The 45,867-nt window shown below is 66.1% G+C and carries 44 protein-coding genes and 1 pseudogene; 26 read left to right on the forward strand and 19 right to left on the reverse strand.

What is annotated here, in order from left to right; genetic code table 11:
• Positions 1-67 precede the first annotated feature (67 nt).
• The 4 genes from ACQUS7_RS11400 (at position 68) to ACQUS7_RS11415 (ending at position 3,137) form a co-directional block, all read left to right on the forward strand.
• Complete coding sequence (locus ACQUS7_RS11400; protein ID WP_435147092.1) at positions 68-469, forward strand: YlbF family regulator; 402 nt, start codon at positions 68-70, stop codon at positions 467-469.
• Between the two features lie 121 nt (positions 470-590).
• Complete coding sequence (locus tag ACQUS7_RS11405; RefSeq protein WP_435147095.1) at positions 591-1,511, forward strand: glycosyltransferase family 2 protein; 921 nt, start codon at positions 591-593, stop codon at positions 1,509-1,511.
• Between the two features lie 70 nt (positions 1,512-1,581).
• A complete protein-coding gene (locus tag ACQUS7_RS11410; RefSeq protein WP_435130210.1) occupies positions 1,582-2,739 on the forward strand; it encodes a thiolase C-terminal domain-containing protein in 1,158 nt (385 codons plus the stop codon).
• A complete protein-coding gene (locus ACQUS7_RS11415; protein WP_435130207.1) occupies positions 2,736-3,137 on the forward strand; it encodes a nucleic acid-binding protein in 402 nt (133 codons plus the stop codon). Before ACQUS7_RS11410 ends, ACQUS7_RS11415 begins: the two co-directional genes overlap by 4 nt.
• A gap of 36 nt (positions 3,138-3,173) precedes the next feature.
• Here ACQUS7_RS11415 and ACQUS7_RS11420 read toward each other — a convergent pair whose 3' ends face one another.
• Together ACQUS7_RS11420 and ACQUS7_RS11425 are read right to left on the reverse strand one after the other, a co-directional pair.
• Positions 3,174-3,566: a winged helix-turn-helix transcriptional regulator gene (locus ACQUS7_RS11420; RefSeq protein WP_435147099.1), complete on the reverse strand. Its 393-nt coding sequence runs from the start codon at positions 3,564-3,566 to the stop codon at positions 3,174-3,176.
• 332 nt (positions 3,567-3,898) lie between these two features.
• Positions 3,899-4,837 carry a DUF7547 family protein gene (locus tag ACQUS7_RS11425; RefSeq protein ID WP_435147101.1) on the reverse strand — a complete coding sequence of 313 codons (939 nt, stop codon included), beginning with the start codon at positions 4,835-4,837 and terminating at the stop codon, positions 3,899-3,901.
• A 124-nt stretch (positions 4,838-4,961) separates the two neighbouring features.
• Here ACQUS7_RS11425 and ACQUS7_RS11430 point away from each other — a divergent pair, with 124 nt between their 5' ends.
• From ACQUS7_RS11430 to dph2, 4 genes are all read left to right on the forward strand, one after another.
• The gene (locus tag ACQUS7_RS11430; RefSeq protein WP_435147103.1) at positions 4,962-5,708 is read left to right on the forward strand and encodes a MinD/ParA family ATP-binding protein; all 747 of its coding nucleotides are present in this window, start codon (positions 4,962-4,964) and stop codon (positions 5,706-5,708) included.
• Between the two features lie 8 nt (positions 5,709-5,716).
• A complete protein-coding gene (locus ACQUS7_RS11435; protein ID WP_435147106.1) occupies positions 5,717-6,340 on the forward strand; it encodes an RAD55 family ATPase in 624 nt (207 codons plus the stop codon).
• 105 nt (positions 6,341-6,445) lie between these two features.
• Positions 6,446-7,456 (forward strand): sodium:calcium antiporter, encoded by a 1,011-nt coding sequence (locus ACQUS7_RS11440; RefSeq protein WP_435147108.1) that lies wholly within the window; start codon positions 6,446-6,448, stop codon positions 7,454-7,456.
• A 108-nt stretch (positions 7,457-7,564) separates the two neighbouring features.
• Entirely contained in the window at positions 7,565-8,602 is a 1,038-nt protein-coding gene (gene dph2 / locus ACQUS7_RS11445; protein WP_435130187.1) for a diphthamide biosynthesis enzyme Dph2, read from the forward strand.
• 144 nt (positions 8,603-8,746) lie between these two features.
• Here the strand turns inward: dph2 and ACQUS7_RS11450 are convergent, their stop codons facing one another.
• The 9 genes from ACQUS7_RS11450 to ACQUS7_RS11490 form a co-directional block, all read right to left on the reverse strand.
• Complete coding sequence (locus ACQUS7_RS11450; RefSeq protein WP_435130184.1) at positions 8,747-9,937, reverse strand: SLC13 family permease; 1,191 nt, start codon at positions 9,935-9,937, stop codon at positions 8,747-8,749.
• A gap of 53 nt (positions 9,938-9,990) precedes the next feature.
• Positions 9,991-10,365, reverse strand: coding sequence for a metal-dependent transcriptional regulator (locus tag ACQUS7_RS11455; RefSeq protein WP_435130181.1), 375 nt, complete (start codon positions 10,363-10,365; stop codon positions 9,991-9,993).
• Entirely contained in the window at positions 10,325-11,002 is a 678-nt protein-coding gene (locus tag ACQUS7_RS11460) for a DUF7260 family protein (protein WP_435147112.1), read from the reverse strand. The genes ACQUS7_RS11455 and ACQUS7_RS11460 overlap by 41 nt, the downstream gene beginning before the upstream one ends.
• Positions 10,990-11,241, reverse strand: coding sequence for a hypothetical protein (locus tag ACQUS7_RS11465; RefSeq protein WP_435147114.1), 252 nt, complete (start codon positions 11,239-11,241; stop codon positions 10,990-10,992). Before ACQUS7_RS11465 ends, ACQUS7_RS11460 begins: the two co-directional genes overlap by 13 nt.
• Positions 11,241-12,170, reverse strand: coding sequence for an ABC transporter ATP-binding protein (locus tag ACQUS7_RS11470; RefSeq protein ID WP_435147116.1), 930 nt, complete (start codon positions 12,168-12,170; stop codon positions 11,241-11,243). The genes ACQUS7_RS11465 and ACQUS7_RS11470 overlap by 1 nt, the downstream gene beginning before the upstream one ends.
• Positions 12,170-13,285 (reverse strand): FecCD family ABC transporter permease, encoded by a 1,116-nt coding sequence (locus tag ACQUS7_RS11475; protein WP_435147118.1) that lies wholly within the window; start codon positions 13,283-13,285, stop codon positions 12,170-12,172. The genes ACQUS7_RS11470 and ACQUS7_RS11475 overlap by 1 nt, the downstream gene beginning before the upstream one ends.
• Complete coding sequence (locus ACQUS7_RS11480; protein ID WP_435147120.1) at positions 13,286-13,693, reverse strand: hypothetical protein; 408 nt, start codon at positions 13,691-13,693, stop codon at positions 13,286-13,288.
• Positions 13,680-14,894 carry an ABC transporter substrate-binding protein gene (locus tag ACQUS7_RS11485; protein ID WP_435147122.1) on the reverse strand — a complete coding sequence of 405 codons (1,215 nt, stop codon included), beginning with the start codon at positions 14,892-14,894 and terminating at the stop codon, positions 13,680-13,682. Before ACQUS7_RS11485 ends, ACQUS7_RS11480 begins: the two co-directional genes overlap by 14 nt.
• Positions 14,895-15,251: 357 nt before the next feature.
• Entirely contained in the window at positions 15,252-15,962 is a 711-nt protein-coding gene (locus ACQUS7_RS11490; protein ID WP_435147124.1) for a HEAT repeat domain-containing protein, read from the reverse strand.
• Between the two features lie 156 nt (positions 15,963-16,118).
• On the opposite strand from ACQUS7_RS11490, the pseudogene ACQUS7_RS11495 reads away from it, so the two are divergent.
• Positions 16,119-17,733 (forward strand): annotated as a pseudogene (locus ACQUS7_RS11495) (transposase); the annotation flags it as partial.
• Positions 17,734-17,990: 257 nt separating this feature from the next.
• On the opposite strand, the gene ACQUS7_RS11500 reads toward ACQUS7_RS11495, so the two are convergent.
• Entirely contained in the window at positions 17,991-18,881 is an 891-nt protein-coding gene (locus ACQUS7_RS11500; protein ID WP_435147127.1) for an SIR2 family NAD-dependent protein deacylase, read from the reverse strand.
• A 334-nt stretch (positions 18,882-19,215) separates the two neighbouring features.
• Between ACQUS7_RS11500 and ACQUS7_RS11505 the strand changes: the two genes are divergently transcribed.
• The 5 genes from ACQUS7_RS11505 to ACQUS7_RS11525 all read left to right on the forward strand — a co-directional run bounded on the left by ACQUS7_RS11505 (position 19,216) and on the right by ACQUS7_RS11525 (position 24,556).
• Positions 19,216-20,052, forward strand: coding sequence for an MBL fold metallo-hydrolase (locus ACQUS7_RS11505; protein ID WP_435147129.1), 837 nt, complete (start codon positions 19,216-19,218; stop codon positions 20,050-20,052).
• Positions 20,053-20,128: 76 nt separating this feature from the next.
• The gene (locus ACQUS7_RS11510; RefSeq protein ID WP_435130153.1) at positions 20,129-20,575 is read left to right on the forward strand and encodes a universal stress protein; all 447 of its coding nucleotides are present in this window, start codon (positions 20,129-20,131) and stop codon (positions 20,573-20,575) included.
• Between the two features lie 112 nt (positions 20,576-20,687).
• Positions 20,688-22,388, forward strand: coding sequence for a hypothetical protein (locus tag ACQUS7_RS11515; RefSeq protein ID WP_435147132.1), 1,701 nt, complete (start codon positions 20,688-20,690; stop codon positions 22,386-22,388).
• A 229-nt stretch (positions 22,389-22,617) separates the two neighbouring features.
• Complete coding sequence (locus tag ACQUS7_RS11520) at positions 22,618-23,517, forward strand: hypothetical protein (protein ID WP_435147135.1); 900 nt, start codon at positions 22,618-22,620, stop codon at positions 23,515-23,517.
• A 232-nt stretch (positions 23,518-23,749) separates the two neighbouring features.
• On the forward strand, positions 23,750-24,556 hold the full coding sequence (locus tag ACQUS7_RS11525) for a BtpA/SgcQ family protein (RefSeq protein WP_435147137.1): 807 nt from the start codon (positions 23,750-23,752) through the stop codon (positions 24,554-24,556).
• 78 nt (positions 24,557-24,634) lie between these two features.
• Here ACQUS7_RS11525 and ACQUS7_RS11530 read toward each other — a convergent pair whose 3' ends face one another.
• A complete protein-coding gene (locus ACQUS7_RS11530) occupies positions 24,635-25,594 on the reverse strand; it encodes a carbohydrate kinase family protein (protein WP_435147139.1) in 960 nt (319 codons plus the stop codon).
• Between the two features lie 6 nt (positions 25,595-25,600).
• Positions 25,601-26,569 (reverse strand): metallophosphoesterase family protein, encoded by a 969-nt coding sequence (locus tag ACQUS7_RS11535; RefSeq protein ID WP_435147142.1) that lies wholly within the window; start codon positions 26,567-26,569, stop codon positions 25,601-25,603.
• Positions 26,570-26,754: 185 nt separating this feature from the next.
• On the opposite strand from ACQUS7_RS11535, the gene ACQUS7_RS11540 reads away from it, so the two are divergent.
• The 10 genes from ACQUS7_RS11540 to ACQUS7_RS11585 all read left to right on the forward strand — a co-directional run bounded on the left by ACQUS7_RS11540 (position 26,755) and on the right by ACQUS7_RS11585 (position 37,923).
• On the forward strand, positions 26,755-28,662 hold the full coding sequence (locus ACQUS7_RS11540) for an ABC transporter substrate-binding protein (protein WP_435130138.1): 1,908 nt from the start codon (positions 26,755-26,757) through the stop codon (positions 28,660-28,662).
• A 96-nt stretch (positions 28,663-28,758) separates the two neighbouring features.
• Positions 28,759-29,820, forward strand: a complete 1,062-nt coding sequence (locus ACQUS7_RS11545; RefSeq protein WP_435130135.1) for an ABC transporter permease — start codon at positions 28,759-28,761, stop codon at positions 29,818-29,820.
• Position 29,821: 1 nt separating this feature from the next.
• Positions 29,822-31,261, forward strand: coding sequence for an ABC transporter permease (locus ACQUS7_RS11550; protein ID WP_435147144.1), 1,440 nt, complete (start codon positions 29,822-29,824; stop codon positions 31,259-31,261).
• Positions 31,261-32,307, forward strand: a complete 1,047-nt coding sequence (locus ACQUS7_RS11555) for an ABC transporter ATP-binding protein (protein ID WP_435130129.1) — start codon at positions 31,261-31,263, stop codon at positions 32,305-32,307. The genes ACQUS7_RS11550 and ACQUS7_RS11555 overlap by 1 nt, the downstream gene beginning before the upstream one ends.
• Entirely contained in the window at positions 32,304-33,920 is a 1,617-nt protein-coding gene (locus ACQUS7_RS11560) for an ABC transporter ATP-binding protein (RefSeq protein ID WP_435147147.1), read from the forward strand. Before ACQUS7_RS11555 ends, ACQUS7_RS11560 begins: the two co-directional genes overlap by 4 nt.
• 114 nt (positions 33,921-34,034) lie before the next feature.
• Entirely contained in the window at positions 34,035-34,928 is an 894-nt protein-coding gene (locus ACQUS7_RS11565) for a universal stress protein (RefSeq protein ID WP_435147149.1), read from the forward strand.
• Positions 34,929-35,038: 110 nt separating this feature from the next.
• Positions 35,039-35,548, forward strand: a complete 510-nt coding sequence (locus ACQUS7_RS11570; protein ID WP_435147151.1) for a universal stress protein — start codon at positions 35,039-35,041, stop codon at positions 35,546-35,548.
• Between the two features lie 312 nt (positions 35,549-35,860).
• Positions 35,861-36,265: a CBS domain-containing protein gene (locus tag ACQUS7_RS11575; protein WP_435147169.1), complete on the forward strand. Its 405-nt coding sequence runs from the start codon at positions 35,861-35,863 to the stop codon at positions 36,263-36,265.
• A gap of 202 nt (positions 36,266-36,467) precedes the next feature.
• Positions 36,468-36,875 (forward strand): DUF5805 domain-containing protein, encoded by a 408-nt coding sequence (locus tag ACQUS7_RS11580; RefSeq protein ID WP_435130117.1) that lies wholly within the window; start codon positions 36,468-36,470, stop codon positions 36,873-36,875.
• Positions 36,868-37,923 carry a tyrosine-type recombinase/integrase gene (locus ACQUS7_RS11585; protein ID WP_435130114.1) on the forward strand — a complete coding sequence of 352 codons (1,056 nt, stop codon included), beginning with the start codon at positions 36,868-36,870 and terminating at the stop codon, positions 37,921-37,923. Before ACQUS7_RS11580 ends, ACQUS7_RS11585 begins: the two co-directional genes overlap by 8 nt.
• 200 nt (positions 37,924-38,123) lie before the next feature.
• On the opposite strand, the gene ACQUS7_RS11590 is transcribed toward ACQUS7_RS11585, so the two are convergent.
• The 5 genes from ACQUS7_RS11590 to ACQUS7_RS11610 all read right to left on the reverse strand — a co-directional run bounded on the left by ACQUS7_RS11590 (position 38,124) and on the right by ACQUS7_RS11610 (position 44,474).
• Positions 38,124-42,029 carry a PAS domain-containing protein gene (locus ACQUS7_RS11590; protein WP_435147154.1) on the reverse strand — a complete coding sequence of 1,302 codons (3,906 nt, stop codon included), beginning with the start codon at positions 42,027-42,029 and terminating at the stop codon, positions 38,124-38,126.
• Between the two features lie 506 nt (positions 42,030-42,535).
• A complete protein-coding gene (locus tag ACQUS7_RS11595) occupies positions 42,536-43,357 on the reverse strand; it encodes an IS5 family transposase (protein ID WP_435147156.1) in 822 nt (273 codons plus the stop codon).
• A gap of 4 nt (positions 43,358-43,361) precedes the next feature.
• Complete coding sequence (locus tag ACQUS7_RS11600; RefSeq protein ID WP_435147158.1) at positions 43,362-43,781, reverse strand: DUF362 domain-containing protein; 420 nt, start codon at positions 43,779-43,781, stop codon at positions 43,362-43,364.
• Between the two features lie 252 nt (positions 43,782-44,033).
• On the reverse strand, positions 44,034-44,240 hold the full coding sequence (locus ACQUS7_RS11605) for a hypothetical protein (protein ID WP_435130102.1): 207 nt from the start codon (positions 44,238-44,240) through the stop codon (positions 44,034-44,036).
• A 36-nt stretch (positions 44,241-44,276) separates the two neighbouring features.
• Positions 44,277-44,474 carry a hypothetical protein gene (locus tag ACQUS7_RS11610; protein WP_435147160.1) on the reverse strand — a complete coding sequence of 66 codons (198 nt, stop codon included), beginning with the start codon at positions 44,472-44,474 and terminating at the stop codon, positions 44,277-44,279.
• 155 nt (positions 44,475-44,629) lie between these two features.
• On the opposite strand from ACQUS7_RS11610, the gene ACQUS7_RS11615 reads away from it, so the two are divergent.
• Together ACQUS7_RS11615 and ACQUS7_RS11620 are read left to right on the forward strand one after the other, a co-directional pair.
• The gene (locus ACQUS7_RS11615) at positions 44,630-45,139 is read left to right on the forward strand and encodes a hypothetical protein (protein ID WP_435130096.1); all 510 of its coding nucleotides are present in this window, start codon (positions 44,630-44,632) and stop codon (positions 45,137-45,139) included.
• Between the two features lie 192 nt (positions 45,140-45,331).
• On the forward strand, positions 45,332-45,568 hold the full coding sequence (locus ACQUS7_RS11620; RefSeq protein WP_435130093.1) for a hypothetical protein: 237 nt from the start codon (positions 45,332-45,334) through the stop codon (positions 45,566-45,568).
• Positions 45,569-45,867: the final 299 nt, after the last annotated feature.

The raw sequence follows: 45,867 nt of genomic DNA on the forward strand, positions 1-45,867 counted from the left end.
GCAGCGATTGTGAGCGCAGAGTGCTGCCTTGACAGGCTTTAAACCGCTTCACGCCGAAGCGGGCGTCATGAGCATCGACGCGGACGTGGATGTCGAGGCGACGGGGACGGACCAGGTGGAGGCGCTCGCGGCGGACCTCGGTGACGCGATTTCCGAGCTACCGGCGTATCAGCGGTTCGAGTCGGCGAAGGCCGCCGTCGAGGCCGACGAGGAGGCGCAGGAGAAGATTTCGGAGTTCCAGCAGCTCCGCCAGGAATTCGCGTTCGCCCGGCAGACCGGGCAGGCCGACGACGACACGGTCGAGAAGGTGCAGGCAGCCCAGCGGGAACTGCACTCGATGCCGGTGATGCAGGAGTACGTCGAGGCGCAGGACGAACTGCAAGAGCGGCTCGAAGCGCTGAACGAAGCCATCTCGGAGCCGCTCGCGGTCGACTTCGGCGGCGAAACCGGCGGCTGCTGTCAGGACTGAGCCGACCGGAGAAGCGGCAGTAGGCGACCGGCACCCGTCGACCGATACGTCGGCGCCGACGCCGGTGCCGACGCAGTCTCGACACCCGACGTTTTTGCGCGTGGCGACGAACCGACGAGCGATGGCTCCGCCAACGAGCGTGCTGCTGCCGACGGTCGAGTGGACGGACGCCTGCGACGAGGTGGCCGCGCAGCTCCGCGGCGACGACGAACTGCTGGTCGTCTGTGACGCCGACGACGACCCGGTTGCGAACCGGGAGTCGCTACCGCCGGGCGTCCGGGTCGTCGTCGCCGGCGAGCCCGCGGGCTGCTCCGGGAAGGCGAACGCCGTGGCGGCCGGGATGGAGGCGCGGCGGCACGACCGCGTCGTGTGGACCGACGACGACTTCGCCCACCCGGACGGCTGGCTGGCGGCGCTGCACGACGACTACGCCGAACACGGACCCGTGTCGGAACTCCCGTTCTTCGTCGGGCGCGACCCGCTGTCCGTGCTGCTGGAGCCGACGTACGCGCTCGGCGGGACGCTCGGGACGTACACCGGCGGGAAGGCGTGGGCGGGCGCCGTCACGTTCGACGCCGACGACGTCGACGAAGCGGCGCTGTGCCGGGACCTCCGGCGGACCGTCAGCGACGACGGACTGCTCTCCGAACGCCTCGACGTCACGCCGCTCAGGCGGGTCCGCCGCGTCGCCGTCGGCGGGAGCCTCCCGGAGACGCTGGAGCGGCACGCCCGGTTCAGCCAGATCGCGTTCCGTCACGAGCCGCGCGGGATGACGGCCGGCCTCGCGGTCTCCGTCGCCGTCGCGCTGCTGTGCGTCCTGTTCCCGCTGCCGGCGCTGGTCGCGACGACGGCCGCGGCCGCTGCGCTGTACGCCTTCTTCGGGGTTCGTCGGTGGACGGTGCTGCTGGCGTACCCGTCGGCGGTGGTGACGCCGCCGCTGTTCCTGTACGGCCTCGCGCGCCGGACGTTCGTCTGGGGCGGCCGCCGGTACCGGTGGCGCTCGCTGTTCGACGTTGACGTCGTCGACGGCGGCGTCGACTGAGCCGCGCCGACCGACGCGGTCGGCGACTCGAAGGGGAAACGGCGAAGTGGGACGGCGCGAACCGGACGGTATGGACCGAGTCGCAGTCATCGGCGCGTCGATGACCCAGTTCGGGCAGCGCGACGCGTGGATACGCGAACTGTTGGCGGAGGCCGGCCAGGCGTGCCTCGCGGACGCGGGCGTCCCGGCGGACGCCGTCGACCACCTGTACGTCTCGAACATGGCGAGCGGCGAGTTCGAGGGGCAGACCGGCGTCCCGAACGCGCTGGCGCACGACCTGCAGGCCGTCCCGGCGTACACGGCGCGGGTCGACCAGACGTCCTCGTCGGGCGGCGCCGGCGCGTACGCCGCGTGGCAGTCCGTCGCGTCGGGCGCGTCCGACATGACGCTGCTCGTCGGCGGCGAGAAGATGACCCACCGGACGACCGCCGAGGCGACCGACGTCATCGCGTCGCTCACCCACCCCTGTGAGTACAAACACGGCGTGACGCTCCCGAGTTTCGCCGGACTGACGGCGCGGCTCTACCTCGACTCGTACGACGCGCCGCGCGAGAGCCTCGGGAAGGTCGCCGTGAAGAACCACCGGCACGGCGTCGACAATCCGCACGCACAGTTCCGGAAGGAGGTCGACCTCGACACGGTGCTGGACTCCCCCATCGTCGCGGACCCGCTCCGGCTGTACGACTTCTGCCCCATCACCGACGGCTCCGCCGCGCTGCTGTTCTGCCCCGAGTCGGTCGCCCGCGAGTACACCGACGAGTACGCGGTCGTCTCCGGCGTCGGCGGCGCCACCGACACCCACGTCGTCCACGAGCGCGTCGACCCGACGACGATGCGCGGCGTCGTCCAGTCCGGCGAGCAGGCGTACGACATGGCGGGGCTCGGCCCCGACGACGTCGACGTCGCGGAACTGCACGACATGTTCACCATCCTCGAGTTCCTGCAGTTCGAAGACCTCGGCTTCGCGGAGAAAGGCGAAGGGTGGAAAGCGGCCGACGAGGGACGCACCGCCCGCGGCGGCGACCTCCCCGTCAACACGTCCGGCGGCCTGAAGTCGAAGGGGCACCCGCTCGGCGCCTCCGGCGTCGCACAGCTGTACGAGGTGTACCAGCAGGTGCTCGGCGACGCCGGGAAGCGGCAGGTCGACGCCGACGTCGGCCTCGCCTGCAACGTCGGCGGCTTCGGGAACTGCGTCACCACCACGATTCTGGAGGGGGTGGAGGCATGACCGCCGACGGCGACGCGGCCGACGACACCGACGCTCCCGCGTTCGAGGCGGCGCGCTACCCGGACGGCTCCATCACCTACCCGGCGCACCCGGTCGGTCCGACGGGCGAGAAGCCGGTGGGCACGGTCGACCTCACCGACTACACCGCCGAGGTGGTGACGTGGACGACGTCGACGGCGACGCCGCCGGGCGTCCGCGAACCGAACCACCTCGCCATCGTCGAGTTCACCGTCGACGACCAGCCGGTGCGCGCGGTCGGCCAGGTGACGACCGGCGACGTCGACATCGGCGACGAAGTCGAACCGGTGTACTGCGAGGAGCTCCGCGACCCGGACGCCGGCATCCGGGAAGCCGAGAGCCAGGAGTGGGACGGCTTCCGGTTCCGCCCCGTCCAGTAGCCGGGTTCAGCCCGTTCCCCGGTTTTCTGCGGCGCTTCAGCACTCCTCGGCGAGCGCCCGCTCGGTCGCGTCGGCGTCGACCGTGGCGACGCGGCAGTCGTCGTCGCAGGCGGTGCAGTCGACGTACTCCACCTCGGCTTCGAGCCCGCGGAGCAGCGCGACGAGCCGGTCGCCCTCGTCGGTGAGCCGGTACTCGGCCGACGGCGGCGACGACGGGACGAGGTCGCGACGGATGAAGCCGCGACACCGGAGTTCGCGGAGCCGGCGGGACAGCGTCTTCTCCGGGGCGTCCCCGACCGCTTCCCGGAGGTCGCCGAACCGCGCCGGACCGTCGGCGAGCGCCCGGACGACGTGCAGCGCGTACTTCCCCGAGAGCGTCCCGTGAAGCGCCGTCAGGGAGTCCCGCCAGTCGGCAGCGCCAGTTGACATACGGGAATCGAACCGCGGAGACGTCTTAACTGCGGCGCCGACTGTCACCGGCGACAGCGGCCCGCGTCGCCGACCGGACTGCGCCGCGGCGACAACCGACGCCGGGGTCGATACGCGTCCCCCGCATCCGTCGGGACGCATGTCGGACCGAACTCCCGGTGGCTGCTGTATCGACCCGTCAGAACCAGTCGAACTCCCGCTCGGCGTCGCGCTCGCGCTCGCCGCCGCGGACGCCGGACACTGCCGGTGCCCCGTCTGCACCGGCGGAGCCGCGTCCGCGTCGAACTGCTGCGGCTGCCGTTGACGCCCCGCCGGACTCTCGTCAGGACCGGTTAGTCCTCGCGGGGACCGGACTCGTCGGCTGACGAGTCGTCTGCGGGCGGCTCGTCGCCGCCGGACTCCCCGTCCCCGTCGACGTCGCGGCCCTCTGCTTTTCCGAGCGTTCGCTTGATGGACTCCAGTTCGGCGTCGACGTCCACCTGCGGTGACTCGTCGTCGCCGCGGTCCGCGTCGTCGTCGCCCGCGCCGTCGCCGTTGCCGCTGACCCGGCCGTCGTCGGTGCTGCCGGTGTCCGCCGAGTCACCGTCGCCGTCCCCGTCTTCGTCGGTAACGTCGATGGTGACTGCGTCGTCGCCGCGGTTCGTCCGGCGTTCCCGGTCGCGCTGGCTGGCGACGGCATCTCGGGACTCCGCGACGCGCCGCTCGATTTCGGCGCTCAGGTCGCGCGCGCGCTCCACGACGTCGCGCGACTCCTCGTCCTCCGGGAGGTCCGCCTCGTCGAGCGCCGTGCGAAGCCTGCCGAGCGCGTCGGTGACGTCCGCCGCCGCGCGCTCCCCGGCAGACGAGACGCCGGAGGAGAGCAGCGAGCCGGGGCCGCGGCCCCGGCCGCCTCCGGGGTCGGTGACGCGGCCGGAATCCAGGTCTCGCGGCCCGGCGAGCTGGAGGAACCGGCGGAACAGTTCGAGCAGTTCGATGGTCGCTTCGAGCGTCGCGATGAGCGACGGAATCGTGTAGTCGTTCGTGAACCGGACCAGTCCTCCGAGCCGCGGTGGCCGGGGCGGGAACCGACCGGTGCGCCGAGTCGACCTGCGCCGACCCGACCGTTCGGCGTCGCGGTCGGCGCCGCCGTCCCCCGGTTCTCGCTCGCCGAGTTCCCGCCGGAGGTCGCGGAGCGTGTCGGAGAGGTCGTCGACGAGCGCGGCGAGGTCCTCGTCCGTCGGGCCTGAGCCGGACTCGTCTCGCGGGGACCCGTCCGGGTCGCTGTCGGTCATACCGCGTCGTTGTGTCCGCCGAACGAAAAATCCTCGCCGCGGCCCCGGTCCGCCTCTTCGACGAGTGACCGGCGAGCGGCCGCGACGCGAACGTTCAAATCGGAGGACGCAGCCACGCCGTGCTATGCTCGCGATTACCGGCGGGAAGGGGGGCTGCGGGAAGACGACGACCGCGCTCGGAATCGGCCGCGCACTCGACGCGGACGCGCTGGTCGTAGACGCCGACTGGGACCTCCCGGACCTGCACGCGCTCGCCGGCGTCGACCGCGGCTGGACCGACCGGCCAGACGCGGCTGCCCACGGCGCCCACGGTATCGACGGCACCGACGGCGCCGATAGCGCGGTGGTCGATTCGGCCGCCGCCGCGCGCCGCGTCTCGGACGGCGTCGCCGTTCTCCCGGCGCCGGAACGGTCGAGCGAACGAACAGGACCCGACCTGCAGGACGTGGAGTCGGTGCTCGCTGCGGCGCGGGCGTTCGACGGTACGGTTCTCGTGGACTGCCCGGCGGGAGCGGCGCCGGACGCGGTCGCTCCGCTGCGCGCGGCCGATGCCGCGCTGCTGGTCGCGGAGCCGTGTGCGGCGACGCTGCGGGACGCGGCGAAAACCGCGGCGATGGCGCGCGCCGTCGGAACGCCGGTGGTCGGCGCCGTCCTGACCAGAGCCACCGCGGTGCCGGCCGGCGTCGACGCCGCCCTGAACTGCCCGGTTCTCGGCCGAGTCCCGCGCGCACCCCCGCCCGTGCTGGAGAGCGCCGCCGTGGCCGCCGCCTACCGGCGGGTCGGATCGACGCTCGGAACCGCGGCGTCGACCGAAGGAGGTGACAACTATCCTATCAGTGGTGAAAACGGTTATGCCGGCCAACCGCGTTAGCGGCACGTATGCCCGACAGGCTCCCGACCGGCGTCGACGTGCTCGACCGGCAGTTGGGCGGCGGTATCCCGGCCGGGAGCATCGTCTGTTTCACGGCGGACCCGGCGAGCCAGTCGGAACTGCTGCTGTACGAACTCACCGACGCCCGCGGGACGCTGTACCTCACGACGCTCCGGTCGGACCAGGCCGTCGAGGATGGACTGGAGCGCGCGAAGACGAGCGTCGGCGACCCGACGGTCCGCGACATCGGCGGCGACGCGCCGCTCGACGCCGCGAACCGACTCATCAGCACGCTCCCTGAGGGGGCGAACCTCCTCATCGACGTCGCGGACCCGCTCGAACGCGCCGACCGCGGCCGCTACCGTCGGTTCCTCACCGAGCTCCAGACGACGATGGTGAACACCAACAGCGTCGCGTTCCTCCACTGCATGAAGGAGAACGAACCGCCGCTGCGGTCCATGACGAAACACGTCGCGGACGTCGTCTGGGACCTCAGGACGTCCGTCCGCGGCACCGACGTCGTGAACCACCTCGCGGTGCCGAAGTTCCGCGGCGGCAGCGCGCTCGACGAGACGATCAAGCTGAAACTCGAAGAGTCCGTCACCATCGACACCAGCCGCGACATCGCCTGACCGCGACGCGAATCGGAGCTTCTGAGGGAGGACTCGGAGCGGCTCACGGCGGAGTCTGCGCGGCCACCCACGGATTTACAACTCCCGCGGAAGTCACCGTCGACCATGGCTTCCGTGTTCGTCGCCGCCGCGTTCGCCGTGGCGGGAACCGCGGTGGTGTGGCTCGGCGGCGGCCGACTCGAAACCGCGAGCGAACGGCTCGGCGCCTACTACGGCTTCCCGGCCGTCGTTCAGGGCGCCGTCATCGCCGCAATCGGCTCGTCGTTCCCGGAACTGTCCAGTTCCGTCATCGCCGTCCTGCTGCACGGCGAGTTCAACCTCGGGGTCGGCGCCATCGTCGGGTCTGCGATATTCAACATCCTCGTCATTCCGGGCGTCTCGGCGTTGAAGGGCCACGGCGTCGACGCGAACCGCGACGTCGTCTACAAGGAGGCGCAGTTCTACATGCTCGCGGTCGCGGTGCTGCTGTTGACGTTCTCGTTCGGCGTCATCTACCACCCGTCGCCGACCGGGCGGCTCGTCGCGACGGTGACGCGGCCGCTCGCGCTCATCCCGGTCGGGCTGTACGCAGTCTACGTGTTCATCCAGTTCCAGGACGTCTCCGACTTCGAGCCGCCGGACGTCGACGACGTCGACGCCGGCAAGCAGTGGGTGGTGCTGCTCGGGTCGCTGGTCGCCATCCTCGTCGGCGTCGAACTGCTCGTGCAGGCGGCGCTCGACCTCGAAGCGCTGCTCGGCGTCCCGTCGACCATCTGGGGGCTCACGGTCGTCGCCGCCGGCACCAGCCTCCCCGACGCCATCGTCTCCGTCCGCGCGGCCGACGCCGGCCGCGGCACCGCGAGCCTCGCGAACGTCCTCGGCAGCAACACCTTCGACCTGCTCGTCGCGATTCCGGCCGCCGTGCTGCTCGCCGGGTCCGCCGAGGTCGACTTCGCCACCGCGGTTCCGATGATGGGCTTTCTGACCGTCGCGACGCTCGGCTTCCTCGTCGCCACCCGGACGGACCTCGAACTGACGCGCGGCGAGGCGACGTCGCTGCTCGGCCTGTACGTCCTGTTCATCGCCTGGATGGTCACCGAAACGGTCGGCATCACGGCCATCGTCCCCGGCGTCTGACCGGCGAGTCGGCGCCGCGGCTCGCCCACTTTTCGTCGGGTGTCACCGGTTCTCTCGGCGCTCGGCGGAGCGCGGCGCTTAACCGCCTCCGGTCGTTACCCCGGCGTAATGAGTCAGCGAAGCGAGGGCGATCTCACGAACACCGGGATGTCCCTCAAGCACGACCGCGAGTGGGACTACGAACTCGACCGCATCGTGGAGGCGGTCGAGGAGCGCGACGCCGACAAGGTCGGCCTGCAGTTCCCCGAGGGGCTGAAGCGCCGCGCCCCCGCGGTCGCTGACGACCTCCGCGAACTCACCGACGGCGTCCGGTACCTCATCTCCGGGCAGCCGTGTTACGGCGCCTGCGACCTCGACACCTACCTGATGCGGCGCTGTGACGTGTTCGTCCACTTCGGTCACTCGCCGATGAAGGAGTCGGACAAGATCATCTACGTCCCGCTGTTCTCGAACGTCGACCCGTTCCCCATCATGGAGGACTCGCTCGACGAACTCGCGGACCCGGACGACGACCCGGACGTCGGCCTGGTCACGACGGCCCAGCACATGAACCTCTTCGAGGACATGTACGACTGGCTGGAGGAGCGCGGCTACGACGTCCACACCCGCCGCGGCGACGACCGGCTCACCCACGAGGGGCAGGTGCTCGGCTGTAACTACGCCTCAGCCGACATCGACGCCGACCAGGTGCTGTACGTCGGCGGCGGGAAGTTCCACCCGCTCGGACTGGCGATGGAGCACCCCGACAAGAACGTCGTCATCGCCGACCCCGTCAACAACGTCGTCACCGTCGCGGACACCGAGAAGTTCCTGAAGCAGCGCTACGGCGCCGTCCACCGCGCGATGGACGCAGACACCTTCGGCGTCATCTTCTGCACCAAAATCGGGCAGGGCCGCTTCGACAAGGCCGAAGAAATCGTGGAGAACAACGACAACGCCCACCTCATCACGATGGACGAGGTGACGCCGGACCGCCTCCGCAACTTCGACTTCGACGCGTTCGTCAACACCGGCTGCCCGCGCATCACCACCGACGACGGCCCGCAGTTCCACAAGCCGATGCTGACGCCCGGCGAGTACGAGATCGCCGTCGGCAACAAGCCGCTCGAAGACCTCGAATTCGACACCTTCCACGGCACCTGGTAGTCGCACAACCTCGGAGGAGGGATTTGATGCGTGCCTTCTACTCGTTCCTCGTTATAATAAATAAAGACCGAAACTACGCCGTAGCTCGGACTGGCGAAGAGCTGTCTCCGAACACTTCATTTCCGTTCAGCCTCTTCCGCCCGCTCAGAGCAAAAGTAATCCCGTTGCAACAGCGGTCGTCACCACCGCGATTGGGAACCCAACTCGAACGAGTTGAACGGCCGAGATGTCGATCCCGCGGCGACTCGCTTGGTCCAGAACGATCAGCGTCGCAGCGCTCGCCACGGGCGTGGCGTTCCCAGCGAGCGTGCTCACCGCGGCCAGCACGTACCATGACTGCGGGTCGGTGACCGTCGTCGACAGCAGCACAACCGCCGGGACGTTGCTCACGACGTTCGAGAGCAGAAAGATCACGGCAGGGAACCCGATTCCATCCTCGACCGTCCGGAGATGATCAACCAGCGCGGTCCCTTCGAGACTCCCGACGAGAACGAATAGGCCCACGAAGAGGACGAGGATTCCCCAGTCCATCTCCGAGAGGATCGCATTTCCCGGCACTTTTCGGAACAGCTGTAGCCACGCAAGATGGAGCACACCCATCGAAGCCGCAACGATGCCCGCATTAGTCGCTGGGAACACTGCCAACAGTACGAACGTCGCGAGGAGAAATCCACTGCTGGAGAGCGCCCACTGTCGATCGAGATCGGGCAGCGACACCGTTGATCGAACGGCCGTTCCGTCGTATCTGACGGCCAAGAGAACACTCGTAACGAGCAATGAGAGGAACGCGACGGGAGCTAGCGTCGCCACGAACGCGACGGTCGAGAGCCCGCTCTGACTCAGAATGTACGCGTTCTGGGGGTTGCCGAGCGGTGTCGCGAGGCTCCCGATGTTCGCCCCGAGAATAACTGCAATCAGTGGTCCGGTCGGCGTCGTGTCAGTCTCCTCGACCGCCTGGATCAACACGGGCGTCATCAACAGGACGACAGCGTCGTTGAGTGCGAGCGCGCTGAGTCCGGCGGCGACCCAGAGCGTGCCGATGACGAGTCGCCGGACGGTCCCAGTTCGCCGCACGAGGAGCGTCGCCGCCCACGGGTAGAAGCCGCTTCGAGAGAGCGCTTCGACGTGTGCGAGCATTCCGAACAGGAGCAAAATCGTCTCGGTATCGATGCTCGCGAGCGCCCGTTCGGGTGAGATGGCCCCGAGCGCGACGACGACGACCGCCCCGGTCGCCGCCGTGACGGCACGGGTGAGCGGATACACGCGAATCTGGCGGAAAAAGAGCAGGCCGAACGTGAGGCCGACCAAGCCAATTATCAGCGTCTCCGAAACCATTCAGCGATACTCCGTCCAGTCCCCTTGTGAACCCACCAGATTTCGATCTCGATTCACGATCCACAGCTGGAGTCCTCAGCTGGTAGCAGCTGTACGAGTCGGTCAGTCACGCCCGGATCGATCACCCCAGCCAGTTCCATCGCCTCCGACTCGTGCGTCTCCAGTTCGAGCACGCTCCGGAAGAACCACGAGAGCGTCACATACGACTTATGCAGGTTTGCTGCCCGGTCGCGCCCCGCGTCCGTTAGTGTGGCCCCTTTGTACGGCTCGTATCCCACCAACCCATGATCGTCGAGTCGCGGGAACATCTCCGTCACTGATGCCGGGGATTTGTCCAGTCGGTCAGCCACGGCTCCCGAGGAGACTGGTGCTCCATTTCGCTGTGACTCAATATACACGGCCAGCAAGTATTGGTCTGCCCCGCTCATCTCGCCTCAGGACCGCCTGACGACTCTTGAGTTGACTCCCTGGTCTGATCAGTTGACTCCGTCTCGGTGTCGGTCGGTTCGCTATCGGCTCCGAAGAGCGCGAGATACACCCACGCACACGCCTTTTCCCGTTGTCGACGCGGCCCGTCAGCCATCGGTCATGCCCTCCGGACCAGGTGGTCTCGCACGGTTCGTTGGCTTTCTTCACACGTTTCATCGAGCGTCGCGACCGTTGCGAGCACCGGATGGTCGACCGGAAATCCTGATAGAGGTACGGCATGAGACTTTGGTGGCGGACACCAGCGTCGACACCGTCGTTTGTCGTCTCTTTGAGAAATTCCTGGCGGTCGCGGGCCACATCTTCACAGGAGGCGCGATGGCTGGCCAGTATCTCGTGGCGCTGTTGCAACGCGTCGAAGCCGAAGTCGGTTAGGGGCGTCTCGTTCGCGTTGACGATCCACGCGATGATGTCATCGACCGCCGCAGCCGCCTCTTTGAGGTGGGTCTCCTCGCGTTCCAGCGCGTCCTGTAACGCGGTCGCTTCCGCCCGTCGGGATTGCGCTTCGGCGAGAACCATCTCTTTGAGTTCTGGAGTGAACGACGCCTCTGTCGTCGGCGCCAGTGCTACGGCAACCACGCATCGGGGACGATTGGCAGCGCGTACGCGCTCTCCTGGGTGAACACCGCGTCGATGGTCGTCCCGAGCACGATGGGCGTCACGAGTACCGTTCCGTACGCGAGCACGCTCGTGACCAGACCAATCGTGAGCCACAGCGCGTGGTCGGGTGTATAGGCGCGGAAGAGTCGCCACAGGGGACGCTCGACCTGCTCGCGGTAGGCGTCCAGTTCGGTTTCGAACTCGTCGCTGGCGGCCATCAGTCCTCCCCGCCGTCGGCCTGGGCGACAGGCTTGGCCGGCCGTTCGCGTTCCTCGTCGTCGTGGCGCGCTCTGAGCGGCTCGATTCGTGGGCCACGCGGCGTGAGATCGATCTCGGCGTCGATCTCGAACACTTCCGCGAGCAGCTCCTCGGTAATGACCTCCTCGGGTGTTCCCCGGGCCTGGATCGTGCCCGCCTTGACAACGACCATCTCGTCGGCGAGCCGTGCTGCCTGCTGGATGTCGTGGAGGACGACGACCACCGTGATGTCGCTCTCCGTGCCGAGGGTTTCGACGATCTCCACCACCTCGAGTTGGTGGTGCAGATCGAGGAACGTCGTCGGCTCGTCGAGCAGGAGCACGTCGGTGTCCTGGGCAAGCACCATCGCGATCCACGCGAGCTGTTTCTGCCCGCCGCTGAGACTGCCCACTTCGCGGTCGCGCAGATGCTCACAGCCGGCCAGCTCCATGGCACGTTCGACGGCCTGCTCGTCTTCGTCGGTGACGCTCTCGAAGAACCCGCGATGGGGGTAGCGGCCGTGGTAGACGAGGTCCTCGACGGTGATGCTGTTGGGCGAGGTGCTCTCCTGTGAGAGCAGCCCCATCGTCCGAGCGAGCTCCTTCTTGTCGAACGTCTCGATCGCTCGGCCGTCGACGAGCACGGAGCCAGCATCGGGGGCGAGCTGGTCGGCGAGTCCCTTCAAGAGCGTGCTCTTGCCGGAGCCGTTCGGGCCGATCAGCGCCGTCACGGCTCCCGGTTTGGCCGTGATCGACTCGCCGTCGATGATCGGACCGTCGCTACTCGGATACGAGAGAACGAGCTCCTCACCGTCGAGACTTCTATCGGTTTCGCTGCCGGACTGCTCGTCGGTTGTGCTCGCTGAGCTGCTCCCGTTCGTCCGCGGATCCGTGGTTTGGTCGTGTGACATCAGATTTCACCCATCTCGTCCTGCTTGCGCATCAAGTAGAGGAAGTATGGGCCGCCGATCAGCCCCGTGACGATGCCGACGGGAATCTGGACGGGATTGAGCGCGAGTCTCGCTCCCACGTCGGCGGCGACCATCAGTGCCGGGCCGGCGAACACACAGCCGATGACGAGTTTCTTGTAATCGCTGCCGACGATGTTGCGCACCATGTGCGGGACGATGAGACCGACGAAGCCAACGATCCCCGCCACCGCGATGCTCGCAGCCGCGGCCAGCACCGCGACTCCGGAGAGCGCGAAGCGAACTTTCTCAACGCTCATCCCCAGTGAACTCGCGGTCTGTTCCCCGAGCAGGAGGACGTTCAGCTGGCGGGAACTGATTAGTGCGAGTCCCATCGCCACGATGGTCCACGGCAGCGCCATCCGCACCTGCTCCCAGTCGGTGCCCGTCAGCGAGCCGGTGGTCCAGGCGATGGCGGACTGGACGACGCCGATGTCGTCGGCGAAGAAGAACAGCCCCGTCTGGACGCTTCCGAAGACGGTGCCGACGATGGCGCCCGCGAGCACGAGTCGGACGGGCGAGGTGCCGTTCTTCCAGGCGATGGCATAGACGATCAGGAACGCAACAGCACCGCCGACGGAGGCGATCAGCGGTAGGAACGCCGCCAGCCCCGAGAAGACGACCAGCGTCAGCAGGATCATTAATCCTGCCCCGGAGGAGACGCCGAGGATGAACGGGCTGGCGAGTTCGTTCCGGGTGACCGACTGGAAGATCGCCCCCGAGACGGCGAGGTTCATTCCGACCAGCACCCCGACGAACACGCGTGGCAGCCGGATGCTCCAGACGATGAGACTGCGCTTGTTCATCTCCGGGATCTCGCCGCCCAGCAGGAACGCTTCCCACGCCTGGGCGTTGAAAATAACGTTTGGGTTGAAGACGGCCTGCCAGGCTTCGACGATACTCATCGAGAACGCGCCGAAGCTCACCTGCACGAGGCCACTGCCGACGATGACGGCGAGGCTGCCGACGATGAGCGTGAACAGCGAGCCGTCGAACCAGCCGAACCACTGCTCGCGCCAGCTGGTCGCATCGGTTTCTGAGGCGGTTTCGGTCGCCATCTATCCGGGCACCTCCGGAACGTCGAGATCGGCTGCGTACTCTCGGATCAGGTCGTCGTCGACGTGGTCGAGTAGCCGTCGATGGGCACGCTCAGTACGGTGTTCGACTTCCGCCTCGTCGACCTGCCAGCCCTGTTGCCCCTTAGCGAGCTCGTGGGATTTGCGCTGGACGAACTCGTCGTCTAGGCCGTCGGGAGCGGACTCGATGGTGTACTCGGCGCTGCGTTCGAGCCAGTCGTCACCGGCGTAGCGACCCTGCTGGACCACCCAGTCGGTGTGGTCGGCGGCGGCCTCCCACAGTCCCTCTTCGACCCGGCGGTAGTCGGTGACGACATCGAGGCCGACGCGAGCCCCGTGGCCGACGGCGATGACGACGATATCGTACTCGGTGGTTTCAGATGTTCCCATTGATGATGTCTGCAACCCGCTGGCGGTCGAACAGTCGTTCTGCGTCGGTATGCTCCCCCAGTCCTTTCCACTCTCCGAACTGCTCGGGATAGAGCTGCTTGGCAAGCATTTCGGTGTTAAACAGGTTGAAAATCGGTCCCTGTGCCGGGTCAGCACCCATATACAGTCGGCCGTTTTGTACTGCAGTGAGCTGTGCGCCAAACTCGTTTTTTCTGAGCGGTTCGAAGAAACGGTTCTCGTATCGCTCCCTCGGGTGTTCCGCACCCCACTGGATGAGAATGACATCCGGATCAACGTCCAACAGGAGTTCGTAGTCGATAGTCGCTTTATATGATCGTCCCTCAAGTGCGTCCTCAAACGCGTTTATTGCGCCGAGGTCACGGTATTGCTTCCCCTCAGTTCCACCCCGAGTAAAATCCCGTACATCGAACCGACCTTCATCCGGCTTGAAACCCCCAGTAAACATTCCAACAGTTGGGCGCTCGCTCTCGGGCGGAAGTTCCGGTCGGATCTCAGAGAGGAGTTCGTCATGAACCGTTTCGAACGCTTCGAATCGTTCCTGTTGTTGATACACTTGGGCGTACTTTTCGAACTGTTCGTACAGCGAATACATCGGATACTCGGGATACCCTTCGGGACGTGGTGCCCGGTTAAAGTGCCCAATAAACGGGCCAACTCGATCCGACACTTCACCGATCTCTTCATTACTCCAGCGTGCTCCGTCGCCGATTCGCAGTGTGTTTGGATCGATGAGATGGACATCCGCATCCGCTTCGTAGAACAGTTCCGGGTCGACGGTGCCATCCACTTTAAGTTGGATTGCGTCCGTCGGATCGAACGTCACGTCCGGAAGTTGGTCCATCCAACGTGTAAATCCAGCGAGCTTTTTGGGTTCACCGTATGCGACGAGTCCGTCACCCTGTCCGAGTGCGTATGCCATGTCCGCTTCGGCAGCGTCCAAGCTCGCCCACGTTTCAGGTACCTCGTCGAATTCTACTCGTCCGGTCGGCTCGATTGTGACCGAGTATGACTGGTCCCCGGATGACTCCGCTGTTTCGTCTGTCGACGTCTCGCCTTCGGGACTGCTATCTCCGCTCCCGCCGGAACAGCCTGCCAAGAGGCTACCGCCAACGACCGCGCCGCCGTACTTCATGTAGTCACGCCGCGTTGGTGTCCCGTGATCGCTGGAATCGTCTGCCATACGATTTAGGCTCGCCTAAATACACAAAAACGTTCCGAGTTTAGGCAGGCCAAAATGTCAGCGAGACGCACCGCAGCGTGGACACATCGGCGGCCCATTTTCAGGTAGGTCGAGCCCACAGTGCGGACACGCATCGCCGTCAGGAGCAGTCATTTCCTCGACCACGGCGTCCGTACCGTCTCGAATCGACTCAATCGTGCCGACCCCCTCGGGTGCGTCCGCGGACTGGTCGCTGGCTAGCTGCCGTCGGCAGAACGACAGTCGGTTGACCAGGAAGGTCGGCGGGTCCTCGTGCGTGCCCGCACCATCATCGAGGTCGAACTCTGCCCCAACGGCAGTCTCGGACGTGGCGAGTAGTCAGAGCGCTTCGGCCGCCCGCCCCTGCACGTACGGGTTCTCGTCACCGAGTCGCTCCTGGAGCGTTTCCGCTGCCTCGGCCAGCTTGTCTGGATACTCACACCCGACGACTACCAGTGCCGTACAGAGGTGGTATCGGACGAGTTCGTTCTCGTCGTCGAGGTGCTCGGCCAACGAGTTGACCCGATGACGAAGCCGACGCGGGTCGCCGAGGGCGACGTGGGCCAACGCCTTCGCGAGTTTCTCCTTGACTTCGGGTTCGTCGAACTCCAAGCCGATGCGAAGGTCGGCCAGCGTCTCCGGATCAGTGACTTCCTCGGGCGAGTCGACCGCGACGTAGCCGAGTGCTTCCGCACTTCGCGCCCGGACGTAGTAGAACTCCTCGTCGTCGGCCAGCCGCCCGGCGAGCGCGTCAACGGCTGGCAGGACGGCTGCCGGTTCAGACTGCGCGAGCGTGACGAACAGCTTCGCGGTCGTTAATCTGATCGCGCGGTCTTCGTCAGTTAGGAACGTCGAAAGTGGGCGAGCGAGGCCGTCGAAGGATCCCGGTGGCTCTTCAGCGACATTCCGGACCGCTCGTAACGCACGCTTGCGAGTCTCAGCATCAGCCGCGCCGAGCCGGTCGAGACACGCCACCGTCTCCTGGTGGTCTCGCTCCTCGAGAAGAGAAGTCAGGCGATCGGGTGTTGGCGGCTGATCTGGTTCACTCATCAGGGAGGGTATGTGACTGACTTTCACGACCAATCGCTTCAATCCGGTGATTCTGCGCTGGCGTGGGAGGGCCCTACTGAACGTCTCTATCGACGGAGGATACTGATAGAAACAAGACCGCGACCACTTCTATTACGCCGATACAAGTGCGAAGCGATGTCGGAGACGCTGGACCCGCTCTCGGACCGCGCCTGCCGGATGACTCACGCCTACAAAACTGGAATCGAACTCAGGGAGACGCTGCGAGATGGAGAGTCTCTCCGGGCGGCTGTGAGTGAAGTTACCATCTACATGAATCATCTAGAAGACGGCTACCCGGACTGGCACCCAGCGCCCGATTCGTTTGTGGGGATGCTTCGACTGTTCATCTATCGGGAAATCACGGGCGACAGCTACCGAACTCTCGAAACGTATCAGGAACTCGCCGAACCGTTCGGCATAAACCACGTGCCCGATGAGGCCGTCCTCTCTCGCGCTTGGAGGAACCGATTCGACGATGGCGTCCGTGAGTACGTGACCGTCGCCGCCCACTTCGTCGTCAAGGAAATCCATGACCACGGTCCTGCTGTCTCCGCAGTACGCCCGAAAGAGGAGGTCACTGACTCGAAGTCAGGGTCAGCTGAAGACGATGAGCAGGTCGAGTCTACGGACACTGAGTTCTCGGACGAACAGATTCGCCGGACAACACGCCTCGCACGAGACCACGGTTTCGACGGATTCGACTCTGGTCGAGCGCAGAACGCCTCTTACGAAGACGTGCAATTCTTCGAGTTACAGACGTTCATGGGAATGGTCGGTTGTGGGACTGCGCAGGGAGCTGCACGGTTTCAGTTCCGACGGGGGGAAGAGTATGGCCCGCATGGTGACACGCACCTGCGAGCGGTCAAGCAATTCGAGCCGGAAGCGCTAATCGAGGGCTTCGATCAGGCGAGCGACCGATTGCTCTCGGCTATCGCCTCGGAGGCATCGTTTCGGCGTCCGGTCACTGCAGCAATCGACATCACGACGATTCCGTACTACGGCGACGTTTAGGAGATGCCGATGGTCAGTGGGGTGCAGGGTGAGGAAGAGCGAGCATTCAAATTTGCGACACTCTCGATTATCGGCCAGAACATTCCGCTGGTACTCGCTGTCGAGCCGATTCGGGAGAGCTCAGCGTGGGATAGGAATCCGCCGAATTAGGTTCACCGTGTTGTTCGGCGGCTCGTTCAACGAGCAAAAAGAACATGTCCCTGTAGAGACCGTGCTGTGTGACCGCGAGTTCGATTCTAAGCGAGTCTACCAGACGCTCTCGAATCTCGGCGTGAACTATCCCATCCCCACTCGAATCAACAGCACTGAGCGGGAAGCCATAGAAACAATGGAGGCCAACGGACAAGCCGTCGCGGTAGAATCGGCGTCCGTTCACGTCGAATCAGGAAGTCACTTAATGCAGTTCCTGTACGTGCCGTCGACGAATGGTGAGGGGACGACTGTCTTCGCCACGAATCTCCGAATCGGCCCCGAGGAGGCCGAGTCGTTCTGTCGCCGCTACAGCTGTCGCTGGCAGATCGAAAACGAGTACAAGAGCATCAAGAACGACTTCCTCGCAAAGACCTCCTCGAAGGATTACCGTGTAAGGCTGTTCTACTTCGTGTTCGCGGTCTTGCTCTACAACATCTGGCGGCTCACGGACTTCCTGCTGAAAGCTGGCGTTGACGGCGAGATGGACTATGCGCCCGTGTTGACCGCGGGTGAATGTGTCGAAGTCGTCGTTTCGGCGCTGATCCCCCCGACTGACCGGTCGCTTCCCTTACCGAGTTCGCCACCAGAGAGTGGTAACGCTGTTCAGCAGCGCCAGAATCTGAGAAATTTTGGACGTTCTCTTGGTAGATTGGATCAGGACTGTTCAAAATAGCTGCTCAATTGGTGAATGGAACACGAATAGACGGCGGCCCAGCCCAAAACTGGCCCATCCTCCGAAACTGTGGGTAGTCGCTACCCGCAGCGACCCGCTGTTTCTTCGATTCCCGACGCAGTCGGCGTGTTTTACTCGTCCAGCACGGCCGCCGCGAGCGCCGGCAGAACCGCCGTGACGTCGTCGCGGAACACGTAGTCCGCGCGCCCGTCGTGCCGCGTCTCGTCGAAATTGACGACGGCGAGCGTCCCGTCGCACTCGGCGGGCAGCGACGCGGCCGGTTCGACCGTGAGCGACGACCCGGCGGCGACGAACACGTCAGCAGCGGCGGCCTGCCGACGCGCGTCCGCGAACACGGCTCTCGGGAGCGGCTCGCCGAACAAGACGACCGCCGGCTTCAACACGCCGCCGCACGCCTCACACGTCGGCGGGCACTCCGGGTCGACGCAGCGAGATTCATCGGTCGCGGCGTCGTCGGCCGCCGAGCCCGCGTCGTCGTCGATGGCTGCCCGGACACGGGCGCGGGCGGACGCCGCGTCGGCCGTTTCGCCGCAGCGCTGACACTCGACGCGCGAGGCTGTGCCGTGGAGTTCGAGCGGGTCGCTGCCGGCCGCGCGGTGGAGTCCGTCGGTGTTCTGGGTCACGACGGCGTCGACGACGCCGGCGGCTTCGAGGGCGGCGAGCGCCCTGTGGGCCGCGTTCGGCTCGACGCCGTCGCCGTGCATGCGGTCGTGGAGCGCGAGGCGGTCCCGCCAGAATCCGGCGGGGTCGTCGCGGAACCGGCCGTACCGGAAGTCGTCCGGGTCGAACTCGTCGCCCCAGATTCCGTCCTCGCCGCGGAACGTCGGGACGCCGGAGGCCGCGCTGACGCCGGCGCCGGTGAGGACGACGACCCGGTCGGCGTCCCGGACGTCGGCGGCCAACCGCGCCAGCAACGCATCGTCGACGTCGCGGTCGCTGTCCGCCTCTGAGTTGCCGTCGCGGTCGCCGTGGTCGGTTCGGTCGTCGCGTCGGTCGGGCATGCGTCGTCGTGCGGCGCACCGATGGAAAAAGAGCGCGTTCGGTCAGGCGTCGCGCGTCGGGTCAGTCGGCGTAAAAGTCACCGACGACGCGCCGAAACGGAGGAACGGCTTCACCCATCGAGTGGGTCATCGCGGCGAAATCGGCCGTGTTCCGGTCGTGCGTGCTCATAGCACGGACGAGCGGGCGGCCCGGTATATGCTTTTGGGCGGGGTTCGCGGCGATGAGAACCGCGTCGGGAGGCGTGGTCAGGGATTCGTCCGGTGGCGGTCCACGCCGTCCGGCCCGCTCGGTCCGAGTGGACAACGCTTAGTCGGCGGCGCCGGACGGGCCGGTATGGCAGAGACCACATCCGACTGGGGCGACTGGCTGCCGCGAACCATCGAGGGCTCCGATCCGGACGGCGTCGCCGTCTGGTACCTGGGCTGTAACGGCTTCGCGCTCAAGGGGCGCGGCGAGACGACGCTGTGGGTCGACCCGTACGTCGGCGTCGGCGACCCGCCGCGGACGGTCCGGATGATTCCGGTGCCGTTCGACCCGGCTGACGTCTACAGCGCCGACGCCGTGCTGGCGACCCACGAGCACACCGACCACGTCCACGGGCCGTCGCAGGCGCCGCTGCTGGCGAACTCCGGCGCCGACCTCTACGCCGCCGACGACTCGCTCGCCGTCACCGACGACGAGGACTGGACCGGGAACTGGGACGTCGACGACGACCAGTTCGTCGAAATCGAGGAGGGCGACTCGTTCAGCGTCGGCGAGTTCGACGTCGACGTCGTCGGCGTCCACGACCCGGACGCGAGCCACCCCGTCGGCTACGTCATCCAGCACGACGCGGGCACCGTGTTCCACGGCGGCGACACGAAACCGCACGACGGCTTCGCCGAACTCGGCGATCGGTACGACATCGACCTCGCGGTGGTCGCGTTCGGGTCGGTCGGAAACGTCCCGGACAAGCAGACGCGGAAGCCGCAGCGGACCCGGTGGTACTGCGACGAGAACGAGGCGGTCGAGATCGCCTCGGCGCTCCAGACGGACCGGCTGCTGCCGAGCCACTGGGACATGTGGAAGGGGCTGACCGCCGACCCGACGGCGCTGCACGACCACGCCCGGAGCTTCGACTACCCGGAGCGGCTCGACGTCGTCGAGATCGGCGACCGCGTCGACCTCTGAGCGGCCGCCGGACTCGGTTACGGAGCGCCGCGCTGACCACCGGGTTTTTGCCGGGGGGCTTCGTTACGTCGGCGTCATGGACCACGCACTCGCGGTCGTCGGCCCGACGGAGACGGCGAAGACGCTGACGCGGGAGGCCGGGAAGCTCGCCGAAGGCGTCGACGCCGAACTGACGCTGCTGCACGTCACCGACGAGGACGAGTACGACGAGCAGCGCGAGCAGTTACAGCGCGTCACCGGCGGCGATTCGACGTACACCGTCGGGCAGGCCGTCGAAGGCGCGCGGAGCTACGCGGGCGACATCGGCCGCGAAGTGCTGGACGGACTAGACGTGGAGTACGAAGCCGTCGGCAGCGTCGGCGACCGCGCGGACACCGTGTTGACGGAGGCGGAGCGACGCGGCTGTGACCACATCTTCATCGCCGGCGCGAGACGCTCGCCGGCGGGGAAGGCGCTGTTCGGCGACGACACACAGCGCATCATCCTCGACGCCGGGAAACCGGTCACCGTCGTCACCGAGTGAACCCGAACGGCGGCGCGGTAGTTCTCGTCCGGTAGCGACGCTGAACCGCCGGTGTGCCCGCCGCGATAATTTGCCCGCTGGGTTTTTACCGTGACTCCGATTGGGTGTACGCATGAGCCAGGGCCCCGACACTGACGACGGCGTCGTCGTCGTGGAATCCGACGGCGTCACCGTCGAAAAGCAGTTCGAGGCGGACCAGTTCCCGGTGCCGGCGATCAAGTTCACGCTCCGGTCCGAGCGCGACGACCCGGCCGAGTTCCAGCTCGTCGACGACATCCCGGAGGAGTTCCCGATGGACCGCGTCGGGTTCCACCCGGAGTTCGAGTCGGAACACTGGACCGCCTACCAGGACCACCGCGTCGAGTACCGGCGACGACTCGAACCCGGCGAGGAGGTCACGACGGTGTACGGCATCCGCACTGACGACCCCGAGGAGGGCCAGAACTTCCTCGGCGAACCGGACGTCAAGGAGGTCGACGAGGACGCTGACCCGGTCGGCGACGTCGCCGACGTCATCGGCGAGGACTCCTCGCAGGTCGTCCGCGACGTACTCTCCGGCGAGAGCGAGTCCGTTCCGGGCGCCGAAGCCGACGCGGCAGCGGCGACCGAGGACGCGGCGGACGGCGTCGGCGGAGAGGTCGAGGCCGAATCGGCCGCCGCTGCGGACGGAGAACACGAAGAGAGCTCCCCGCTCGACCTCGCTGCCGCGGAGGAGGAACTCGGCGCCGGCGACGACGCCATCGCGGAGGCGCTCGACGAACAGGCCGAAGCAGAGGCGGAGACAGCGGCCGAGGCCGAAGTCGAGGCGGACGCGGAGGCCGAATCGGGAGCGGCCGAGGCGCCGGACCCGCTTGCGGGCCTCGGCAGCCCCGGAGAGGAAACCGAAGAAGCCGAACCGGCCGAGGAAACCGCCAGCAGCGAGGCCGAATCGGAGGCAGTGACACCGGAAGCGGACGGCGAGGAGGCGGAAGCGGCGGCCGCGCCGGAAGCGGACGGCGAGGAGGCGGAAGCAGAAGCGGAAGCGGCGGCCGAAGCGGAAGCCGAAACGGCGCCGGAGCCGTCCGTAGAAGCCGAGCCCGGCGGAGTCGCGGCCGGTGCCGGCGCTGGCGCGGCGGAGTCAGAGAGCGTCGCGGCGGCGCTCGCCGCCGAACTCCGCGCCGGGAACGTCTCGGAGGCGGACCGCGAGACGCTGAAAGAGGAGCTCGAACTCGACCGCTCGACGAGCGACCACTCGACGAGCGTCGACGTCCGCATCAGTCGGCTGCAGTCGAAGTTCGAGGACCTCGCGGCGTACACCGACGCGCTCGAGGAGTTCATCGACGAGAACGGCACCGGCGAGGAGTGGATGGCCGACCTCCGCGAGGACGTCGAGTCGCTCGGCGAGACCGTCGACGAAGTCGAGACGGAACTCGACGCGGTCGAAGCCGACGTCGCCGCCGCGGAGTCCGACCGCGAGGACATCCACGGCGACCTCGACGAACTGAAAGACGACGTCTCCTCGTGGGAGGACGACCTCGACGAGACCGCGGAGGACCTCGAGGCGTCCATCGCGGAACTCCGCGCCGAGGTCGACGACGTCGCCGACGAACTCGCAGAAGAGGACGACGCGGTCGCGGACGTCCGCGAGTCGATGCAGAGCCTCGAAACCGAGGTGGAGTCGCTGTCCGCGTCCGTCGACGACGAGGTCGGCGAACTCCGCGCCGACGTCGCCGAACTCCGCGCGGAACTGGAGGACTTCGAGGAGTTCCGCGACCGGCTCTCGTCGGTGTTCGGTCCGGGCGGCTCGGGCGCCGAGAACGAAGACGAGGAGTGAGCAGCCGACAGGAAGAAACGCGTCTCCGAACACCGGCGGCGTCTTCGTATTTTCGTTCGTCACTCTCCAGCCGCGGATTCGTTGGACGCGGCTCGAACTCGTTCGGACCGATGGCGGACCTGACGTAGAGGTCGATTGCCGCCGTACCGAGAGCGGAGTTACCTGGGTCCGATTCGGGGGCGCTGTGGGAAGCGCGCCGCTTTTGAGCGACGGCCACGTTCGGTCGGTAATGACCGAACCCGTGTCGGTCGCGGTGCCGCGGAAGGGCCGGCCGCTGGAGGCCGCCCTCGAGCGGTTCGCCGCGGTCGGCGGCGACGACGCCGCGGCGCTCGCCGACGACGTCTCCTCGACGCTGCGCTACGAGAAAGCCGTCACGAAGGGGTCGCAGTCGGCGGACAGCGGCGTGTACGACCGGCTCGCGGCGTACAGCGACCCCGACGGTGGCGGAGCCGAGTACACGCTCATCCGCGACGACCGCGAGTCGCATCCGCGGCGCGTCGTCTTCGACTCCGCCGTCGTCGACGTCGACGGCACCCCGGTTCGGCTCGTCGGCCGCGAGGAGCCGTTCCGCGCGCTCCGCACCCACGAGTTCGCACTCGGCGTCGACTCGGCGGACCTGGTGCTCGAAGAGGTCGTGTCGCTGCGCCCGGACGGCGTCTCGGACCTGTCGGCGGTGAACGCCCGCATCGATCCGCGCGACACCGACGTCCGCGTCGTCACCGGGCTCGGGGACACCGTCTACCACACGCTGATGGCGCGGCCCGAACTGCTTCCGTCCGGCGCCGAACTCGACCGGTCGTTCGTCGCCGAGTACGACGGCGACCTCTGCATCTCCCCGCGGTACGAACGGCTCGTCGAAGCGGTCATCGGGACGGACGCGCTGGACGGCGTCGACTTCGTCTACCCGGACGACGGCGTCGAAGAGGAAGCGGCCATCGCCGACGTCGGCCTCGGCGTCTACCTCACCGTCACCGGCGGCACGGCCCGCGAGCACGGACTCGTGCTCGGCGACGACCTGTTCCCGAGCGAGACCGTCGTCCTCGAAAATCAGGCGGAGGCGACCGCGGAAACCGACGCGCTCCGCGAGGCGCTCGCCGTCGGCGTCGACACCGCGATCAGCGCCGACTGACTGCGGGCTTCGCCCCACGACGGCTGGCGGCTTCCGTTCTGACTGTATTCCTCCGCATCCAGCTCTGTGCACGCCGAACTCTGAAAGAACGGGATTCGGCGCCCCTCCCCGATTTGTGTATAGCGACATGAGGTGTAATTGGTCGTGGCAGACCAGATATGTGACCTCTCTATTCCGACTGAATTCGTCAGAAATCGGCACTGATTCACGGAGGCCGTCGAAACCGGGGGGCATGCTCGAATCCACGTTCGGCACCGACCAGGCAGTCGTCGGCATGGTCCACCTCCCCGCGCTCCCTGGAGCGCCGAAGTTCGACGGGTCGTTCGACGAACTGCTCGAACGAGCGCGTCGGGACGCGCGGGCGCTCGACGCCGGCGGCGTCGACGGCGTCATGGTGGAGAACTTCGGCGACGCCCCGTTCTACCCGGACGACGTCCCGAAGCACGTCGTCGCGTCGATGACGCGCGCCGCGACCGCCGTCGTCGACGAGGTGGACGTGCCGGTCGGCGTGAACGTCCTCCGGAACGACGGTGAAGCCGCGATTTCGGCCGCCGCCGCCGCGGGAGCGGACTACGTCCGCGTCAACGTCCACACCGGCGCTCGCGTCACCGACCAGGGCGTCATCGAGGGGCGGGCACACGAGACCGTTCGGCTCCGCGACCGTCTCGACGCCGACGTCGCAATCATGGCCGACCACGACGTGAAACACTCCGCGGCGCTCGCCGACGACGAGTTCACCGCGGAGTCCATGGCCGACGGCGTCGAACGCGGCCTCGCGGACGCCGTCATCGTCAGCGGCCCGGGGACCGGCGCCGCCGTCGACGAATCCGACCTCCGACGCGCCGCCGAGCGCCGGGAGGCGTACGGCCTCGACGTGCCGCTGTTCGTCGGCAGCGGCGTGACCGCCGAGTCGGTCGGCGAACTGCTCCGGTACGCCGACGGCGTCATCGTCGGCACGGCACTGAAGGAGGGCGGCGACGTCGACGCAGCGGTGTCGACCGCTCGCGTCCGCGAACTCGTCGACGCGGCGACCGAGTAACCGACGACAGAGTCACCGGGTCTGACGAGGGACGCTGGCCGGAAAGAAACCGCAGGAGGGGAGCGGGAATCGGAGCGGTCAGCGGACCGCGAGGAACGACTCGAGTTCGTCGGCGGTCGGCTGGCCGCCGCGGGCGCCCGCCTCGGTGCAGTTGCACGCCGCAGCGGCCGCGGCGACTCGACCTGCCTCCGTGGCCGTGCGGTCACCGAGGAGCCACGCGTGAATCAGGCCGGCGGCGTACGCGTCGCCGGCCCCCGTTTCGTCGACCGCGTCGACGTCGAACGCCGGCACGTCGACTAGGCCGTCACCGTCGACGAGGGTCGCGCCGTCGTCGCCGGCGGTCGAGGCGACGCGGTCCGCCCCGCGTTCGGCGAGGAGCGCGGCGGCGTCGCGGCCGGTACAGCCGAAGTGGCCGGCGGCGGCGACGTCGCCGACAACGACAAGCGCCGCGGCGTCCAGCCAGTCGTCGACGGTGCCCGGGCGGGCGCCGCGCCCGTCGAGTTCGGCGGGCGGCCCCGAGAGGTCGAACACGACCGGCGGGAACGAGCCGTCCGCCGGCGCACCCGCGGGCCGCTCGCCTCGCGCACACGAGAGAAGCGTCTGGTGGACCGGGTCGGGCGCGTACGCGGTGACGAACACGACGTCGGCGGCCGCGAGATACGACACGTCGTCCTCGTCGAGGCGGAGCCGTTTCACCGAGTCGCCCGCGGTGACGATGCTCCGTTTTCCGTCGCCGTCGCGGAGAACTATGCAGTGCGTGCTGGTTCCGGGTTTCCGCCTGACGCGGGCCGTGTCCAGCGGGCCGTCGTCGAGGTCGGCGAGCACTCGGTCGGCGACGTCGTCGCGGCCGAGTCGCGTCAGGATGCCGGCGTCGCGGCCGAGTTGGGCGCAGCCGGTGGCGACGTTGGCGGCGACGCCGCCGAAGGTGTCCTCGACGCCGTCCGCGTACGCGCCGCCGTCCGGCTCCGGGAGGTTCGAGACGAGGTACTGCCGGTCGAGCGCGGCGGCGCCGACGGCGACGACGTCGAGGTCCGTCATCGCGGCCTACCGTTCGTCCACGAGCGGGAAGTGGGCGAGTCGGACCGCCGCCATCCCGGTGAGTCCGCGCGCGGTCACGGAGTCAGTGGCGCGTTCGCGGAAGCCGTCGACCATCCCCTCGAAGTCCGCGACGGGGACGAACCGGACGTCGGTGCCGTCGGGGCCGACGTCGACGAGCAGGTAGCCCTGCGGGAACGAGCAGGTGGTCGGCGCCATCAGTTCGCGGACGCTCCCCTCCCGGACCGCCGACGGCAGGTGGAGGTGCCCAGTGAACACGAGCGGCGCGTCGTGGGCGTTCAGCAGGTCGACGAACTCCTCGGGGTTCTCCATCTCGGGCGGAATCTCCATGTCGGGCTCTGCGAGGTCGCGGTGCTCGTGGACTTGCTCTGACATGGACGGGAGGTTGTGGTGGGCGAGCACCACCGGCGTCTCCGTCTCGGGCAGCGTCTCGTCGAGCCACGCGAGCTGGTCGTCGGTGACGCGGCCGGCGTGGGAGTCGTACAGGAACTCCTCGCTGCCGGCCGTGTTCAGGCCGAGCAGGTCGACGCCGCCGACTTCGACGTGGAACGGGAAGGACTGGCCGTCGGGTGCGTACCGGTCGGCGAACTCGCTGACCGGGAGGTTGTCGTGGTCGTAGCCGCGCTTCGGGACGTCGTGGTTCCCGGGGATGGAGTAAAACGGCGCGTCGAGGTCGGCGACGAGTTCGTCGAACCGGTCGAAGTTCCAGCGCTCGCCGTCCTTCGTGATGTCGCCGACGCAGACCGTCGCGTCGACGTCGCGGCGGGCGATGTCGGCGACGGCGTTCGCGACGTGCCGTTCGGTGTCGTGAAACAGCTTCGAGGTTCCCTCTTGCCGCGTGGAGAGGTGCGGGTCGGCGATGACTGCGAGCCGCGTGGACCGGTCGGTTCGCGGGCGGTTCAGGCGAGCCATGAGGGACCCGCTCGGGACGGCGTCGCGGTCGAGGGGGGAGGCCATGTGCGTGACTGCGCGTCGACCGTCAAAACCTCCACGGTCGCAGCACGTCGGCGGATAGCGATTATTTCGGAAATTCGTGATAGAAAGCCACAAACGTGCATAGATTGAGGCCTATATAGCGGTGGATACTCCCACAGGCGTGCGGATGGAAAGCTATTTGTCGCCTGCGCAGTCCTTTCCACCCGATGTCCGACGGCACTACTCGTCGACGCTTCCTCACCGTGGCTGGCTCGGGCGCAGCGGCGGCGCTCGCGGGCTGCTCCGGCAACCAACCGAATCAGGAATCGACCCCGACAAGCGCCTCCGACGACGGCTCGACCGACTCGACGCCGACCCCCCAGCAGATCGGTGAGCCCGTGAAGGCCGGCGGCCCCAAAGGGACGCTCCGGATGGCGTCGCCCGGCCCGTTCCAGACGCTCGACCCCATCGTCGCGAAGGGCTCCGGCGCCGGCTGGCCGCAGTACTCGGAGATGCTGATGAAGTTCAAGAACGGCGACCTCCCGCCGGTCGCCAACCTCGCCAAAGACTACACGGTCTCCGAGGACGGCAAGACGTACACCTTCACGCTGAAAGAGGGCGTCACCTTCCACGACGGCTCCGAACTGACCGCCCACGACTTCGTCTACTCGTGGCGGCGACTCGCCGGCTCCGACAAGAGCCGGAACAAAGACGACATCATCGGCGGGACGTTCACCATCGCCCACGAGGGCAACACGAGCGAGAGCCTGGAGAACTACAAGTCCGGGTCGCTCGCCGTCGAGGCGAAGAGCGACTACGAGTTCGCGTTCACGCTCGAATCCCCGTTCCACGCCGCCATCTCGCAGATCTCCGGCGGCGCGTTCGCGGTGCTCCCCGAGAACGCCGTCGGCGACATCGAGGGGTACGACGGGAAGTGGGACTATGACGAGTTCTTCTCGACGTCCGGCGACGGCCCGAAGTTCGTCGCGACCGGCCCGTTCCAGGTTGACACGTGGACGAAAGGCGACGAACTGCTGCTCACCGCCTACGACGACTACCACGGCGAGACCGCGAACATCGAGAACATCTCGTACACCGTCATCAGCTCCGAGAGCACCCGGTTCAAGCGGTTCAAGAACGGGAACCTCGACATCCTCGAAAACGGGATGCCGACGTCGAAGTTCCAGCCCGACCGGCTCGTCATCGACAGCACGAAAGGCGACTACGAAACCGGCCGGTACGAACTGGAGAACGGCGACGTCGTCCACTACGGCCAGGCGACGACGCTCGACACGCGGTATCTGGTGTTCAACTGCGACAACGTCGAGCGCCCGGCACGGCAGGCCATCGCGTACATCATCAACCAGCAGTCCATCGCCGACGACCTGTACAAGGGGCTGGCACAGCCCGCGTACCACCTGACGCCGCCGCCGGTGTACATGCACAAGGAGGGCGAGGAGCCGACGGCGAACTACGACAAGCACGCCAAGAGCGGCTTCCGCTCGGAAACCGAGTTCGGCGCCGACGGCTACCCGTACGGCATCGGCACGTCCGACATCGCCTCCGCGAAGCAGGTGATGGAGGACGCCGGCTACTCGCAGGACAACATGTACGAGATGGAGTTCACGGTGGAGAGCGGCAACAACGCCGTGGACCAGCTCTCCAAGCGCGTCCGCGACAAGGCCCGCGCCGCCCACATCAACATCACCATTCAGAAGGCCGACTTCGGCACCATCATCTCGAAGGCCATCAAGGGGACGATGGACTTCTTCACGCTGAGCGACGGCATGGAGTGGCCGGAGTCCGACAACTTCCTCCGGTTCCTGCACGCCGGCAACCCCTCCAGCGCCTTCACGCGCTGGGGCGGCGACTCGGGGCACCACAACGACGAATACGTCAACACCGCCCGGAACGCCTGGACGCAGTACTACCAGCCGAACACCGGCCCCGGGACGGCCGCCCAGCAGAAGCGGAACAAGGCGTACACCATCATCGAGGAGATGAACTGGGCCTCCGTTCAGGAACTCCCGACGGTCCACACGGTGTCCCAGCGGCTCTGGTACGACGACGTCGACGTCCGGATGTACGGCGCCATGGAGAACCAGACGTTCAACCGGCTGGAGCTGCAGCGATAACTCCGGGTCGCGTCGGCGACGAGTCCCGATTCGGTAACGTTTTTCGAGCCGGTTCGTAACAACCGGTACCCTCGGCGATCTACACAAGCCATTACAATGAGTCGATGGAGATACCTGGCGAAACGCCTGCTCATGTCGATCCCCGTGCTGTGGCTCGGTACCAGTATCACCTGGTACGTCATCTTCATGGGGCCGATCGACCCGGCGGCGAACGTCCTCAGTAGCGCGAACCCGCAGAACAAACAGCTCTACCAGACCGCACGAGAAGAGCTCGGACTGAACCGGCCGCCGCTTGCGCACTACGTCGACTGGATGACGGACCTGTTCATGCTCGACCTCGGCCAGACGTGGCTGCTGTACCCCGGGTCGAACGTGAACGCGCTCGTCATGGACTTCCTGCCGCGGACGCTGTGGCTCGGCTTCTGGTCGGTCGTCGTCGCCGTGTTCATCGGCGTTCCGCTCGGCTTTTACGCCGGGCTGAACTCGAACTCGCTCGCCGACTACATCGCCTCGCTGTCCGGTATCGTCTGGCGCGCGATGCCGAACTTCTGGCTCGCCGTCATGCTGCTGTCGGTGCTCATCAGCTCCGAAGCCATCACGAAGTCGCTCATCGGCGTCTCCATCTCGTGGGACGCCTTCCTCATTCCGATCGACGCGATCACCGGGAACCCGCAGCTCAGTTACATGCACGGGAACCCGCTCGCGTTCTTCACGAAGCCGATGGAGACGCTCACCGCCATCAAGAAGATACTGCCGGCGGCGCTCGTCCTCGGTTCGGCGTCGATGGGCAACGAGATGCGTATCGGCCGGACCGCGGTGCTGGAGACGCGAAGCGAGAAGTACATCGACCTCGCGAAGGCGAAAGGCGTCTCGAACCGCGCGCTCGTCTGGAAGCACATCTTCCGGAACGCACTCGTCCCGCTCGTCCCCATCATCACGAGCGAGGCGTTCCTGCTCATCGGCGGGTCGGTCCTCGTCGAGTCCGTCTTCGGGATTCAGGGCATGGGGTGGCTGTTCTTCCGCGCCGCCATCCAGGGGGACCTCCCGCTCGTCGGCACACTCATGTTCGTCTTCATCGTCATGATGCTCGTCATCAACATCGCACAGGACCTGCTGTACACGCTCATCGACCCGCGCGTCGGCTACGAGGAGGCCTGACATGGCGGTGACCGAACCAACCTCGACGACGCTCCGCGACCGCGTCGCGGCCACGCCGCGGCCCGCGGTCGTCTGGGTCGCCGTCGCCGCGTTCCTGCTGCTGCTCGAAGCCGGCGCGTTCGTCCACTTCGTCGGGACGCTCGCCGTCGACCTCGTGAAGGCGCTCCCGTTCGCGTACGACCCGGGCGTCGTGAAGGCGTTCTCGAAGGCGACGACCGAGATTCCGACGCTGCTCTCCCGGCAGGTCATCCCGAACGGCGGCTACTGGAACGGGTCGCGCTACGTGAACACGTTCCTCGGGCTGGCGCCCGCGCAGGCGTGGATGGTCCGCGTCGCCGTCGTCTACCTGTACTCGTTCGCGCTGCTCGCGTGGGCCTGGGTCGGCTACACCTGGTACCGTACGCACTACCGCGTCGCCGACTGGACGCCGCGCGACGACATCGTGAACCGGCTCCGCGGCCACAAGTGGGGGCTGTTCGGGCTGGTCGTCGTGTTCATGTTCATCGTGATGGCGGTGTTCGCGCCAGCGCTCGGCCCGACCACCGTCGAACAGAACCTCCAGAACCCGGCCGGCCACCAGATAAACTACTGGAGCACCGAGTCGAACAGCGTCGAAACCATCAACGTCTACTCCGCGAACATCAATTCGCGGTCCGTCGGCACCGACAACAACGTCGGCGTCTGGAGCTACGACGACTACGGCCGGTTCCACCCGTTCGGGACGCTCCCCTCCGGGAAGGACCTGTTCACGTTCATCGCCGCAGGGGCGCGCATCTCGCTCATCATCGGGCTGTTCTCGGTCGGGCTCAGCGCCGTCATCGCGACGACGTTCGCGTTGCTGTCGGCGTACTACAAGGGCGCCGTCGACCTCGCGTTCGTCCTCGTCTCCGACTCCATCATGGCGCTGCCGAGACTGCTGTTACTCATCATGCTCACGGTGGTCTTCGGCGGAACGTGGGTCGGTAACCTGTACAGCGGCGCGTTCTTGCTGGCGCTCATCTTCGCCGGGACGGGCTGGCCGTACATGTGGCGGTCGTTACGCGGCCCCGCGCTGCAGGTCAGCGAACGCGAGTGGATCGACGCGGCGAAGAGCTTCGGGCAGTCGCCCGCCAAAATCATGAAAAAACACATGTTCCCGTACATCACCGGCTACCTGCTCATCTACGGCTCGATGACGCTCGGCGGCGCCATCATCGCCATCGCCGGGCTGTCGTTCCTCGGGCTCGGCGTGAACCCGCCGACGCCCGAGTGGGGCCGCGCAGTCAACGCCGGACAGAACTACGTCGGCGGCCCGTCGTGGCACATCTCGCTCATCCCCGGGCTGCTCATCACGCTCGTCGTCACCGGGTTCAACGCGCTCGGCGACGGCGTCCGTGACGCGATCGACCCCGAGTCGGACAGCGCCGAGGGCGGCGCCGCCGGCCGCGGAGGTGGTGCGTGATGGCCGGCTCGGAGGAGGCGCTGCTGACCGTCGAGGACCTCAACACCGTGTTCCACACCGACAAGGAGACGATTCGCGCCGTCGACGGCATCTCCTTCACCGTCCGCGAGGGCGAAACCGTCGGCATCGTCGGCGAATCCGGCTCCGGGAAGTCCGTGACGGCGCGCTCCATCCTGGGGCTCATCGAGTCGCCGGGCGTCATCGAGTCCGGGTCGATTCGGTTCCGCGGCGACGAACTCACCGACGACAACTGGGACCGCCACCGCGGCGACGTCGCCATCGTGTTCCAAGACCCCATCAACTCGATGAACCCGGTGTACACCGTCGGGAACCAGATTCGGGAGGCGCTCCGAATCCACCAGGGACTCCGCGGACAGGCCGCCCGCGAGGAGGCGGTTCGGCTGCTCGAGGAGGTCGGGATTCCTGACGCGCCGCGGCGCGTCGACGAGTACCCGCACCAGTTCAGCGGCGGGATGCGGCAGCGGGCCGTCATCGCGATGGCGCTGGCGTGCGACCCCGACCTGCTGGTGTGCGACGAGCCGACGACGGCGCTCGACGTAACGATTCAGGCACAGATTCTCGAACTGCTCGAAGAACTCCAGGCCGAGGAGGACCTCTCCATCCTGTTCATCACACACGACATGGGCGTCATCGAGGAAGCCACAGACCGCGTGAACGTCATGTACGCCGGCGAAATCGTGGAGACGGCGCCGGCCGACGAACTGTTCGCGAACCCGCAGCACCCGTACACGCGGGGGCTGCTCGCGTCCATCCCGGGCCGAACCGGGCGCGGCGACCGCCTCCCGACCATCGAGGGCGAGGTGCCGACGCCGACAGAGCAGGCGACGCACTGCCGGTTCGCGCCGCGGTGCCCGGAGGCGTTCGGCGCCTGCGAATCGGTACACCCCGAACACGTCGCGGTCGGCGACGAGCACACCGCGGCGTGTCTGCTCCACGACGACCGGTACGACGCGGAGTACAGCGCCGACGGCCCGACCGGCCAGCGGGACGGCGACGCCGCCGTCAGCGGAGGTGAGGGCCTGTGAGCCGCTCCGACGACACGCCGACCGGCGCAGACGCCGAGGCGGACGGCCACGCGACGCGGCAGTCGGCCGGCGGCGCCGGCGGCGACGACACGCTGGTGAAGGTGCGCGGCCTGAAGAAGTACTACGGCGGCGACGAGTTCCTCAGTGGGAAGCCCGTGAAGGCCGTCGACGGCGTCGACCTCGACATTCAGCGCGGCGAGACGCTCGGGCTGGTCGGCGAATCCGGCTGCGGGAAGACGACGCTCGGCCGCACGATACTCGGGCTCGAAGACGCCACCGACGGCGACGTCCACTCGGACGGCCAGAACGTCGCGGAGCTGTCGGGCGCCGAACTCCGCGAGTGGCAGCGGGACGCCCAGATGGTGTTCCAAGACCCCGACTCCAGCCTGAACGACCGGATGACCGTCGGAGAAATCATCCGCGAGCCGCTCGACGCGCACGGCTGGCCGCACCTCGCCGTCCGCGTTGAGGGCGCCACGGACGCGACCGTCAACGGGAGCGGCGTCGGCCGGGCCGGCCCGGACGAACAGGCGGACGTCACCGTCCACGTCGACACGGCGGGCGAAGCCACCGGGTCGCCGTCGGTGAAACCGGACGCGCCGCTGACCGCGGACGACCTCCGCGTCGACGTCAGCGAGGCCGGCGGCACCGTCTCCGTGTCGATTCAGGTGCAGAAGTCGAAGCAGGCGATGCGTCGCGACCGCGTCTTCCACCTCATCGAACAGGTCGGGCTGCGCGAAGAGCACTACTACCGCTACCCGCACCAGTTCAGCGGCGGGCAGCGCCAGCGCATCGGCATCGCCCGCGCGCTCGCGCTCAACCCAGAGTTCATGGTGCTCGACGAACCGGTGTCCGCGCTCGACGTCTCCGTGCAGGCGCGCATCATCAACCTCCTCGAAGACCTCCAGGAGGAGCTCGGGCTGACGTACCTGTTCATCGCGCACGACCTCTCGGTCGTCCGGCACATCGCCGACCGCGTCGCCGTGATGTACCTCGGCAACGTCGTCGAACTCGCGGAGACCGAGGCGCTGTACGACGACCCGCAGCACCCGTACACCATCTCGTTGCTGTCGGCGATTCCCGGCAGCATCGCCGGAACGGACCGCGACCGGGTGACGCTGCGCGGGACGCCGCCGAGCCCGCGCGACCCGCCGCAGGGCTGCCCGTTCGTGACGCGCTGCCCCGCCAAGGTTCGGCCGCCGGAGTTCGAGTCGCTGCCCGAGGAGACGTGGGACGCGCTCGACGAACTCCACACGGTGCTGCGCGAGCGCGCGCAGGCCGACTCGGGCGTCACAGAGCGCGTGAAGCGCGCAATCGGGCTGTCCGTCAACGTCGAGGACATCGACGAGACGTACGAGGACCTGTTCGGCGACGTCACTCTCGACAGCGAAGCGCGGACGGCCGTCGAGGACGCCGTCGACTTCGCCCGGGAAGGGGAGGACGCCGAGGCCGCAGCGGTCCTCCGAGAAGCGTTCGGGTCGGTCTGCAACCGCGAACACCCCGAGGCGCACGTCCTCGAGGGCGGCCGGACGAGTCGCTGCGTCCGCCACGACGCCGAGTACGACGACCCCGACGACGTCATCGACCGACGGCTCGGCCGTCGCACCGACTGAGCCGACGCCGAATCCGACCGACGCCGACGCAGACTCGATTCGACCCGTCGTCGCGGCGCCGACTCGGAATCGGCGCCTCAGTTTATGCCGGCGCGGTTCCACGTGCGAATCGAGATGTACGACACGATTCTCGTTCCGACCGACGGCAGCGACCACGCCGTCCGGGCCGCGGAGCACGCACGGTACCTCGCGCGGACGTTCGACGCGACCATCCACGTCGTCACCGTCGTCGACGTCGAGGCGGCGGGCGGCGCGTTCGACGCCGGCGGCGTCGACGAGGCGTTCGTCGACCGACTCGAATCCGAAGGGGAGCGAACGGTCGGCGAAATCGAGTCGCTGCTCGACGACGCCGAGGCGGTGGAGACGGCAGTGCTCCGGGGCGAGCCGAGCGAAGCCATCCTCGAATACGCCGCCGAGCACGACGCGGAGCTGCTGGCGATGGGGACGCACGGCCGGACCGGGGTCAGACGCTACGTCGCCGGCAGCGTCACCGAGCGCGTCATCCGGCTCGCGGACGCCCCGGTGCTCACGGTCCGCGCGACCGAGCGGAGCAGCGCCTCGGACTACGACGACCTGCTCATCCCGACCGACGGCAGCGAGCCGGCGGCGGCCGCCGTCGACCACGGCCTCGAAATCGCCGGGCGAACCGGCGCTCGCGTCCACGCCGTGAACGTCGTCGACGTCGGCGGACTCGGCGCCACGCCGGACTACACGGTGCCGGCGGAACTGCTCTCGGAGCTTCGCTCGCAGGGCGAGGCGGCGACCGAGGCGGTCGCCGACCGAGCACGCGACGCCGGCCTCGAAGCGACCACGGCGGTCAAGGAGGGCCACCCCGCGCGGGACATCGTCCAGTACGCCGACGACAACGACGTGGACCTCGTCGCGATGGGGACCGCCGGCCGGACCGGACTGAACAGGTACCTCCTCGGCAGCACCACCGAACGGGTCGTCCGGCACGCCGAACAGCCGGTGCTCGCGGTGAACGCCCGTGACCGCACCGAGAACTGACGCAGACACGGACGGGAACTGAGCGACCCGCTACTGGCCGGTGGTTCTGTCGTTCCTGCGGCGTGAAAACGTTGAGGCGGCTTTTTCTCCGCTCGGCCCCTGCCACCGGTATGACTCTGTTCGTTCCGTTCGACGGGTCGGAACTCGCGGAGGCCGCGCTGGTCCGTGCCGCCGAGTTCGGCGCCGTCTTCGAAGAGGACGTCCTGGCGGTGAGCGTTATCCCGGACGGCAACGTCGACTACGCGCGGTCGCGAGGCTGGCTCGGCCCGGACGAGTCGTTCGACAGGGACGCCGTCGTGGCGACGCTGCACAGCCAGGTGACAGACCTGTGTCCCAGCGCCGACTTCAGACACAAGTTCGTCGACCGGTACGCGCCCGCCGGGACGATAGCCAGCCGGGTGCGTAGCCTCGCTCAGTCCGAGGACGCGTCGATGGTGTTCGTCGGCAGCGAGAACGCCGGACACGTCGTCTCCACGGTGAGCAGCGTCGGCCGCGGCGTCGCTGCGGACGACTCGTACGACGTCGTCATCGTCCGGCACCGTAGACCCGCGAAGGTCGCGCGGCTCCGGAACGCCTCTCCGCACAGAAGCCCGAAATCCGACTTCTACCTCCCGGAGTAACCGAACGCAGCTGGCACCGGGTCTTCCCGGGGTAGTATCGGTTCCCTGAGGCCCAACATCCGCGCCCGCGATGATATCGCGATATGGTGTTTATTGGTCTCGCATCAATCACAAATACGTACTCGGTTCCGAGTTCTACTTAGGAATCGTTCTCCGGATTCGTCGAATCTGCGGCGCTACAACCGGAAAACCGGCGCCAATCGCTAGTCCGTCGGTCGGGTTGTTGGGCGTATGCGTAGTTTCCGGTGAGGGAGCCGAAGATGGCACGATAAGTCTTATCACGCCGCCGCGCCCGGTGTGCGTATGGACGATATTGACGATATTTTCGTGGCCCAGCTCATGTCCAGCGACGTTCACACGGTCACGCCGGACACACTCGTGGAGGAAGCCGCACGGGTACTGTTGGACAACGACATTGGCTCCGTCGTCGTCGTGGACGAAGACGAGAAACTCGAAGGCATCCTGACGACGACGGACTTCGTCAAGATCGTCGCGGAGCGCAAACCCAAAGACGAGACCCCGGTGTCCGCGTACGCGAGCGTCGACGTCACCACCGCCGCCGCCGGCGACTCTATCCGAAACGTCGCCGACCGACTCGTCGAACTCGGCATCCACCACATGCCGGTCGTCGAAGACGACGGTACCGTCATCGGAATGATCACGACCACCGACCTCACGTCGTACATCTCGACGGTCCAGACGCCCAGCCCGGCGTGACCACCGCGACGAGGCAGCCGGTTTTGAAAGACAGGAAACCGCGTCATCGAAGCTGTCGAGAAAGGCGTGGTACAGTGGAAGCCAAGACGAAAGACAATATCGAGTGGAGAAGAACAGCGCATTGTTAGACACACTCTCCAGTCTTAGTGAGATAGGACTATTTTCGGTGGAATTGAAGTAGCCGGAGGTCGTCGCCGATGGTATGACGGATGCGGACACCGAACGGACGGAGGTCCGGGTGCGGCTTCCGGCGTACCAGAAGGCCGAGTGGGTCAGCGACGCCGACGACCTCGGGATGAGCCAGTCGGAGTTCGTCCGGACGATGGTGCAGGCCGGCCGGCACGACCTGAACCTCGACGCCGACGAGTCCGGCGGCGAGGCCGCGGAAACGGAGCACGGTTCTGAAGGGGAAGACCCTGGGGGTGGCGGCCTCGAAGACCGCGTCCTCGGGGTTCTCCGTCAGCGTGGTGCCATGTCGTGGGACGACCTGCTCGAGGCTGTCGCCGGCGACCTCGAAGACCGGCTCGACGAGGCCATGGCGGACCTGCAGGACGACGGGACGGTTCGGTACAGCGGTCGCGACGGCGGCTACGTGGTGACCGATGAGTAGCGCGGACGCCGTCGACCCCGACGACCCGGTCGGCTACTTCCTTCAGGACATGGAGTTCCACGGCAAGAGCGACCGGACGCGTCGGGAGTACGACCGGGTTCTGCGCCGATTCGACGACTTCCTCGGCGACGGGGACCGCAACCCTCGCGGCGAGCCCGTGGCCCCTGCTGCGGCGTCTCACCGCGACTGCATGGCGTTCGTCCACGAACTCCGTCGCGACTCCGAGCTCGGAGACTCGACGGTCGCGACGTACGCCGCCTACCTCCACCGGTTTTTCGCGTACATGACGCAGGTCGGCGCATTCGACGCGAACCCGATGGCGCTCGTGATGGAGGAACTCGACGAACGCATCGACACGGACCCGACGCGGCGCGAGATTTCGGTGCCGCAGATGCGGACGTTCGTCGACGGAATCCGGCATCCGCTGGAGCGGGCGCTCGTGGTGACGCTGCTGAAAACCGGGATGCGCGTCGGCGAGCTCTGCAACCTCGACCTCCGGGACCTCACGCTGTCCCGGGACGTCGACGGCTACGCGCTCGGCGGCCGTGCACAGCTCGACGGCCGGCCGGATTCGCTGTACGTCGCCGCGGAACCGACCGTCGGCGAACGGTACAACGGCGAGGAGCGGACGGCGTCGAACAAGCGGAAACGCGGGACTGTGGTCCCAGTTGACGCCGAACTGGAGCGGACGCTGTTGCGGTGGCTCGCCGTCCGCCCGGACGCGCTCTCCCGGGCCGAGCCACTGTTCGTCGGCACCGCGAGCGGGTGGGGCGAGCGGCTCACCCCGGAGCAGGTCCAGCGCGTCGTCCGCGAGCACGCGACCGAGATGGGGTGGTACGAGCAGGGCGCCGGCGCCGCCGAGAACGTCACGCCGCACTACTTCCGGCACTTCTTCACGACGCATCTCCGCGACCGCACCGGCGAGCGCGGCGTCGTCAAGTACCTCCGCGGCGACGTCGCCGACGACATCATCGACACCTACACCCACAACTGGGGGGACAACGTCCGAGAGACGTACGAAGCCAACATCTACTCGCTCGGCGTCTGAGCCGCGCCCTCGAACCGAGGCGTTTTCTCGGAATTTTCCGACAGTTCGTGTCGGTGGGATGACGACACATTTTGGCCGCGGTGTCCCTGGACAGACTGATGAATCGTATATCGCTATACGGAAGAATTTCGAATCAATAGTAGAGACTGGTTCTCTCAATGCATAGACCGCAGGCACGGTTTGCTCACTGACAACGGGTGCTATTTCGACCGCTTGAACTCGAACCGTGCCCCGCCATTGCTTCCGTCTGTCACCGAAACTGTCCAACCGTGCGCCTTCGCGATGTCGGCCACAATCGAGAGCCCGAACCCGGTTCCCCCCTCGCTGGACGTGACGCCGTGTTTGAACACGTCCTCTTGCTTCTCTTGGGGAATCCCGCTGCCGGTATCCTCAACGTAGAATCCATCGTCTCCGTCTAATCCACCCACGGTCACCGTGACATCGGCACCACCGTGCTCGATTGCATTTCGGAAGAGATTCTCGAAGAGTTGGGTCAGCCGCCCTGCATCCCCGGTGACTGTCGGAATTCCATCTGCAACTGAAAGCGTCGCCTCCTCAGTATCGACGTATCCCCACGCCTCCGTCGTAATACTCTCGAGGTCGATCTCTTCCGCATCCTCGATCTTCGTCTCCCCACGTGCCAGCGTCAGGAGGTCCTCGACGAGTCGTTCAATTCGGTCGTGTGCGGATTCTACTTTCTCGAAGTGCTCCGCGTTCCCGGTCTCCGCTGCGATATCGAGGAATCCCTTTGCGACGGATAGGGGGTTCCGAAGGTCGTGGGCAACGACGCTCGCGAACTGGTCGAGTCGCTCGTTCTGTCGATGTAATTCTTCCTCCCTGCTCGCTCGTGCGAGTGCTGCCTCGACAGTCGCACCGAGAATCCGGAACAGGTCGACGTCCATCTCAGAAAAGACCTGCGTGGAAACTGACCCCGTCGACATGAGCCCATACTCACCCAGTGGGACGAGAATCTCACTCCGTATCTCTGTGTTCGGATTGTGGGGTTGCCCCTCAGCCTGGACATCATCATATACCTGAGTTTCTCCGGACTCAAACGCGTCCCAAGCAAGGCCGTCTCCAGGAGTGAACCGGGGAGACTCGCTAAACAGGTCTCGTGCTGCGGCCGTTTCCGTGATCGGAACGAGCGCGTCCTCTCGCTCGTTGTATTCCCAGATCCCGGTGACATCGAGGTCCAGTATCTCAGCCGCGGCATCGACGGCAATCGCTCCGATCTCGTCGCTTGATTCAGCGCCGCTAAGCTGCTGTGCGGTATTCTGAAGCGATCGAAGGCGAGCTTCTAACTCTTTCTGTTCGGTGATGTCCTCTAAGACGGCAAGGATGCTCGTGACTTCCCCGTCGACATCTGTAATCGGCGCGACCGACAAGAGCAGGTCCAGTTCGTCTCCGTCTTTCGTCTCTCGCCGTATCTCCTTCGCCCGAATCCGCTCGCCACTCAAGGCGCGCTGCTTGTGTGAGGCGAACTCTTCCTGCTGCTCGTCCGGAACAATCGGATTGGACTCGCCAAGCACTTCGTCTCGCGACCAGCCGAACATATTCTCGGCCTCGTCATTCCAACGGATGACGTTGCCATCGGTGTCGATTTCCATGACGGTGAGTGGCGTGGCCCCGATGAGCGATTCCAGTCGCTCGTTCGTCGCCTCGAGTTCGCGCTCTCGTTCGACCTGCTCGGTGACGTTTCGAGCGATACCCACAATTCGAACAGTCTCGCCATCGACGACGACCGGTGCGAGGCTGGTGTCCCAGAACTGAGCACCGTCACCGATGTCGAGTTCTTCGCGATACGAGATTGGGGCACCCTGATCGACGCAACGAGTGTAATTGGCCTCGAGTTCAGCACCCTCCTGGTCGCCAAACACGTCTCGTGGGGTCTTGCCGCGGACCTCCTCAGTTGTAAGTCCGGTCTGTGACTCGTATCCGGGACTGAGTCTGGCGAACTCGAATGATGGGTCCTCACCAGCGGTATCGACGTCGAGCAAGAATATCGCGTCCCCGGACGTTTCGAGCAACGCCTCGTATTCCTCCGCGAGTTCTCGATGCTTCCGGCGTTCCGCTTCTCGCTCCGTGATGTCCTGAAAAACGCCTCGAAGTACTGAGTCACCCCGTGGTGTGTCCTCAACGTATTCCCCCCACGCCCGAACGTCACGCACCTCGCCGTCGGGTCGAACGATTCGGAGGTCGAGGTCGTAGGGCTCCCCATCTTCGATTGCCTGGTCGACCGCTTCGGTAATCGTCTCTCTGTCGTCGGGGTGATAGAACTCGATTGCGCCGTCGAGGGAGGGCTCGTAGTCTTCGTCGACGCCGTGGATCTGGCGGACCCCGTCAGACCAGGTGAGTTCGCCGCTCGATGGGACGAGTTCCCAGATACCGATGTTTGCGACGTCCTGAACGCGGTCGAAGAGGAACCCCTGACGTTCGAGTTCGGCACGGTCACGACGACGCGAGAGTTCGGTACTCACGAGTTGTGCGACCAGCTCGACGAACGTTCGTTCGAGCGCTCCGAACGGCGCGACTCGTGTCGTCGGACTCGAGAAATTGACGGTTCCGTACCGCGTGTCATCGACGACGAGTGGCACGCCGATGTACGACTCTAACTCGAACTCACGGTAGGCAGGATGCGTCTCTTTCCCGTCGCTAACGGCGTCGACGAACGAACAGACCGAATCCGTGCCGACGACTTCCGCACAGTACGTCGATTCGAGATCGAACTGATCGCCAGCTTCGATATCAGCCTCTGGTGCATGCACTGCTTCGACCGTGTAGTCGCTGTCCTCAATCCGCGAGATGATGCCGATTTCGAGCCCGAGCGTCTGGCAACCGACTTCAAGGAGATTCTGGAGGCGCGACTCGGCCGAGACATCGCTTTCTGCCATGACCGCCTGGAGGTCCTGGAGTGCGTCCCGCTCTCGTTCCAATTGGCGCCTTACCTCGCTTTGTTCGGTCACGTCTCGAGCGACAACGAGCACCTGCTTACTTTTGGGACTCTGAAACGGGGCTACTCGGACGTCGAATGTCCGCTCGCTGGTCCCGGCCACGACGTCGAGTTGGAGGTCTGCATCGTACAACCCGGTGGACCCACCATCGCTCTCGATCTCGTCGAGCGTCGATTCGACTGCCTGGGAGAATCGCGTTATATCGGAATTGCTAACGCGGTCACCGACGACCGTTTCGAGCTGTTGTCCTGTGAGCTGGGCCGACTGATCTCCAGCGAGCAACCACTTTGCAGCCGTATTCGCGAACTCGATATCACCTTGCTCGTCGAGGACGAACACGACGTCGTGGATGTTCTCCAAAATCGCGTCACTGCGCTCTAGCTTCAGTTCCCGTTCTCGCTCGGTAGTAATTTCACGCGAAAAGACGGTCAGCCCGTCGTCTTCTGGAAACGCTCGCACTTCGACCCAGTAGTCGAATGGCTCTTCCAGATGCTGTTCGAACGATACTGGTTCACCAGTCTCCATCGCCGTTCGATACTTGTCTTCGAGTTCCGTTCCGACGATCGACGGGAACTCTTCCCAGATGCTTCGTCCGACGACTGCGTCCGGGTCACGGTCGACTCGCTCGGCCATTTTCCCGTTCATATACTCGATGCGCCAGTCGCTGTCGACGGCGTAAATCGCGTCAGTTGCGCGCTCGAGCGTTCGTCGGAAGCGCCGTTTGGTCTGCTCGGCCTCCGTTTGTTTACGAGCAGCCTTCGTGAGCGTTCGAATGCGGGCCGCGAGTAGTGTGAAGTTATCACGCTCCGATCGGACTGGGATGTAGTCCGAGACGCCGGCACGAGTCGCTTTGCTCGCGATTTCTTCACTCCCTTGTCCAGTAAAGAGGAGTATCGGGATATCGTCGTTCTGCTGGCGAATCGACTCCGTAAGCCCGATACCGTCGGAATCTTCGAGCGAGTACGCCGTTACAATACAGTCGATTCGTTCCGTAGCAAGATGGTGCAGTGCTCCGTCGATACCGTCGGCAGGTATACAGTCGATCTCGGTACTCGTCTGTTGGAGTTTGGTTTGAACCAACTCCGCGAACGCGGGATCGGAGTTCACGTAGAGGACGCGGAGTGGATCGTCCAGTTCGTCAGTAGTACCGAGCACAGTTACAGAGATTTGACTGTCTAACTGGTTAAATATTTTTGCGAGACACTCTCGTGGGCTATCGAAGTCGCTGACGACTGAAAAGCGCAATAATCGAGGGAGTTGTGGTATGTCGGTCAATAGGCTTTGTTGAAATCCTATTAGCTCGACAACTTTCCTACTGAACCAGGTTGGTTGAGCTGCGCATTGGTCAAACCGGCAATTGTCCGTCTACAAGATATTTGGTACCGTGCGTTGAATCCACGACTATGAGAAAACGACTTCTACAGGCCATGGGCGCACTCGGTATCTTCGGCGGGAGTATCGCAATTTGGTACGCCTACCAGCGCCAAATGTGTGCGAATCCTGCTGGTGCGGGCGGCAGTTGCTCCCCAAACATCGTCTATCTTGTTCCCGGGATACTCGCTGCACTCATCGGCTTCGGTCTCTTGGTGGTTCTTTATAAGCGCCAGTTCAATAGGCTAGAAATTTCGGGGACTTGAGAGAAGCTTCCTTATATTGTACGTTTAGAGTGCTTTGTCGAGGTTGTGAGTGAGACAGCCGACAACAATTTCACGGAACTGCATCCACCAATGCCGTGAGCGGACGAAAGCGCCATATTTCCGTTTCAAGCGAGAGTTTACTGTTTCGTTTTGACTCCGTTGACCATAGAGGTCGGCATCCAGTAGAGCATTCCACGCTTTGTGGAGTGACGAGAACTCGCGGTGTTTGATAAGCGGACGAACACCAGTTTCACGGGCTAACGCGCGAATCTTCTGGTCGTCGTATCCCTTGTCGCCGAGGAGAATCGCTACTTCTCCGGTGTTTCGCTTGATGAGCGACGGCGCAATCTGCGAATCGTGTTTTCGCGTCGTCGTCACGTGTACGTCGAGAATCGCGTTCGACCTCGTGTCTACGAGAAGCGTGACTTTCAACTGCTGAATCGTCAACTTCGCTCGCTTCGTGTAGTGCTTCGAGGCGTGGCTTCGGTCGAACCCGGAGGCGTCGATCCCGACGACGCCGTTGGTCGGGAGGAGTGTGACCGAGAGATTGAGAAGGACACGCCAGACAGCCATATTGAGTCGGTTGAACGCTTTACACAGCGTTGATGGCGACGGGAGTTCCTCAAGGTCGATGGCTCTCCGAATCCGGGGCATCTCGATGAGTTCGTCGAGAAGCGTTCGGTACGTCGTATTCTTCCGAACCTTGAGACACAGCAGAACGATGTGTTGGTGGAGTGTGTACCGGCGTTTCGAGAACTTCGAGGAGTACCGAGCGACAGCTCGCCGAGCTAAGTGATACGCCTGCTCAACAAACCGGAGTAACCGCGACTTCGGGAGGGCCTGCATCCAGTCAAACTACCGGGCGAACCTGTAACTCTCTGAGGATTTCAACAGAGCCGGTCAATATAAGGAAACGGGACGAATACGCTGCTAGTATGCCTGCGGAAATTCTGGCTGCCGACGACTCGGCGACCGTGAACTCGGCGACGCCGAGCTCTTCGAAGAACGACAGCACGGCGTCGACGGTGTCGACGTGGGTGCACGCGAGCGGCCGGGGCTTCACGAGGTTCGGCTTGACGACGACGTCGGCGTCGGCGGGGAGCGCGGCCGCGACGTCGTCGCAGACCCGGTCGAGGGCGGCCGCGACGTTCGACGTCCGGTCGTCGCCGCAGACGAGCGAGACAGTGCTCTCCATGGGTCCGCTGTCGCGGAAGAACGGCAAAAGGGTATTCGCCGGGCGCAACACCGAGAGCAGACTCCACCGCTGCACGCCCGACCGCGCTGCGAGCCGCCACAAGGAATAATTGGTGACTGGCGAAACGTCGATGAAACGGGCGACGTCACGCTCCCGCGCAAGCGCGTCCGCGGGGAGACGGTCGAAGAGCGCCTCTCAGAGTCCCTGACGGAGGACGTTCTGCCCGCGCGGCACCTGCGGCACGAGGACGGCGAGGTCGTAGAGACGCCGGCGGAGATGTTCGAACGCGTCTGAGCCGTAGCCGGCCGCCGCGGCCGGACGGCGGGCTCAAACGAACGGGTAGAGGAGGCCGTCGACGTCCTGCGGCCAGTGGAACTCGCCGTCGACGTCGAACGGCGTCACGGTCTCGCGGTGCAGGAACTCGCTGAGCTGCTCGCCGGAGACGGTTCCGTCGGTGGGGACGCCCCAGAGTTCGGAGTCGACGAACCCCCGCGTGATGTAGATGCCGCCGGGCTCGACGGACTGCGACTCCACGGTCAGGTCGAACGTGGCGCCGTCGCCCTCCCGGAGTCAGATGGGGAGGAAGTGGGTGTCCTCGAACGAGAAGCCGGCGTTGCCGACGACCACCGGCGGCTCCGCCAGGTCGCCGTAGTGGCTCGCGAGCCGCATCGCCGGCTCGACGGCGCGCCCGCAGATGACGAGCGAAACGAACGTCTCGCGGACCGACTCGCCGTCGGCGGCGAGCGCGGCGACGCTGCCGGACGACACGAGGTCGGACGCGACGCTCGACGCGGTCGAGCCGTCGACGAAGACGACGCGGACCGCGTTGTCCTCGGACGCCGGGTCGAAGACGCCGTCCGCGAACGACTCCCCGGAGGGCCGGCGTCCGTCCCGCGCAGTTCGGCGTCGGTGAACCCCTCGACGTGAGCCGCGCGCGGCCGGAACCTTCCGTCTTCGGCCGCGCAGACGACGCAGGCGTCCGCCGACACCAGGTCGACCAGCGTCTCCACCGCGAACCGCGCCGCGCTGAACTCGTCGTCGCAGTCGACGAGCGTCGACAGCAGGTCGGGGATTTCGGCGTCCGCATCGGCGACCGACGACCGGGCACGGCCGGAAGCCGCGTCGCTCGCAACGACGCCCTCGATTCGGCGCACGAGCGGTTCCGGCGCGGACTCGACGACCGCGAGGTCGACGACGTCAGCCGCGCCGGCGTCGACGGCCTCGGTCGGCGTGAAGCCGCCGTCGGAGTGACACGCCACGAGCGGCGGACCCGCGTCGCCCCGGACGAGTTCGCGGACCGGTGCTGCGCCCGCCGCGTCGCTTCCGGAGGCGAGCAGACAGTCGAAGTCGGCGTCGTCGAGGGCGGACGCAGCGTCGGCGGCGGTCGTCGCCGTCACGGACCACCCAGGGCGCTCCTGCCGGAGCAGCCGTGACACTGTCGAACGCGGCGGCGAACCGCCGACAACCAGCACGTCCAGGCTGCTCATGGGTTACGTGAGCCACAGGGTTCACCCCGATAAGCATTTGCCCGGCGGAACTGCGCCCATCGAGCGCTGCCGGTCAGTCCACGCCGATTCCGGTGACGGCGAGTAGATTTTTCCGGCCGCCGCGAGCATCCGTTCGACATGGAGCACTTCACGCAGGAAGAGGTCGGCATGCCGGTCGTCGACTACAACGGCGAACCGCTCGGGAAGATTACCGGAATCGAAGACGGGACCGCGCGGCTCAAACCGGAGACGGACGTCGAATCCCGGATGGAAGCTGCGTCGGACCCGGACGTGGACGCGCTCGACGTCCGACCGGAACAGGTCGAGAACGTCACCGACGAGTTCGTCCGCGTCCGACTCGGAGACGAGGAGTAACGGAACCCTACGATATCGGCCAGCTGCGCTATTTTCTCGTGTCGTTCGGGCGAACCACGAAGTAGTCACTACCGGATGCGGTTATTTCGCGAAATCCGGTGGTGTGCGGGACCGGAACGCGGTGTGTAACGTGCAGGGGGTGTGGTTGGGCGGGCTGGGGAGTGTTGAGTGCGGGGGAGCGTCGAGGTGAGGGTCGGGTGTCGGGGAGTGGTGCGGGGTGCTGTGGCGGCGTGGTGAGGCGTGGAAGTGTGTGGGTGCGGGGGTGCCGTGTGGGTGGCGGCGGGGAGGGTGGAGGGCGG

Origin of the sequence: Halobaculum sp. P14 (assembly GCF_051195155.1) — an archaeon.
Taxonomy (GTDB): Archaea; Halobacteriota; Halobacteria; order Halobacteriales; family Haloferacaceae; genus JBNTKA01.

Coding starts and splice junctions, on each gene's coding strand:
- ACQUS7_RS11510 (WP_435130153.1), top strand. CDS start 20,129: ATGGACCACGCACTCGCGGTCGTCGGCCCGACGGAGACGGCGAAGACG.
- ACQUS7_RS11540 (WP_435130138.1), top strand. CDS start 26,755: ATGTCCGACGGCACTACTCGTCGACGCTTCCTCACCGTGGCTGGCTCG.
- ACQUS7_RS11545 (WP_435130135.1), top strand. CDS start 28,759: ATGAGTCGATGGAGATACCTGGCGAAACGCCTGCTCATGTCGATCCCC.
- ACQUS7_RS11470 (WP_435147116.1), bottom strand. CDS start 12,170: ATGTCACACGACCAAACCACGGATCCGCGGACGAACGGGAGCAGCTCA.
- ACQUS7_RS11490 (WP_435147124.1), bottom strand. CDS start 15,962: ATGAGTGAACCAGATCAGCCGCCAACACCCGATCGCCTGACTTCTCTT.
- ACQUS7_RS11520 (WP_435147135.1), top strand. CDS start 22,618: ATGACCGAACCCGTGTCGGTCGCGGTGCCGCGGAAGGGCCGGCCGCTG.
- ACQUS7_RS11555 (WP_435130129.1), top strand. CDS start 31,261: ATGGCCGGCTCGGAGGAGGCGCTGCTGACCGTCGAGGACCTCAACACC.
- ACQUS7_RS11430 (WP_435147103.1), top strand. CDS start 4,962: ATGCTCGCGATTACCGGCGGGAAGGGGGGCTGCGGGAAGACGACGACC.
- ACQUS7_RS11500 (WP_435147127.1), bottom strand. CDS start 18,881: ATGCCCGACCGACGCGACGACCGAACCGACCACGGCGACCGCGACGGC.
- ACQUS7_RS11435 (WP_435147106.1), top strand. CDS start 5,717: ATGCCCGACAGGCTCCCGACCGGCGTCGACGTGCTCGACCGGCAGTTG.
- ACQUS7_RS11455 (WP_435130181.1), bottom strand. CDS start 10,365: ATGAGCGGGGCAGACCAATACTTGCTGGCCGTGTATATTGAGTCACAG.
- ACQUS7_RS11550 (WP_435147144.1), top strand. CDS start 29,822: ATGGCGGTGACCGAACCAACCTCGACGACGCTCCGCGACCGCGTCGCG.
- ACQUS7_RS11475 (WP_435147118.1), bottom strand. CDS start 13,285: ATGGCGACCGAAACCGCCTCAGAAACCGATGCGACCAGCTGGCGCGAG.
- ACQUS7_RS11580 (WP_435130117.1), top strand. CDS start 36,468: ATGACGGATGCGGACACCGAACGGACGGAGGTCCGGGTGCGGCTTCCG.
- ACQUS7_RS11440 (WP_435147108.1), top strand. CDS start 6,446: ATGGCTTCCGTGTTCGTCGCCGCCGCGTTCGCCGTGGCGGGAACCGCG.
- ACQUS7_RS11530 (WP_435147139.1), bottom strand. CDS start 25,594: ATGACGGACCTCGACGTCGTCGCCGTCGGCGCCGCCGCGCTCGACCGG.
- ACQUS7_RS11565 (WP_435147149.1), top strand. CDS start 34,035: ATGTACGACACGATTCTCGTTCCGACCGACGGCAGCGACCACGCCGTC.
- ACQUS7_RS11415 (WP_435130207.1), top strand. CDS start 2,736: ATGACCGCCGACGGCGACGCGGCCGACGACACCGACGCTCCCGCGTTC.
- ACQUS7_RS11410 (WP_435130210.1), top strand. CDS start 1,582: ATGGACCGAGTCGCAGTCATCGGCGCGTCGATGACCCAGTTCGGGCAG.
- ACQUS7_RS11485 (WP_435147122.1), bottom strand. CDS start 14,894: ATGGCAGACGATTCCAGCGATCACGGGACACCAACGCGGCGTGACTAC.
- ACQUS7_RS11425 (WP_435147101.1), bottom strand. CDS start 4,837: ATGACCGACAGCGACCCGGACGGGTCCCCGCGAGACGAGTCCGGCTCA.
- ACQUS7_RS11585 (WP_435130114.1), top strand. CDS start 36,868: ATGAGTAGCGCGGACGCCGTCGACCCCGACGACCCGGTCGGCTACTTC.
- ACQUS7_RS11400 (WP_435147092.1), top strand. CDS start 68: ATGAGCATCGACGCGGACGTGGATGTCGAGGCGACGGGGACGGACCAG.
- ACQUS7_RS11505 (WP_435147129.1), top strand. CDS start 19,216: ATGGCAGAGACCACATCCGACTGGGGCGACTGGCTGCCGCGAACCATC.
- ACQUS7_RS11465 (WP_435147114.1), bottom strand. CDS start 11,241: ATGGCCGCCAGCGACGAGTTCGAAACCGAACTGGACGCCTACCGCGAG.
- ACQUS7_RS11570 (WP_435147151.1), top strand. CDS start 35,039: ATGACTCTGTTCGTTCCGTTCGACGGGTCGGAACTCGCGGAGGCCGCG.
- ACQUS7_RS11620 (WP_435130093.1), top strand. CDS start 45,332: ATGGAGCACTTCACGCAGGAAGAGGTCGGCATGCCGGTCGTCGACTAC.
- ACQUS7_RS11480 (WP_435147120.1), bottom strand. CDS start 13,693: ATGGGAACATCTGAAACCACCGAGTACGATATCGTCGTCATCGCCGTC.
- ACQUS7_RS11535 (WP_435147142.1), bottom strand. CDS start 26,569: ATGGCCTCCCCCCTCGACCGCGACGCCGTCCCGAGCGGGTCCCTCATG.
- ACQUS7_RS11515 (WP_435147132.1), top strand. CDS start 20,688: ATGAGCCAGGGCCCCGACACTGACGACGGCGTCGTCGTCGTGGAATCC.
- ACQUS7_RS11525 (WP_435147137.1), top strand. CDS start 23,750: ATGCTCGAATCCACGTTCGGCACCGACCAGGCAGTCGTCGGCATGGTC.
- ACQUS7_RS11450 (WP_435130184.1), bottom strand. CDS start 9,937: ATGGTTTCGGAGACGCTGATAATTGGCTTGGTCGGCCTCACGTTCGGC.
- ACQUS7_RS11420 (WP_435147099.1), bottom strand. CDS start 3,566: ATGTCAACTGGCGCTGCCGACTGGCGGGACTCCCTGACGGCGCTTCAC.
- dph2 (WP_435130187.1), top strand. CDS start 7,565: ATGAGTCAGCGAAGCGAGGGCGATCTCACGAACACCGGGATGTCCCTC.
- ACQUS7_RS11595 (WP_435147156.1), bottom strand. CDS start 43,357: ATGCAGGCCCTCCCGAAGTCGCGGTTACTCCGGTTTGTTGAGCAGGCG.
- ACQUS7_RS11405 (WP_435147095.1), top strand. CDS start 591: ATGGCTCCGCCAACGAGCGTGCTGCTGCCGACGGTCGAGTGGACGGAC.